General features: G+C 73.3%; 50 protein-coding genes and 1 pseudogene (2 of these 51 running past the window's edge). 23 read left to right on the plus strand and 28 right to left on the minus strand.

Translation table 11 applies throughout. The annotated features are described in order from the left end of the window. Positions 1 to 653 carry the start of a xylulokinase gene (gene xylB / locus ACZ6B1_RS13790; RefSeq protein ID WP_468777917.1) on the minus strand. Its footprint begins 793 nt before the window's first position, so 653 of the gene's 1,446 nt are visible here — the first part of the coding sequence; its start codon is at positions 651 to 653; its stop codon lies beyond the left edge, outside the window. Positions 654 to 839: 186 nt separating this feature from the next. On the opposite strand from xylB, the gene xylA reads away from it, so the two are divergent. Then, complete coding sequence (gene xylA, locus ACZ6B1_RS13795; protein WP_468777919.1) at positions 840 to 2,006, plus strand: xylose isomerase; 1,167 nt, start codon at positions 840 to 842, stop codon at positions 2,004 to 2,006. 135 nt (positions 2,007 to 2,141) lie between these two features. On the opposite strand, the gene ACZ6B1_RS13800 is transcribed toward xylA, so the two are convergent. Beyond that, positions 2,142 to 3,449 (minus strand): SWIM zinc finger family protein, encoded by a 1,308-nt coding sequence (locus tag ACZ6B1_RS13800; protein ID WP_468777921.1) that lies wholly within the window; start codon positions 3,447 to 3,449, stop codon positions 2,142 to 2,144. Then, positions 3,446 to 6,223: an SNF2-related protein gene (locus ACZ6B1_RS13805; RefSeq protein WP_468778554.1), complete on the minus strand. Its 2,778-nt coding sequence runs from the start codon at positions 6,221 to 6,223 to the stop codon at positions 3,446 to 3,448. The genes ACZ6B1_RS13800 and ACZ6B1_RS13805 overlap by 4 nt, the downstream gene beginning before the upstream one ends. Positions 6,224 to 6,783: 560 nt before the next feature. Between ACZ6B1_RS13805 and ACZ6B1_RS13810 the strand changes: the two genes are divergently transcribed. Beyond that, positions 6,784 to 6,966 carry a hypothetical protein gene (locus tag ACZ6B1_RS13810; protein WP_468777923.1) on the plus strand — a complete coding sequence of 61 codons (183 nt, stop codon included), beginning with the start codon at positions 6,784 to 6,786 and terminating at the stop codon, positions 6,964 to 6,966. A gap of 113 nt (positions 6,967 to 7,079) precedes the next feature. Here the strand turns inward: ACZ6B1_RS13810 and ACZ6B1_RS13815 are convergent, their stop codons facing one another. Both ACZ6B1_RS13815 and ACZ6B1_RS13820 read right to left on the minus strand, forming a co-directional pair. Continuing rightward, positions 7,080 to 7,922 (minus strand): hypothetical protein, encoded by an 843-nt coding sequence (locus ACZ6B1_RS13815; RefSeq protein ID WP_468777926.1) that lies wholly within the window; start codon positions 7,920 to 7,922, stop codon positions 7,080 to 7,082. A 161-nt stretch (positions 7,923 to 8,083) separates the two neighbouring features. Beyond that, complete coding sequence (locus ACZ6B1_RS13820) at positions 8,084 to 8,368, minus strand: hypothetical protein (RefSeq protein ID WP_468777930.1); 285 nt, start codon at positions 8,366 to 8,368, stop codon at positions 8,084 to 8,086. 142 nt (positions 8,369 to 8,510) lie between these two features. On the opposite strand from ACZ6B1_RS13820, the gene ACZ6B1_RS13825 reads away from it, so the two are divergent. Continuing rightward, positions 8,511 to 9,380, plus strand: a complete 870-nt coding sequence (locus tag ACZ6B1_RS13825) for an oxygenase MpaB family protein (protein WP_468778556.1) — start codon at positions 8,511 to 8,513, stop codon at positions 9,378 to 9,380. Here ACZ6B1_RS13825 and ACZ6B1_RS13830 read toward each other — a convergent pair. Then, positions 9,357 to 9,890, minus strand: a complete 534-nt coding sequence (locus ACZ6B1_RS13830; protein WP_468777932.1) for a PadR family transcriptional regulator — start codon at positions 9,888 to 9,890, stop codon at positions 9,357 to 9,359. The two genes, ACZ6B1_RS13825 and ACZ6B1_RS13830, sit on opposite strands and share 24 nt — an antisense overlap. A gap of 122 nt (positions 9,891 to 10,012) precedes the next feature. On the opposite strand from ACZ6B1_RS13830, the gene ACZ6B1_RS13835 reads away from it, so the two are divergent. After that, complete coding sequence (locus ACZ6B1_RS13835; RefSeq protein ID WP_468777935.1) at positions 10,013 to 10,768, plus strand: alpha/beta fold hydrolase; 756 nt, start codon at positions 10,013 to 10,015, stop codon at positions 10,766 to 10,768. A gap of 13 nt (positions 10,769 to 10,781) precedes the next feature. Here ACZ6B1_RS13835 and ACZ6B1_RS13840 read toward each other — a convergent pair whose 3' ends face one another. Further along, a complete protein-coding gene (locus ACZ6B1_RS13840) occupies positions 10,782 to 11,381 on the minus strand; it encodes a class I SAM-dependent methyltransferase (RefSeq protein WP_468777937.1) in 600 nt (199 codons plus the stop codon). Positions 11,382 to 11,533: 152 nt separating this feature from the next. Here ACZ6B1_RS13840 and ACZ6B1_RS13845 point away from each other — a divergent pair, with 152 nt between their 5' ends. The 5 genes from ACZ6B1_RS13845 to ACZ6B1_RS13865 are packed head-to-tail and all read left to right on the plus strand — an operon-like array spanning position 11,534 to position 16,457. Beyond that, a complete protein-coding gene (locus ACZ6B1_RS13845) occupies positions 11,534 to 12,307 on the plus strand; it encodes an MHYT domain-containing protein (protein ID WP_468777940.1) in 774 nt (257 codons plus the stop codon). A gap of 48 nt (positions 12,308 to 12,355) precedes the next feature. Further along, positions 12,356 to 14,947: a sensor histidine kinase gene (locus ACZ6B1_RS13850; RefSeq protein ID WP_468777943.1), complete on the plus strand. Its 2,592-nt coding sequence runs from the start codon at positions 12,356 to 12,358 to the stop codon at positions 14,945 to 14,947. Further along, complete coding sequence (locus tag ACZ6B1_RS13855; protein ID WP_468777945.1) at positions 14,944 to 15,381, plus strand: roadblock/LC7 domain-containing protein; 438 nt, start codon at positions 14,944 to 14,946, stop codon at positions 15,379 to 15,381. Before ACZ6B1_RS13850 ends, ACZ6B1_RS13855 begins: the two co-directional genes overlap by 4 nt. Positions 15,382 to 15,399: 18 nt before the next feature. Then, positions 15,400 to 15,813, plus strand: a complete 414-nt coding sequence (locus ACZ6B1_RS13860; protein WP_468777947.1) for a DUF742 domain-containing protein — start codon at positions 15,400 to 15,402, stop codon at positions 15,811 to 15,813. Positions 15,814 to 15,854: 41 nt separating this feature from the next. Continuing rightward, complete coding sequence (locus ACZ6B1_RS13865) at positions 15,855 to 16,457, plus strand: GTP-binding protein (RefSeq protein ID WP_468777949.1); 603 nt, start codon at positions 15,855 to 15,857, stop codon at positions 16,455 to 16,457. 10 nt (positions 16,458 to 16,467) lie between these two features. Here ACZ6B1_RS13865 and ACZ6B1_RS13870 read toward each other — a convergent pair whose 3' ends face one another. Then, positions 16,468 to 16,896: a PPOX class F420-dependent oxidoreductase gene (locus tag ACZ6B1_RS13870; protein WP_468777951.1), complete on the minus strand. Its 429-nt coding sequence runs from the start codon at positions 16,894 to 16,896 to the stop codon at positions 16,468 to 16,470. Positions 16,897 to 16,988: 92 nt separating this feature from the next. On the opposite strand from ACZ6B1_RS13870, the gene ACZ6B1_RS13875 reads away from it, so the two are divergent. Further along, positions 16,989 to 17,399 carry a roadblock/LC7 domain-containing protein gene (locus ACZ6B1_RS13875; protein WP_351660357.1) on the plus strand — a complete coding sequence of 137 codons (411 nt, stop codon included), beginning with the start codon at positions 16,989 to 16,991 and terminating at the stop codon, positions 17,397 to 17,399. Positions 17,400 to 17,524: 125 nt separating this feature from the next. Beyond that, complete coding sequence (locus ACZ6B1_RS13880; RefSeq protein WP_468777953.1) at positions 17,525 to 18,631, plus strand: DUF6397 family protein; 1,107 nt, start codon at positions 17,525 to 17,527, stop codon at positions 18,629 to 18,631. Here the strand turns inward: ACZ6B1_RS13880 and ACZ6B1_RS13885 are convergent. Next, entirely contained in the window at positions 18,568 to 19,437 is an 870-nt protein-coding gene (locus tag ACZ6B1_RS13885; RefSeq protein WP_468777954.1) for an acyl-CoA thioesterase, read from the minus strand. The two genes, ACZ6B1_RS13880 and ACZ6B1_RS13885, sit on opposite strands and share 64 nt — an antisense overlap. Positions 19,438 to 19,456: 19 nt before the next feature. Beyond that, positions 19,457 to 21,970: a DEAD/DEAH box helicase gene (locus ACZ6B1_RS13890; RefSeq protein ID WP_468777956.1), complete on the minus strand. Its 2,514-nt coding sequence runs from the start codon at positions 21,968 to 21,970 to the stop codon at positions 19,457 to 19,459. A gap of 145 nt (positions 21,971 to 22,115) precedes the next feature. Here ACZ6B1_RS13890 and ACZ6B1_RS13895 point away from each other — a divergent pair, with 145 nt between their 5' ends. Beyond that, positions 22,116 to 22,910: a metal-dependent hydrolase gene (locus ACZ6B1_RS13895; protein WP_468777958.1), complete on the plus strand. Its 795-nt coding sequence runs from the start codon at positions 22,116 to 22,118 to the stop codon at positions 22,908 to 22,910. 14 nt (positions 22,911 to 22,924) lie between these two features. On the opposite strand, the gene ACZ6B1_RS13900 is transcribed toward ACZ6B1_RS13895, so the two are convergent. From ACZ6B1_RS13900 to ACZ6B1_RS13915, 4 genes are all read right to left on the minus strand, one after another. Continuing rightward, positions 22,925 to 23,188 carry a type B 50S ribosomal protein L31 gene (locus tag ACZ6B1_RS13900; RefSeq protein WP_468777959.1) on the minus strand — a complete coding sequence of 88 codons (264 nt, stop codon included), beginning with the start codon at positions 23,186 to 23,188 and terminating at the stop codon, positions 22,925 to 22,927. Between the two features lie 42 nt (positions 23,189 to 23,230). Continuing rightward, positions 23,231 to 23,701, minus strand: a complete 471-nt coding sequence (locus ACZ6B1_RS13905) for a DUF5709 domain-containing protein (protein WP_468777961.1) — start codon at positions 23,699 to 23,701, stop codon at positions 23,231 to 23,233. Positions 23,702 to 24,241: 540 nt separating this feature from the next. Then, positions 24,242 to 26,023 (minus strand): ABC transporter ATP-binding protein, encoded by a 1,782-nt coding sequence (locus tag ACZ6B1_RS13910; RefSeq protein WP_468777962.1) that lies wholly within the window; start codon positions 26,021 to 26,023, stop codon positions 24,242 to 24,244. Then, positions 26,020 to 27,840 carry an ABC transporter transmembrane domain-containing protein gene (locus ACZ6B1_RS13915; protein WP_468777963.1) on the minus strand — a complete coding sequence of 607 codons (1,821 nt, stop codon included), beginning with the start codon at positions 27,838 to 27,840 and terminating at the stop codon, positions 26,020 to 26,022. The genes ACZ6B1_RS13910 and ACZ6B1_RS13915 overlap by 4 nt, the downstream gene beginning before the upstream one ends. Positions 27,841 to 28,062: 222 nt before the next feature. Here ACZ6B1_RS13915 and ACZ6B1_RS13920 point away from each other — a divergent pair, with 222 nt between their 5' ends. Further along, on the plus strand, positions 28,063 to 28,800 hold the full coding sequence (locus ACZ6B1_RS13920; RefSeq protein ID WP_468777965.1) for a L,D-transpeptidase family protein: 738 nt from the start codon (positions 28,063 to 28,065) through the stop codon (positions 28,798 to 28,800). Positions 28,801 to 28,854: 54 nt separating this feature from the next. After that, positions 28,855 to 30,477: a peptide-N4-asparagine amidase gene (locus ACZ6B1_RS13925; protein ID WP_468777966.1), complete on the plus strand. Its 1,623-nt coding sequence runs from the start codon at positions 28,855 to 28,857 to the stop codon at positions 30,475 to 30,477. Positions 30,478 to 30,535: 58 nt separating this feature from the next. Here ACZ6B1_RS13925 and ACZ6B1_RS13930 read toward each other — a convergent pair whose 3' ends face one another. Beyond that, positions 30,536 to 30,985 carry a MarR family winged helix-turn-helix transcriptional regulator gene (locus tag ACZ6B1_RS13930; RefSeq protein WP_468777968.1) on the minus strand — a complete coding sequence of 150 codons (450 nt, stop codon included), beginning with the start codon at positions 30,983 to 30,985 and terminating at the stop codon, positions 30,536 to 30,538. A 112-nt stretch (positions 30,986 to 31,097) separates the two neighbouring features. Between ACZ6B1_RS13930 and ACZ6B1_RS13935 the strand changes: the two genes are divergently transcribed. Together ACZ6B1_RS13935 and mltG are read left to right on the plus strand one after the other, a co-directional pair. Next, the gene (locus tag ACZ6B1_RS13935; RefSeq protein ID WP_468777970.1) at positions 31,098 to 32,900 is read left to right on the plus strand and encodes an ABC transporter ATP-binding protein; all 1,803 of its coding nucleotides are present in this window, start codon (positions 31,098 to 31,100) and stop codon (positions 32,898 to 32,900) included. A gap of 71 nt (positions 32,901 to 32,971) precedes the next feature. Continuing rightward, a complete protein-coding gene (gene mltG, locus ACZ6B1_RS13940) occupies positions 32,972 to 33,862 on the plus strand; it encodes an endolytic transglycosylase MltG (protein ID WP_468777973.1) in 891 nt (296 codons plus the stop codon). A gap of 12 nt (positions 33,863 to 33,874) precedes the next feature. On the opposite strand, the gene ACZ6B1_RS13945 is transcribed toward mltG, so the two are convergent. Next, positions 33,875 to 34,969 (minus strand): NAD(P)-binding domain-containing protein, encoded by a 1,095-nt coding sequence (locus ACZ6B1_RS13945; protein WP_468777974.1) that lies wholly within the window; start codon positions 34,967 to 34,969, stop codon positions 33,875 to 33,877. A gap of 119 nt (positions 34,970 to 35,088) precedes the next feature. Between ACZ6B1_RS13945 and ACZ6B1_RS13950 the strand changes: the two genes are divergently transcribed. The 3 genes from ACZ6B1_RS13950 to ACZ6B1_RS13960 all read left to right on the plus strand — a co-directional run bounded on the left by ACZ6B1_RS13950 (position 35,089) and on the right by ACZ6B1_RS13960 (position 37,827). Further along, the gene (locus ACZ6B1_RS13950; protein WP_468777976.1) at positions 35,089 to 35,511 is read left to right on the plus strand and encodes a secondary thiamine-phosphate synthase enzyme YjbQ; all 423 of its coding nucleotides are present in this window, start codon (positions 35,089 to 35,091) and stop codon (positions 35,509 to 35,511) included. Between the two features lie 140 nt (positions 35,512 to 35,651). Continuing rightward, complete coding sequence (locus ACZ6B1_RS13955) at positions 35,652 to 37,049, plus strand: FAD-binding oxidoreductase (protein ID WP_468777978.1); 1,398 nt, start codon at positions 35,652 to 35,654, stop codon at positions 37,047 to 37,049. A gap of 40 nt (positions 37,050 to 37,089) precedes the next feature. Next, the gene (locus tag ACZ6B1_RS13960) at positions 37,090 to 37,827 is read left to right on the plus strand and encodes a flavodoxin family protein (RefSeq protein ID WP_468777980.1); all 738 of its coding nucleotides are present in this window, start codon (positions 37,090 to 37,092) and stop codon (positions 37,825 to 37,827) included. Here ACZ6B1_RS13960 and ACZ6B1_RS13965 read toward each other — a convergent pair. The 3 genes and pseudogenes from ACZ6B1_RS13965 to ACZ6B1_RS13975 all read right to left on the minus strand — a co-directional run bounded on the left by ACZ6B1_RS13965 (position 37,824) and on the right by ACZ6B1_RS13975 (position 39,941). Next, positions 37,824 to 38,621 carry a helix-turn-helix transcriptional regulator gene (locus ACZ6B1_RS13965; RefSeq protein WP_468777982.1) on the minus strand — a complete coding sequence of 266 codons (798 nt, stop codon included), beginning with the start codon at positions 38,619 to 38,621 and terminating at the stop codon, positions 37,824 to 37,826. The two genes, ACZ6B1_RS13960 and ACZ6B1_RS13965, sit on opposite strands and share 4 nt — an antisense overlap. Before the next feature lie 321 nt (positions 38,622 to 38,942). Next, a pseudogene (locus tag ACZ6B1_RS13970) lies at positions 38,943 to 39,477 on the minus strand (DUF4132 domain-containing protein); the annotation flags it as partial. Positions 39,478 to 39,548: 71 nt separating this feature from the next. Continuing rightward, positions 39,549 to 39,941, minus strand: coding sequence for a DUF5997 family protein (locus ACZ6B1_RS13975; protein ID WP_468777984.1), 393 nt, complete (start codon positions 39,939 to 39,941; stop codon positions 39,549 to 39,551). 58 nt (positions 39,942 to 39,999) lie between these two features. Between ACZ6B1_RS13975 and ACZ6B1_RS13980 the strand changes: the two genes are divergently transcribed. Then, positions 40,000 to 40,800 (plus strand): LysR family substrate-binding domain-containing protein, encoded by an 801-nt coding sequence (locus tag ACZ6B1_RS13980; RefSeq protein WP_468777986.1) that lies wholly within the window; start codon positions 40,000 to 40,002, stop codon positions 40,798 to 40,800. 48 nt (positions 40,801 to 40,848) lie between these two features. Here ACZ6B1_RS13980 and ACZ6B1_RS13985 read toward each other — a convergent pair whose 3' ends face one another. The 3 genes from ACZ6B1_RS13985 to ACZ6B1_RS13995 all read right to left on the minus strand — a co-directional run bounded on the left by ACZ6B1_RS13985 (position 40,849) and on the right by ACZ6B1_RS13995 (position 43,621). Further along, positions 40,849 to 42,351 carry an MFS transporter gene (locus tag ACZ6B1_RS13985; protein ID WP_468777988.1) on the minus strand — a complete coding sequence of 501 codons (1,503 nt, stop codon included), beginning with the start codon at positions 42,349 to 42,351 and terminating at the stop codon, positions 40,849 to 40,851. Positions 42,352 to 42,428: 77 nt separating this feature from the next. Continuing rightward, positions 42,429 to 43,124 (minus strand): HAD family hydrolase, encoded by a 696-nt coding sequence (locus tag ACZ6B1_RS13990; RefSeq protein WP_468777990.1) that lies wholly within the window; start codon positions 43,122 to 43,124, stop codon positions 42,429 to 42,431. Positions 43,125 to 43,144: 20 nt separating this feature from the next. Then, entirely contained in the window at positions 43,145 to 43,621 is a 477-nt protein-coding gene (locus tag ACZ6B1_RS13995) for an Lrp/AsnC family transcriptional regulator (RefSeq protein ID WP_468777992.1), read from the minus strand. 268 nt (positions 43,622 to 43,889) lie between these two features. Between ACZ6B1_RS13995 and ACZ6B1_RS14000 the strand changes: the two genes are divergently transcribed. Both ACZ6B1_RS14000 and ACZ6B1_RS14005 read left to right on the plus strand, forming a co-directional pair. Continuing rightward, positions 43,890 to 45,380 carry an FUSC family protein gene (locus ACZ6B1_RS14000; RefSeq protein ID WP_468777993.1) on the plus strand — a complete coding sequence of 497 codons (1,491 nt, stop codon included), beginning with the start codon at positions 43,890 to 43,892 and terminating at the stop codon, positions 45,378 to 45,380. Between the two features lie 85 nt (positions 45,381 to 45,465). After that, a complete protein-coding gene (locus tag ACZ6B1_RS14005; RefSeq protein WP_468777994.1) occupies positions 45,466 to 46,497 on the plus strand; it encodes a lactonase family protein in 1,032 nt (343 codons plus the stop codon). 88 nt (positions 46,498 to 46,585) lie between these two features. Here ACZ6B1_RS14005 and ACZ6B1_RS14010 read toward each other — a convergent pair whose 3' ends face one another. From ACZ6B1_RS14010 to ACZ6B1_RS14025, 4 genes are all read right to left on the minus strand, one after another. Then, positions 46,586 to 47,509 (minus strand): sirohydrochlorin chelatase, encoded by a 924-nt coding sequence (locus ACZ6B1_RS14010; RefSeq protein ID WP_468777995.1) that lies wholly within the window; start codon positions 47,507 to 47,509, stop codon positions 46,586 to 46,588. 150 nt (positions 47,510 to 47,659) lie between these two features. Continuing rightward, positions 47,660 to 48,625, minus strand: a complete 966-nt coding sequence (locus ACZ6B1_RS14015; protein WP_468777996.1) for an N-acetylglucosamine kinase — start codon at positions 48,623 to 48,625, stop codon at positions 47,660 to 47,662. Next, positions 48,622 to 49,299 (minus strand): uracil-DNA glycosylase, encoded by a 678-nt coding sequence (locus tag ACZ6B1_RS14020; RefSeq protein WP_468777997.1) that lies wholly within the window; start codon positions 49,297 to 49,299, stop codon positions 48,622 to 48,624. Before ACZ6B1_RS14020 ends, ACZ6B1_RS14015 begins: the two co-directional genes overlap by 4 nt. Positions 49,300 to 49,418: 119 nt before the next feature. After that, positions 49,419 to 50,504: a WD40/YVTN/BNR-like repeat-containing protein gene (locus ACZ6B1_RS14025; protein WP_468777998.1), complete on the minus strand. Its 1,086-nt coding sequence runs from the start codon at positions 50,502 to 50,504 to the stop codon at positions 49,419 to 49,421. Between the two features lie 273 nt (positions 50,505 to 50,777). On the opposite strand from ACZ6B1_RS14025, the gene ACZ6B1_RS14030 reads away from it, so the two are divergent. Next, the gene (locus ACZ6B1_RS14030) at positions 50,778 to 51,365 is read left to right on the plus strand and encodes an Rv1733c family protein (RefSeq protein ID WP_468777999.1); all 588 of its coding nucleotides are present in this window, start codon (positions 50,778 to 50,780) and stop codon (positions 51,363 to 51,365) included. 243 nt (positions 51,366 to 51,608) lie between these two features. Here the strand turns inward: ACZ6B1_RS14030 and ACZ6B1_RS14035 are convergent, their stop codons facing one another. Both ACZ6B1_RS14035 and ACZ6B1_RS14040 read right to left on the minus strand, forming a co-directional pair. Next, positions 51,609 to 53,591 carry a HEAT repeat domain-containing protein gene (locus ACZ6B1_RS14035; protein ID WP_468778000.1) on the minus strand — a complete coding sequence of 661 codons (1,983 nt, stop codon included), beginning with the start codon at positions 53,589 to 53,591 and terminating at the stop codon, positions 51,609 to 51,611. A gap of 145 nt (positions 53,592 to 53,736) precedes the next feature. Further along, on the minus strand, positions 53,737 to 55,263 hold the 3' portion of the coding sequence (locus ACZ6B1_RS14040; RefSeq protein ID WP_468778001.1) for a DNA alkylation response protein. 135 nt of this gene lie beyond the right edge of the window; only the last 1,527 of its 1,662 coding nucleotides appear in the window; its start codon lies beyond the right edge, outside the window; its stop codon occupies positions 53,737 to 53,739.

Here is a 55,263-nt window from a genome sequence, read left to right on the forward strand (position 1 = left end):
GTCCCGGCCACCTCGCCGGGCCGCACCACCCGGGGTAGCAGCGCCGGGTCGAGCCCCACATGGGCGAGCGTCTCCTCGTCGTACGCCTCCGTTCCGGCGGCCCACCAGCCCGTGCCGGACGCGTCGCCGCGGTCGGTGGTGCCCTGTCCGGTCAGCCGCTCGGTGAGGTAGTCGTGGGGGAGCCGTACGGCTCTGGTGGCACGGACGGCCTCCGGCTCGTGCTCGGCCAGCCAGGCCCACTTCGCCACCGTGAACGACGCCCCGGGCACACTGCCGGTCCGCTCCGCCCACGCCTTCGGGCCGCCCAGCTCCTCGACGAGCCGGCGGGCCTGCGGCGCCGAGCGGACGTCGTTCCACAGCAGTGCGGGGCGCACCGGTTCGCCCCGTTCGTCCAGCGTGACCAGGCCGTGCTGCTGACCGCCGATGGACACCGCGGCGGCCTCGTGCGCCGGCTCGCCGCACTGGCGCAGCGCCTCGCACAGCGCGTCCCACCACTGGCGCGGATCACTCTCCCGGCCCGCCCCCGAGGACACGGTGTGCGGCGCCTGGCCGCTCGCGACCACCTCACCGGTGGCCGAGTCGACGACCAGTGCCTTCGTGGACTGGGTGGAGGTGTCCACGCCCACGACGAGCGGACCCTCGGCTGCTGACATCGGGCTCTCCCTCTTTCCGCGGCTCCGCGGGATGTGCTGTGACCTGGCAGGACATCGGTCCGCGGCGACGGTGGAACGGATCCCTCGCCGTCGAGGACACACCTTGTCTCTTCCCAGTGGTGTGTGCGCATACTAATTTGTAAACGGCCATGACGAAATAGTCGTACCCAAGCAAGGAGCCGCGGCATGAGCTACCAGCCCACCCCCGAGGACAGGTTCACCTTCGGACTGTGGACCGTCGGCTGGCAGGGCAGGGACCCGTTCGGCGACGCCACCCGCCGCGCCCTCGACCCGGTCGAGACGGTGCGGCGCCTCGCGGAGCTCGGCGCCCACGGAGTGACCTTCCACGACGACGACCTGATCCCCTTCGGGTCCTCGGACACCGAGCGCGAGTCCCACGTCAAGCGCTTCCGCCAGGCCCTGGACGCCACCGGCATGACCGTGCCGATGGCCACCACCAACCTCTTCACCCACCCCGTCTTCAAGGACGGCGCGTTCACCGCCAACGACCGCGACGTCCGCCGGTACGCGCTGCGCAAGACGATCCGCAACATCGACCTCGCCGCCGAACTGGGCGCGAAGACGTACGTCGCCTGGGGCGGCCGCGAGGGCGCCGAGTCCGGCGCCGCCAAGGACGTACGGGCCGCCCTCGACCGTATGAAGGAGGCCTTCGACCTCCTCGGCGAGTACGTCACCTCGCAGGGGTACGACCTGCGGTTCGCCATCGAGCCCAAGCCCAACGAGCCGCGCGGCGACATCCTGCTGCCCACGGTCGGCCACGCGCTGGCCTTCATCGAGCGCCTGGAGCGCCCCGAGCTGTACGGCGTCAACCCCGAGGTGGGGCACGAGCAGATGGCCGGCCTGAACTTCCCGCACGGCATCGCGCAGGCCCTGTGGGCGGGCAAGCTCTTCCACATCGACCTCAACGGCCAGTCCGGCATCAAGTACGACCAGGACCTGCGGTTCGGCGCCGGCGACCTGCGGGCCGCCTTCTGGCTCGTCGACCTGCTGGAGAGCGCGGGCTACGAAGGGCCCCGCCACTTCGACTTCAAGCCGCCGCGGACCGAGGACCTCGACGGCGTGTGGGCGTCTGCGGCCGGCTGCATGCGCAACTACCTCATCCTGAAGGAGCGGGCCGCCGCGTTCCGCGCCGACCCGGAGGTGCAGGACGCGCTGCGCACCTCGCGGCTGGACGAGCTCGCCCAGCCGACCGCGGCGGACGGCCTGCAGGGCCTGCTCGACGACCGTGCGGCTTTCGAGGACTTCGACGTGGAGGCGGCCGCCGCGCGCGGCATGGCCTTCGAGCGGCTCGACCAGCTGGCCATGGACCACCTGCTGGGCGCCCGGGGCTGACCCGGATGCAGCAGGGGGGCGTTCCGAGGTCGCCGGGCGACTTCGGAACGCCCCCTGGGCGGCCCTGCCGGTGGACAACCGTCCGGGTAGGCCTCGGAGCGGTGTCGAAAGCCGTCCCGCCGGTCGTGGCGGCCGTCAGGTGCCTCGGGGCGTCTGAGCCTCCGCGGTCGGTCGAGCCGTCGCCAGCGCCGTCGCCGGGTTCCGGTCCGGGGCGCCCGCCGGAACCCAGTGGCCTCCTTCCGCCCGGTAGGGCCACCAGCGGCCGTCCGGCCCGAGGCGCAGCTGTACCCCTTCGTCCCGGACCGTCCAGCGGTTGCCGCCCCGCCGGAACACGGGCCGTTCGTCGGCCTCCCAGGCCGCGTCCAGGGCCGCACGCGCGCGTACGAGCGCCGCGTCCTCGACCCGCCCCTCCTCGTCGAGCACGGCCAGGGCCGTGAGCCCTCCCAGGCGCCAGGCGCGAACGGCCGTCGCCAGCCCCTCGCGGCCCCGTCCCGATCCCTCGGCGAGCCGCTCGGCCACGGCGTCGGGAACCGCACCGTCGGCGAGCCGTATGACGTCCTCGGCCGCCGTCAGCGCCCGGTCGTCCCGCTCCCCCGGACCACCACTGCCGAGGTCCTCCCCAAGCAGCCGGTGGGCCTCCTGGGCCGTCCTCCCGGCCAGGTACCGCAGTGCCACGGGATCCACCGCCGGCGCCGGTGCCGTCGTGGCGTCGTAGGACGGTGGTCCGCCGGGAGCCTCCGGGACGGCGGGCAGCGCGGGGAGAGCGGGCAGGATGTCCGCGGCCGCCCACGCCTCCGCGGCATCCACGCCCTCGGCCTCGTACGGCTCGCCCGGTTCCGCCGGCTCGTCCGGGGGCGCGGTGCTCCGCCGGTGCACTTCCCGCAGGAACGTGCCCTCTCCGCGGCCGCGCATCAGCAGCAGCACGAACGGATCCTCGTCCAGCAGCCGGGCGACCTGATGGCACAGGGCGGCGGTGTGCCCGCAGTGGTCCCATGCTCCGCAGTCGCACTCGGGTTCAAGCTCGCCGAGACCGGGCAGCAGCTCGATCCCCCTGATCGCCGCGTCCTCGACCAGGTGCGACGGCAGGTCCCCGTCCAGGAGTGCGGCCAGGTGCCCTGCCTGCTCCACGGCCAGGTCCATGAACCGGGTCCACTCCCGCTCGGACAGCTCGGGCAGCAGGACGTCGGCCCGGTGCGCCGTGCCGTTCGGCTCCCGGACGACGGCGGTCACCCGGCCCGGCCGCACGGTCACCGCCCCCACCTCGCCCGCGCGCGCGAGCCGGCGCCCCGCCTTCACCGCGGTGGCCTCCAGCGCCGTGTCCTCCAGCGCGGCCAGCCAGGCGCGGCCCCACCAGGTCCGCGCGAATCCCCGCCCGCGCGCGGGCGGCAACGCGGCGAACGTGCGCTCCGCTCCGCCTTCGTGTGCGTGCTCGTCACGGCTCATCGCGCCTCCCCGCGCAGTTCCACCAGCGCGGCGAGTTCCGCGTCCGTCAGCTCCGTCAGCTCCGTCGGTTCCGCCGGCGCGGCCCCGCCGGTGCCGAGCACGGCGTCCGCGAGCGCGCGCTTGCGACCGAGCATCTCCGCGATGCGGTCCTCGACGGTTCCCTCGGCGATCAGCCGGTGCACCTGCACCGGGCGGGTCTGCCCGATCCGGTACGCCCGGTCGGTGGCCTGGGCCTCGACCGCCGGGTTCCACCAGCGGTCGTAGTGCACCACATGATCGGCGCGGGTGAGGTTCAGGCCCGTCCCCGCAGCCTTCAGCGACAGGAGGAAGACCGGCACCTCGCCGTCCTGGAAGCGGCGCACCAGCGTCTCGCGTTCGGCGACCGGGGTGCCGCCGTGCAGTAGCTGCGAGGGGATTCCATGGGCCGTCAGGTGCCGTTCGAGCAGCCGGGCCATGCGCACGTACTGCGTGAAGACGAGAACCCCCGAGCGCTCCGCCAGGATGGTGTCGAGGAGTTCGTCCAGCAGCTCCAGCTTGCCGGAGCGCCCCGCGAGTCCCGGATCGTCCTCCTTGAGGAACTGCGCCGGGTGGTTGCAGATCTGCTTCAGCCCGGTCAGCAGCTTCACGATGAGACCCCGGCGGGCCATGTCGTCGGCGTCCGCGATGAGGTCGAGGGTCTCCCGGACCAGCGCCTCGTAGAGACCGGCCTGCTCGTGCGTCAGTGCCACGGGGCGGTCGGTCTCGGTCTTCGGCGGCAGTTCCGGCGCGATGCCCGGGTCCGACTTGCGGCGCCGCAGCAGGAACGGCCGCACGAGCCGTGCCAGACGCTCCGCCGCGGCGGGGTCCCCACCGCCCTCGACCGGCCGCGCGTATCGCGCGCGGAAGGCACCGAGGCGGCCGAGCAGCCCCGGGGTGGTCCAGTCGAGGATCGCCCACAGCTCTGTGAGGTCGTTCTCCACCGGTGTGCCTGTGAGCGCCACGCGCGCGCGTGCACCGATGGAGCGCAGTGCGCGCGCGGTCGCCGCATAGGGGTTCTTCACATGCTGTGCCTCGTCGGCGACGACCATCCCCCACGGCACCTCGGCGAGGCGTGCGGCGTCCAGGCGCATCGTGCCGTAGGTGGTGAGCACGAACTCGCCGTCCGCCAGGGATCCGAGGCCGCGCCCGGGGCCGTGGAACCGGCGCACCGGGACACCGGGCGCGAATCTCTGGATCTCGCGCTGCCAGTTGCCCAGCAAGGACGCCGGGCAGACCACCAGCGTGGGCCCGGCGGACGAGGGGTCCGCCTGCCGGTGCAGATGGAGGGCGATCAGTGTGACCGTCTTCCCCAGGCCCATGTCGTCGGCCAGAGAGCAGCCCAGTCCGAGGGCCGTCGTCCGGGCGAGCCAGCCCAGGCCGCGCAGCTGGTAGTCGCGCAGGGTGGCGGCGAGCCCCGGCGGCGGGCCCACGGGCTCGGCGGCCTCAGGGTCCGCGAGCCGCTCCCGGAGCTGCGCCGGCCACCCCGTGGGCCGTACGTCGACCCTGAGGCCGTCGGCCTCGGCGGAGCCGGTCAGGGCGGCCGCCAGGGCCTCGACCGGGGTGAGGGAGCGATTCTCGCGACCCCGCGCGCGGTCCGCCTCGCGGGGGTCGACGAGCACCCATCGGTCGCGCAGCCGGACCAGGGGACGCCTGGCCTCCGCCAGCAGGCCCAGTTCCTCCCGCGACAGTTCGCGCCCGCCCAGCGCGAACGACCACTGGAAGGCCGGCCGGGCACCGGCGGAGAGGAACGACGCCGGCGCCCCGGCCTGCCCGTCCGGCGGGCCGACGTACGCGTGCGCGGTCAGCCCGCGCGACAGCTCCTTCGGCCAGTGCACCTCGACGCCGGCGGCGGCCAGAGCCGGGGCGCCCTCGCCCAGGAGGCCGGCGATCTCGTCGTCGGCGAGGTGCACCACGTCGGGAACGGCGGCGGTGAGCAGCGGAGTCAGCGGTGGCCATGCCCGGACCGCGCGGCGCAGCGCCAGCAGCGTGTCCGCCCGCGCGCGCGGTCCGAACGTCTCGCGTGCGGCCGCCGGGCCGGACCAGAGCTCGGCGGCATCCGCGACGCCCATCGTCCCGCTCGTGCCGTGCACCTGGAGCACGGCACGGAACCGCACGGGGACGTGATCCTCACCCTCGCCGGTGGCCTCGGGGAGGCCGGGTGCCTCCACCCGCAACGACAGCCGAACGCCCGTGTCGTGGCCGGCGGCGATGTCGTCGGCCCACCCGCGGAGGCCGGGCATGTGCTGGGGCTCCGGTGCGGCGAACGCGGCGCCGCCCGTCACGAGTGCGGCGGCGGGGGAGCGGGGGAGGGCGTCGGCGACCGCGTCCAGGAAGGAGCGCAACAGCCGTTCCGGGTCCGGCAGGCGTGGCCGGCCGTCCCTGGTGAGAGGCGTGGCGTACGCCTCAGGGGGCATGGCGGCGGCGAGTTCACGGACCAGTTCGGCATCGCGCGCGGACAGCGGTCCCATTCTCCACGCGTCGTGATCGGTCGGCGACAGGCCGGGCAGGAGCAGACCGCGCGCCAGGAACCGCAGGGCGAGCAGGCCGGCCGCGCCCCAGAACTCGACCGCTCGGTGTCGCCCGTCCTGCCCCGACCGGGTGAGCAGCGGGAGGGCGGCCCGGACGGGCAGCAGCACTGCGGGCAGCCGTACCCGCCGCACATCACCGTCCGGCGCGGGCAGCACCAGGTCCAGCTCCGCGGCGGAGCCCTGGGTGATGGCGGGGAGAGCTTCGCCGCCCGGCCGCCAGAAGGCCATCGTGCCGGTGCGGGGCGGGTCGGACGGGACGAAGACGGCGCAGCAGCGGTTCAGCTCGGACGTGTCGGACGGGGCGCACGTGTCGGACGGGTCGGGGAGGCCCGATGGCTCGGACGGTTCGGCCGCAAGGGCCGGCTCGGGGTGCTCGGACGGTTCGGTGGGCGGTGCGGTGGAGATCCTCTGCACGACTCTGCCCGCGCTCCTCAAATTTGACTACTGATACGAGGTCGCCGAGGGTACAGCACGCCGGAGGGAAGCTCGGAGCGCTCGGCCTGTGATGCGGGCCACCAGGGCCTCTCGTGTGGATCATGCCGGGCTCGCGGACCCTGGCACCGCGCCTCGCCGCGTTGTCGTCGGTTGCCATGGCTCAGCCATGGCGCCCTCCTCCGCCTTGCGACGCACGGCACCGGACCCCGCTCCCTGATCCGGCCTGATCCAAACGAAAGACCCTGGGGGCGGGTATCGGGGAAGTCTCAGGGTCGCGCTGCGGAACCGCGGGAAGCGTGCGGCCGTTCTCAGATCAGAGAGCGGCAAGGGCTGCCGCGAAGGAGGCGACGCTCATGTCCAACAACGCGAAGATCGCCGTAGGGGGCGTGGCGGTCGGTCTGCTGCTGCTGATCTGGCTGCCCTGGTGGGTGGCGCTCCTCATCGTGGTGGGAGTCCCGGTCGCCGCCTACCTGGCTCTGGACCCCTCGCAGCGGCGCAGGCTGCGTCGTGTCTCGCGCAAGGAACTGGGCCGCTGAAGGGCTGCCGGGGCCGTTGACCGGCCCGGTCGGGCGAGGACGGGGCTCACCGGCGAGCCGGAGGCGGTCGACGGGGAGCCGTGCCGCTACGGGCGCGGCACGGCTCCGCCGACTCACAGAGGTCGTACGGCCAGCTTGTCGAGCGCCTCCAGCAGGCCGGGCAGTTCGGGGCCCCTGCCCACCGGCAGTACCTCACCCGGCTCCTCGTCCAGCAGGACGAAGGCGATGTCGTCGGTGCGCGCCACGATCGACCAGCCGGGGCCGTCGGCCCGCAGCGTACGGGCGTCGCCCGGGGCGAACGAGGAGCGGACCCGGCCGAGCGGCGGCGGCGAGTCGACGTAGGCGCGCGCCTCCGCCAGAACGCGCCGGACGCCCTGGTGCCCGGACCTGGGTTCGCCCTCGGCGTCGTCCGCCGGGGGCTCCACCGCCTCGGGCCGAGTGTCGGGGGAGGGCGAGTAGTCGTCGCCGATCTGCTCCCGCCAGACCGCCCACTGCAGCGCGATCTCGTCGGCGCCCAGGCGGCGCTGGGCCGGACCCCAGGAACTGGTGTCCGGCGGGGTCAGCGCGGGCCCGTCCGCGGCGTCCGGGGTGGGATCGTGGGGTGCGGGCACCCCCGGTGCGGCCACGGCCACCGCCAGCGGCCAGCCCGGCAGGGCGGCCACCACCGTGCTCTCGTCCGGCGACAGTTCGTACTCCATGCCGCAGTCCCAGGACGCGATCGCCACGGCGACCAGGGACACGTCGTCGATGGCGACCGTCCAGCGGGCGCCGTCACCGTCCTGCCCCAGCACCAGGCCGTACCCGTCGGCGTGCGGCGCCAGACCCAGCGCGGCGCAGGCCTCCGGATAGTCGTCGCCCAGCACGCTCGGGAACTGTGCGGGCGTCAGCAGCACCGCCGTGAGCACATACAGCGCCTCGTCCGCGGCGGCGACGGCCTGCTCGTCCGTCCCGGCCATCACAGCCCTCCCAGTGGTTCGTCCATCGGCGCGCACCCTAGTGCGAGTGGAAGGTGCTTGTCACGACTCCACACACCACGCGGAGCTGCAGGTTTCCACCTGGACGGGGGCGAAACGGCCGCCTGACGGAAGGCCGTGATCCGGGGCCGGTCCGGTGCGGCTCAGGCGGCCGGCAGGCCGAGGAGGTCGCGGGCGACCGTCTGGGGCGACTCGTTCCGTTCCCGGGCCAGCGCGATGACCGCCCGGCACGCCAGTTCGCTCACCCCGAAGGACAGCGCCTCCGGCGACACCCACGCCGACGCCTCGTCGATGCCGTCCTGATCGTCCTCCGTGCGGGCCGCCACGTAGGCCGCCGCGGCCTCGAACAAGTTGTGTGGACGTCGTTCCCGCCCGCTCGTCGCCTCCGCGCGCGGGGAGGTACGGAACCTGGCGGTGTACTTGCGCATCGCGTCGAACACCTGACCCGCCTTCCTCTGAACGGGGTCGTCACCGACCCCTCACCCGGCACTGCTCAACGTAGAGTTGAAGCTCCGGCGGCAAAAGGGGGCAGCGACGGTGCGCTTCGACCGGCTCAGGCGGATCCAGCGGATGGACCCGGTGGCGGACGCTCACGAGATCTACCGGCTCAGCACGGCGTTCGAATTCCCGTGGGACTACACACGGGCCCTGGAGCTGGCTCTGTACCGCACCTACGCCGTCCCCTCCATCGGGCGGCTCCTCGCGCGGACGGGAGAGCTGGTCGACCGCGCCCAGAGGCGGTACGACGACACCGCACTGCTCCTGGACACCGTGGTGGAGCACGGCTTCGCCGCCCCCGAAGGCCGCACCGCGATCCGCCGCATCAACCAGATGCACCGCAGCTACGACATCAGCGACGACGACATGCGGTACGTGCTGTCCACGTTCGTGGTGGTGCCCCGGCGCTGGATCGACACCTACGGCTGGCGCCGCCTGTCCCGGCACGAGATCGTCGCGGCCACCGAGTACTACCGCACCCTCGGCCGGCACATGGGCATCCCCGGTGTCCCGGAGACCTACGAGGAGTTCGAGGCGCTGCTCGACGCGTACGAGCGGGCCCACTTCGCCTGGGACGAGCAGGCCCGGCGGGTCTCCGACGCCACGCTCGACCTGATGGCGTCCTGGTATCCGCGCCCGCTGGCCCCCCTGTTGCGCACGGTCACGCTCGCCCTGCTCGACGAACCCCTGCTGTGCGCCTTCCGCTACGAGCCTCCGGGTCCCGTCTCCTCGGCACTCGTGCGCCACGCGGTCCGGGCGCGCGGTCGGCTGGTCCGCCTGCTCCCGCCCCGCCGCGCACCGCACTTCGCGCGGCAGAACCGGGAGATCAAGAGCTACCCGAACGGCTACCGTCCGGCCGACCTGGGCACCCGTCCGGTCCCGGGGATGGGCGGCTGTCCGGTACGCCGCCTGGACGCCTCAGCGGGCGACGTCCCCGAGTGAGGTCAGGGTGTCGCGCAGCCAGGTGAGTTCGGCCCGGCTCGTGGCACGCGCGATGGTGAGGACGCCGCGCCGGAACGGATCCTCCAGTTCCTCGGCGCGCAGCGGCCGGTCGCCGTCGTAGAAGAAGCTCGCCGGTTCCTCCAGAAAGGCCAGCCGGCGCCGTAGCACGGTCGCCTGGGCGGCCGGATCGTCGAGGTGCCGCAGGAACGCGAGCACGGTGAACCAGTGGTTCTCGTCGGTGATCTCACGCTGTCCTGGCTCGGCCAGGCGGCGCAGCAGTTCCTGCCTGCCCTGCTCGGTGAGCGTCAGGACGTGACGCGGCGCTGCCACGGCGCCTGGCTCAGTGGTCCGCGCGAGCAGCCCTGCCTTCTCCAGCCGCTTGATCGCGGGGTACAGCGTGCTCTCGGCCACGGGCCGCACGTGCCCGGTGAGTGCGGCGATGTGCCTGCGCAGGACGTAGCCGTGCAGCGGGACGTCGTAGAGGAAGCCGAGGATGGCGAGTTCCAGCATGGCCGCATTCTCTCGCATGGGCGTGGTACATCAAGGTGCTCATATTCCTGTGGCGCTATACATCGGTGTCGAAGTATGTTGTGCTCAGTGCAGTCGAGCCGTAGTGACGCAGGAGGGGCGACGTGGAGCAGGCCGTATTCGACGACAGGGGAAGCCGGATCCGGTGGACGGAGGTGTCCGGTGCGGAGCCTGCGCGCGTGTATCTGCACGGACTGGGATCGATCTCCTCCGTGTACCACGCGCATGTAGCGGCCCGTCCCGAGCTGGTCGGCAGGCGCAGTCTGTTCGTGGACCTGCCCGGGCACGGCATCAGCGACCGGCCCGAGCACTTCGGTTACACACTGGAGGAGAACGCCGACGCCCTGGCGGCCGCGATGGACCAGGCGGGCGTCACCGGTGCCGAGCTGATCGCGCACAGCATGGGCGGAGCCGTCGCCATCGTGCTCGCCCACCGGCGGCCCGACCTGGTGTCACGGCTCGTTCTCACCGAGGCCAACCTCGACGCCTTCCCGCCGCCCAAGGCCGGCAGCAGCTCGATCGCCGCCTATGGGGAGGACGAGTTCGTGGAGAGGCGGTACGCGCGCGTGCTCGACGCCGTCGGCCCGCTGTGGGCGGCCACGATGCGGCTGGCCGATCCCAGGGCGCTGCACCGCAGCGCCGTCGGCCTCCGCCGCGGCTCGGACCCCGTCATGCGCACGATTCTCGAGGGCCTGGACGTCGACCGTGTCTACCTCCAGGGCGAACACAGCGGCGAACTCCCGGGCCGGAAGGATCTGGAGGCCGCGGGAGTCCACGTTCTCACGGTGCCGGGCGCCGGGCACAACGTCATGTTCGACAACCCCGACGCCTTCGTGGCGGCCGTGGCCGGACGGGGCTGACACGCACTCGTGGTCAGTCCTCGCGCGTCGCCAGCGCGAGGAAGCGGGCGTCCTCGTCGACATACGAGGTCATGCGCCACCCCGCACGGTCCAGCAGCGGGCGGAGATTGGCCTCGGCGCGGAGGTCGTCCGGCGTGATCCGCCGCCCCTGCCGCGCCGCCAGGGCCGCCCGGCCGATGGGATGGAAGAGGGCCAGCCTGCCGCCCGGACGCACCACCCGGGCCAGTTCCCGCAGGTTCTCGACGGGCCACGGCAGGTGCGCGATCAGGCCGGCCGCGAAGACCCCGTCCAGGGCGCCCCGGCGCAGCGGCAGCGCGGCGACGTCCGCGAGCAGCAGCTGGCCCTCCTGGTCCCTGCCGGCGCGTACGGCCGCGTGCAGCATCGCCGGGGTCAGATCGACGCCGGCCACCACCCCGGCAGGCCCGACCGCGGCACGCAGCGGCGGCAGAGCGCGGCCCGTGCCGCAGCCGGCGTCGAGCACGCGGTCGCCCGGGCGCAGTCCCATCTCCGCCACGGCGGCCGCGTAGGCGGGGCCGTCGTCGGGAAACCTGCTGTCCCACCCGGCCGCACGGGGGGTGAAGAACTCCTGGACGTGTGTGTGGTCGTCGCTCATGTTCGGCATGATTCCTCACCGACACGAGGGACACTCCTGCGCGCACGTTCGAGCGCGAGCCGATCGTTCTGCCGCCTCTCTGCGTCATATTCCAACACCTTTCGAAATGCGCCCCCTTCGTGCGCCTCTGCCCCGGCTAGCGTCCCGGGGCCATGGGACACCTGGACCACGCCGCCTTCGGCTGGCTGACCCCCGTGCTGTCGTATCTGATGGCCTGCACGGGCGCCGCACTGGGTCTGCGCTGCACCGTCCGCGCACTCGCCGCCACCGGCCGGTCGCGCCGCAACTGGCTCCTCACCGCGGCCTCCGCTATCGGCACGGGCATCTGGACCATGCACTTCGTGGCCATGCTCGGCTTCCGCGTCAGCGGCACCGGCATCCGCTACGACGTACCGCTGACCATCCTCAGCCTGGTCGTCGCCATGGCCGTCGTCTGTGCCGGCGTCTTCGCCGTCGGCTACAGCCGCGACCGCAACCGCGCCCTCCTGCTCGGCGGTCTCACCACCGGGCTGGGCGTCGCCAGCATGCACTACCTGGGCATGGCGGCCGTCCGGCTGCACGGCGACGTGATCTACCGGCCCGTCCTCGTCGGCCTCTCGGTGCTGATCGCCGTCGTGGCGGCGACCGCGGCGCTGTGGGCGGGGCTCAACATCAAGTCGCCCCTCGCGGTCACCCTCGCCTCCCTCGTCATGGGAGCGGCAGTCAGCAGCATGCACTACACCGGAATGTTCGCGGTGAGGGTGCGGGTCACCCCCTCCGGCGAAGTCCTGCCCGGGGCCACGGCGATGCAGTTCATCTTCCCCCTCGCCGTCGGCCTCGGGTCCTACCTGTTCCTCACCTCGGCCTTCGTCGCCCTCTCGCCCACGGCCGGCGAACGCGAGGCGTCCGCCTCCGCCCAGCGGCCCGTCCAGAGCGCCGCGGGCTAGCGGGATCCCGTCCCCGGACCCCCGTCCCACATCCCGAGCGAGGAGGCCATGCGCCCACCCCGAGACACCCTGTGTGCCGGCTCACCCGGACAGAGTCCGGCCCCGCCGCGCGGTCGCCGCGCGCATGCCGGACCACCCGCCGACGAGGGCACGGACCAGCCGCTGGACCTTCCTCCGTTCGACCCGCCCGCGCGCGCAGGACGCCGGCGCCTGCGCCCTCGTACCGTGCGCGCCAAGGTGATCTGCCTGCTGATGGTGCCCGTCGTCTCCCTGCTCGCCCTGTGGGCCTACGCCACCGTCAGCACCGCGCAGGACATCGCCCGGCTGCGCCAGTCCCAGCGCGTCGACACCGAACTGCGCGCCCCCGTGGCCGCCGCTGTCACGGCGCTCCAGAACGAGCGGGCGGCGGCCGTTCGCTACGCCGCCGAGCCCGGCGCGGCACGCGGCGACGACCTGCGGACCATGGCAGCCCGCACCGACCGCGCGCTGACCGGGCTGCGGCTCGGCGGCGACAGCACCGTCGCCGACAGCCAGGAACTCCCGGGCCCGGTCGCCGAGCGGCTCGAGACGTTCGTGACCGGCGCCGAGCGCCTGCGCGCGCTGCGGACAGCCGTTCTCGACCGCAGAACCGGCTGGAGCCAGGCCTACGGCCAGTACACGAAGACCATCGGTGCGGCCTTCACGGTGGACGGTGCACTCACCGGCATCCAGCAGGCCGACGTCGGCTCGGACGCGCGCGTGCTGCTCGAATTCTCCCGGGCCGCCGAGGCACTGGCCCAGGAGGACGCCGTCCTCGGCGGCACGCGCCCGGACGCCCGACCGCAGGGCGAACGGCTCCGGCTGTTCGCCGCCGCCGTCGCCACGCGCCGCGCGCTCACCACCGCCGCCGTCGCCGACCTGCCCGGCACCCAGCGCGCCGCCTGGCACGACCTCGCCGGTGGCGGCGCCCACACCACCCTCATTGCCATCGAGGACAGGATCCTCGCCGCCGAACCCGGAGCCGGGGCGGTCCGCACGGCACCGGAGACAGGCTGGAACAGCGCCCACGCGCGCGTACGGGACGACATGCGGACCCTGGCGGCGGACACCGGCCGCGCCGTGGCGGGCCGATCCGATCCCTACAAGCGCGGACTGCTGAGTCCGGCGGGCGCCGCCGTGCTGTTCGGTCTCGTCGCCGTCGGCACCTCGCTCGCCATCTCCGTCCGCATCGGCCGGGCCCTCGTGATCGAACTGGTCAGGTTGCGCAACGACGCCCTGGAGATCGCCCGCCGCAAACTCCCCGCGGCGATGCGGAAACTGCGAACGGGCGAGGAGATCGACGTCGAGGCCGAGGCGCCCGCAGGGCCGCCGGCGGAGGACGAGACCGGCCAGGTCGCCGAGGCACTGACCGTCGTGCACCGCGCCGCCCTGCGCGCGGCGGCGGAGCGCGCCGAACTCGCCGGCGGCATCTCCGGGGTCTTCGTCAACCTGGCCCGGCGCAGCCAGGTGCTGGTCCACCGTCAGCTCAGCCTCCTGGACAGCATGGAGCGGCGCTCCGACGACCCCGACGAGCTGAGCGACCTGTTCCGGCTCGACCACCTCACCACCCGGATGCGGCGGCACGCCGAGAGCCTGATCATCCTCTCCGGAGCGGCACCCGGCCGGGCCTGGCGCACGCCGGTGTCCCTCACGAACGTCGTACGCGCGGCGGTGTCCGAGGTCGAGGACTACGCGCGCGTGGAGGTGCGCGGGCTCCCGGCTGCGTCCGTCGTCGGAACGGCGGTCGCCGACCTCACCCATCTGCTGGCCGAACTCGTCGAGAACGCCGCCCAGTTCTCGCCACCGCACACGCGCGTGCGGGTCACCGGTGAGCCCGTCGGCAACGGTTACGTCCTGGAGGTCGAGGACCGGGGCCTAGGCATGGGGCCCGAGGTCCTCGCGGAGGCGAACCAGCGGATCGAGCAGTCCGAGGCCCTCGATCTGTTCGACAGCGACCGCCTCGGACTCTTCGTGGTCAGCAGACTCGCCTCCCGGCACGGCATCAAGGTGCACCTGCGCACCTCCCCCTACGGAGGCACCACCGCGGTCGTCCTGGTACCCACCGCGCTTCTGCACACCGGGTCCCCGCAACACCCCGCGCAGGAGGAGACGACGGCGGCCCCGCAGCGCAGGCGAGAGTACGCGCGCGTGCCGGAGGAGCCTCCGGCTCCTGCCGAGGTCACCGCCCGGACCGGCCGGCCGGCCCTCGCGGCCACCGCCCCCGCACACCAGCCCTCGGCCCCTGAACGCGGGCCGTCGCCCCCCTCGCACCAGACCTCGGCTCCCGCACCCCCGTCCCCGGCCTCCGCACACGAACCGCCGCCCCCCGGGGTCACCGCCTTGAGGCCGCACCGCCCACCGCACGACTCCGAACCCTCCGACGTCCTCCCACGCCGCGTGCGCCAGGCGAACCTGGCCCCTCAACTCCGCAGGCAGCGCCCTGAGGAGCCGGCACCGGAACCCGCCCCGCGGGGTGACGACGGACGCACCCCCGAACTCGTACGGGACCGCATGGCGGCCTACCGCGACGGCTGGGTCCGGGGCGGCGGCGGACAAGCGGGCCGCGGCGCCGTCACCGGAACCCGAACAGGCAGTGAGAGCAGCGAAGGAGACCCGGCATGATCCAGGACCCGAACATGAGGGCCGCCCAGCGATCCGGCGAACTCGACTGGCTGCTGGACGACCTGGTGATGCGGGTGAGCGAGGTACGGCACGCCGTCGTGCTGTCCAACGACGGCCTCGCCGTGGGCGCCTCCACCGGCCTCGCGCGGGACGACGCGGAGCATCTGGCCGCCGTGGCCTCCGGTTTCAACAGCCTCGCCAAAGGCGCCGGACGCCACTTCGGAGCGGGCGGAGTACGCCAGACCATGGTGGAGATGGATGACGCCTTCCTCTTCGTCGCGGCCGCCGGAGAAGGTTCCTGCCTCACCGTGCTCACCGCCGTCACCGCGGACATCGGCCTGGTCGCCTACGAGATGGCACGACTGGTCAGGCGCGTCGGCGAGCACCTCCACACCGCGCCGCGCATCACCGCCCGGCCGCCCGCCGCCGGATGAGCCGGAAGGGCGGCAGCGATGACCGACACCCCGACCGGGGGCCCGCGCGAACCGGGCATCCAGTGGTACGACGGCGAGGCCGGACCCCTGGTCCGCCCCTACGCCATGACCGGCGGACGCACCCAGCCGGGCCCCTCCGGAGTGAGCTTCGACCTGATCGCCCTCGTCACCCTCGACCCAGCCGCACCGGCGATGGACGACGACACCGTGCTCGGCCCCGAACACCGGTCGCTGATCGGTCTGTGCCGTCCCGAGACGCAGTCCGTCGCCGAACTCGCGGCCGGTGCCGACCTGCCGGTGGGCGTGGTCAGAGTGCTCCTCGGCGACCTGCTCGAACTGGGCCGGGTCACCGTCCGCCGTCCGGTGCCCCCTGCCCACCTGCCGGACGAACGCGTTCTGCGCGAAGTCATCGAAGGGCTGCGGGCGCTGTAGATGAACCCTGTGGAACCCAACTCACGCCGAGAGAAGTGATCATGGTCTCCGAGCACTCCGACGCAGCAGCCGACACGTCCGCCCTGGCGCTGAAGATCCTGGTCGCCGGCGGCTTCGGGGTCGGCAAGACGACCCTCGTCGGCGCCGTCAGCGAGATCCGTCCGCTGCGCACCGAGGAACTGCTCAGTGAAGTTGGTCAGTCGGTGGACGACACCGACGGCGTGGACCACAAGGTCACCACGACCGTGGCCATGGACTTCGGCCGCATCACCATACGTTCGGGCCTTTCCCTGTACCTGTTCGGGACGCCGGGGCAGGACCGCTTCTGGTTCCTGTGGGACGAACTCTCCCAGGGAGCGCTCGGCGCCGTGGTCCTCGCCGACACCCGGCGCCTGGAGGACTGCTTCCCGGCGGTCGACTACTTCGAGCACCGGCGCATCCCCTTCGTGGTGGCCGTGAACTGCTTCCCCGGCGCACGCGGCTACGGCGCCCACGACGTCTCCCGGGCCCTCGACCTGGACCAGGGAACACCGGTCGTCCTGTGCGACGCGCGCGAGCGGGACTCCGGCAAGGAAGTACTGATCCGGCTCGTCGAGTACGCCGGGCGGATGCACACCGCCCGGCTCCTCGACTCCGTGAGCTGAGCGCGTCCGCTCAGGCGGCCAGGTCCTTGACCGCCACCACCTTGTCGACGGTGACCCTGACCAGCAACTCGCCCGGGACGCCGTTGCGGGCACCGTACTCCTCGGCGCGCTCCTCACCCATGTACCGGGCGGCGATGCGGGTGGCCCACAGCCGCATGTCGTCCAGATCCTCCGACAGCCGGGCCCGGCCGCTCAGCACCACGAAGTGAAAGGGCGGCCGGTCGTCGTCCACGCACAGGGCGATCCGTCCGTCACGGGCGAGATTGCGCCCTTTCACGGTTTCCTTGCCTGTGTTGAACACCAGCTCGTCCCCGTCCAGCAGAAACCAGATCGGGGCCACATGCGGGCTCCCATCGGCGCTGACAGTGGACAACTTGCCGGTTCGGGTGCCGTTCGAGACGAACGCCCGCCATTCCTCATCGGTCATCTTCTGTGCCATACGCCCATCCTGCTTGCCCGGACGCCGGTCGTGGGGAAGGCTGGCGGGCAGATCCTCCGGCCAGGAGGAGACGTCACACGGGGAGACGGAACATGGCCCAGAACCAGGGACTCGGCTGGCTCCTGGACGATCTGACCCAGCGAGTGGACCACGTGCGGCATGCGCTGGTCCTGTCCAACGACGGGCTGGTCACCGGAGCGAGTACCGGTCTGCGTCGGGAGGACGCCGAGCATCTGGCCGCCGTCGCCTCCGGGCTGCACAGCCTGGCGAAGGGTTCCGGGCGTCATTTCGGCGCGGGCACGGTCCGCCAGACGATGATCGAGTACGACGACGCCGTGCTGTTCGTGACCGCGGCCGGTACCGGCAGCTGCCTGTGTGTGCTCAGCGGCGCTGAGGTCGACATCGGTCAGATCGCCTACGAGATGACCCTGCTCGTCAACCGCGTCGGCGAACACCTCGGCGTGGACGCCCGGCAGCCCGACCGCCCCGTGACGGACCTCTGACCTGCGTGTTCTCCTGAACCCCGGAGTTATCCACAGGCTCACCTCGCCTCGCGCGCTTCTGGCTACGGTGTGTGCACGGGCAACGCACAGGGCGTGAGCCACCCACTCCACGGGGGAGTACCACCATGCCGGACAGCACCCTTGTCCCCGCCGTCCCCGCCACCTGCTCGCCGAGCCGATCCGCTCGCGAACTGGGTCTCAAGCGGGCGGAGTTCGACCTCGCCGTCCATCTCGGCCGGATCCGGACGGTGCCTGACGAAGGCGGAGGCCGCAGGGTGGAGCAGGCCGAGCTCGACCGGCTCCGCGCCCGGTACGGCTTTCCCAGCACGCTCCGTGAGCATGTACGGGTGGTGGGTACGGCGGAGGGCGCCGCGCTCATGAAAATTCCCGCGGGCAGGTTCACCCGGCTCGCCCGTCTGGGCCTGCTGGTGCCGGTCCGCTTCTATCTCAACCGCTATCGGGCCGTGGTCTGGCTGTATCTGGCCGAGGAACTGGAGCAGTTCGCGACCGGCGCGGGGAACGAGCGCCTGCTCAAGGGGCGTACGCCCGAGACCCTCAGAGGGCAGCTGGCGACCGGGGCCGATCTACGGGCCCGCAACTGGCGGGGCCGGCACTTCGGGTTCCTGCTGCGGCAGGCCGGGGATCCCTGGGCTCGGGCGGCGGCGGTGGCCGCGTTCCTGGCGCCGGCAGAGGTCGCGGACGTCGTCCAGGACCCTCACGAGCGGACTCTGCTGGAGCGACTACGGCCCGCTCCGCCCGCCCATGGAGCACCGGGCTCCTCCTTCGCCCATCTCGCCGAGCACCTCATGACCGCACAGGACCCCGACGAGGTCGGCTGGCTGCGCAGCGACCTGGGGCGGGCGATGGAGGAAGCGCGCACCCAGTCACCCGCCCCACGCCCGCCGGTTGGGCCTCCGGAGGCGATGGAGCACCCTCCTGCGGGGTACGGCGGGACCGGGCGCCGTGCGCCGGCCAGGCCCGGCGGGGGCGCGGACGGCAGGACCGCCCGGGGCCACCGGGCGGTGGCACACACCGTGGGCACGGCACCGCCGGCTCCGACGGCACCGCGCCAGGCCCAGGAGACCCGGTCAGAGGTGCACCGGCCCACCCGAGGCCTTCGGACATGGCTGCTCCGCGCGAACTCCCGGCCCGCGGAGGCCGCACCGCGCTACAGGGCCCGGAACAGACCTTCCTGCACGACGGAGACCAGCAGCCGGCCCCGCACGTCGTAGATGCGCCCGCGGGCCAGCCCACGCCCGGCGGTGGCGACCGGGGACTCCTGGTCGTACAGGAACCACTCGTCCGCGCGGAACGGCCGGTGGAACCACATGGCGTGGTCCAGCGAGGCCATGTCGAAGTTCCGAGGACCCCACAGCGGCTCCACCGGAATGCGGACCGCGTCCAGCAGAGTCATGTCACTGGCGTAGGTCAGTGCGCAGGTGTGCACCAGCGGGTCGTCCCCGAGCGGACCGACCGCGCGCATCCACACGGCACTGCGCGGCTCGGCCCCCTGGATCTCCTCGGTGTTCCAGCGCAGCCGGTCCACGTAGCGGATGTCGAACGGCTGGCGGCGCGCCATGCGCTCCAACTGCTCGGGCAGCGCGCCCAGATGCTTGCGGATCTCCTCGGACACCGTCGGCAGGGACTCCGGGTCCGGCACCTCGCGGGCGGGCGGCAGCTGGTGCTCGAAGGATCCTTCCTCAGGCTTGTGAAAGGAGGCGGTGAGATTGAAGATCGTGCGGCCCTGCTGCACGGCCGTGACCCGCCGGGTGGTGAACGACCGGCCGTCGCGCACCCGTTCCACCTGGTACACGATGGGCACACCCGGCCGGCCCGGGCGCAGGAAGTACGCGTGCAGCGAGTGCACCGGGCGCTCCCCGGTCGTGGTGCGCCCGGCTGCGACCAGCGCCTGGCCGGCCACCTGGCCGCCGAAGACCCGCTGCAGGGACTCCTGCGGGCTTCGGCCGCGGAAGATGTTGACCTCGACCTGTTCCAGGTCGAGCAGGTCGACCAGCCTCTCGGCGGGACTCGTCGTCATCGGTGAAGTTCTCCTGTGCTCACAGCTGGCCGACATCGGTGACGCGGACGACCGCACGGCCCTCGGCGTCGGAGGCGGTGAGGTCGATCTCCGCGCTGATGCCCCAGTCGTGGTCGCCGTTGGGATCGTCGAAGATCTGCCGGACCCGCCACAGGCCGTTCTCCGGCTCCTCCTTGATCACCAGCAGCTTGGGGCCGCGGGCGTCCGGACCGGTGCCGAGATCCTCGTACTCGTCCCAGTACTTGTCCATCGCCTCGCCCCACGCCTCGGCGTCCCAGCCGGACTCGGCGTCCAGCTCGCCGAGGTCCCCGACCTGGTCGAGAGCGGCGAGCTCCACCCGCCGGAACATGGCGTTGCGGACCAGGACCCGGAAGGCGCGCGCGTTGGCGGTGACCGGCTTGACCTCGTCGGCCTTCTCCTGGGCCTCCTCGGCGGTCATCTCCTCGGGGTTGGCCAGCTGCTCCCATTCGTCCAGCAGGCTGGAGTCCACCTGGCGCACCATCTCGCCGAGCCACTCGATCAAGTCCTGCAGGTCCTCGGACTTCAGGTCGTCCGGGATCGTGTGGTCCAGGGTCTTGTAGGCACTGGCGAGGTAGCGCAGCACGATGCCCTCGGTGCGGGCCAGCTCGTAGAAGGACACCAGCTCCGTGAAGGACAGCGCGCGTTCGTACATGTCGCGGATCACGGACTTCGGCGACAGCGGATGGTCGCCGACCCACGGGTGGCTCTTGCGGTAGGTGTTGTACGCGTGGAAGAGCAGCTCCTCCAGCGGCTTCGGGTAGGTGACGTCCTGGAGGCGCTCCATGCGCTCCTCGTACTCGACACCGTCGGCCTTCATCGCGGCGACCGCCTCACCGCGGGCCTTGTTCTGCTGGGCGACGAGGATCTGCCGGGGGTCGTCCAGCGTGGACTCGACGACGGACACCATGTCGAGGGCGTAGGAGGGCGACTCGGGGTCGAGCAGCTCGAACGCGGCGAGCGCGAACGTCGACAGCGGCTGGTTCAGGGCGAAGTCCTGCTGCAGGTCGACCGTGAGCCGGACGATGCGGCCCTCGGCGTCCGGCTTGTCGAGCTTCTCCACGATCCCGCCGTCAAGCAGCGAACGGTAGATCGCGATGGCCCGCCGGATGTGCCTGAGCTGCTGCCGGCGAGGCTCGTGGTTGTCCTCGAGGAGATGGCGCATCGCCTCGAAGGCGTTGCCGGGCCGAGCGATCACCGAGAGCAGCATCGTGTGCGTCACCCGGAAACGCGAGGTCAGCGGCTCGGGCTCGGAGATGATCAGCTTCTCGAAGGTGTTGTCCGTCCAACCGACGAAGCCCTCCGGTGCCTTCTTGCGCACCACCTTGCGGCGCTTCTTGGGATCGTCGCCCGCCTTGGCGAGGGCCTTCTCGTTCTCGATGACATGCTCGGGCGCCTGTGCCACGACGAGTCCGGCGGTGTCGAAACCGGCCCGGCCGGCGCGGCCCGCGATCTGGTGGAACTCACGGGCGCGCAGCGTACGCACCCGGGTGCCGTCGTACTTGGTGAGGGCCGTGAACAGGACGGTGCGGATGGGCACGTTGACACCCACGCCGAGCGTGTCCGTACCGCAGATGACCTTCAGCAGGCCGGCCTGCGCGAGCTTCTCCACCAGGCGCCGGTACTTGGGCAGCATGCCGGCGTGGTGGACGCCGATGCCGTGCCGGACGTAGCGGGAGAGGTTGCGGCCGAACTTGGTGGTGAAGCGGAAGTTGCCGATCAGCTCGGCGATCCGGTCCTTCTCCTCGCGCGTGCACATGTTGATGCTCATCAGCGCCTGCGCCCGCTCCACGGCCTGCGCCTGGGTGAAGTGCACGATGTACACCGGCGCCTGCTTGCTCGCCAGCAGATCGGTGAGCGTCTCGGTGAGCGGGGTGAGCTCGTACTCGTAGGAGAGGGGCACCGGGCGGGTGGCCGAGCGGACCACCGAGGTCGGGCGGCCGGTGCGGCGGGTGAGGTCCTTCTCGAAGAAGGACACGTCACCCAAAGTGGCGGACATCAGGATGAACTGCGCCTGCGGGAGCTCCAGCAGCGGAATCTGCCACGCCCAGCCGCGGTCGCCCTCCGCGTAGAAGTGGAACTCGTCCATGACCACCTGGCCGACATCGGCGTTCCTGCCGTCGCGCAGCGCGATGGAGGCCAGCACCTCGGCGGTGCAGCAGATCACCGGCGCGTCGGCGTTCACGGAGGCGTCACCGGTCAGCATGCCGACGTTCTCGGTGCCGAACATCTTGCACAGCTCGAAGAACTTCTCGGACACCAGCGCCTTGATCGGGGCGGTGTAGAAGGTGACCTCGTCCCTGGCCAGCGCGGCGAAGTGGGCGCCCGCCGCGATCATGCTCTTGCCGGAGCCGGTGGGTGTCGAGACGATCACGTTCGCCCCGGACACCACCTCGATCAGCGCCTCCTCCTGGTGGGGGTACAGGGTGAGGCCGCGCTCCTGCGCCCACGACTCGAAGGCTTCGTACAGGGCGTCGGGGTCGGCGGTCGGCGGGAGCTGATCGATGAGGGTCACGCCCCCATCTTGCCTGGCCTCGCGCCCGAGGGGGGAATCGGCTGCGGCTACGAAGATCACTGCGGCTACGCTGTGTCGCCGACGGCGCGTCAGCGCCCCAGGTCAACTGGACAGCGGCACACGAGGAATGGGGCGGGGAGCGGCCATGATGGGACCAGCACACTCACTGTCGGGGGCCGCGGCCTGGCTCGGCGTCGGAGCGGCCGCCGCCGCCGCCGGACACCCGATGCCCTGGCCCGTCCTTCTCGTCGGAGCGCTGATCTGCGCCGGTGCCGCGCTCGCCCCGGACCTCGACCACAAGGCGGCCACCATCTCGCGGGCCTTCGGGCCGATCTCCCGATGGATCTGCGAGATCGTGGACAAGCTCTCCTCCGCCGTCTACAAGGCGACCAGGAAGAAGGGCGACGCCCGCCGCTCGGGCGGCCACCGCACGCTCACGCACACCTGGCTTTGGGCGGTCCTGATCGGTGCGGGCAGCTCCGGCGCGGCGATCGCCGGCGGCCGCTGGGCGGTGCTGGCGATCCTCTTCGTGCACATGGTGCTGGCGATCGAGGGCCTGCTGTGGCGCGCGGCCCGCGGATCCAGCAGCGACGTCCTGGTCTGGCTGCTCGCGGCGACCAGCGCGTGGATCCTCGCGGGAATACTGGACAAGCCGGGCAACGGCGCCGACTGGCTGTTCACCGCGCCCGGGCAGGAGTACCTGTGGCTGGGTCTGCCGATCGTGCTGGGCGCCCTGGTCCACGACATCGGGGACGCGCTGACGGTGTCCGGCTGCCCGATCCTGTGGCCGATCCCGGTGGGCCGCAAGCGCTGGTATCCGCTGGGGCCGCCGAAGGCGCTGCGCTTCCGGGCCGGCAGCTGGGTCGAGCTGAGGGTCCTGATGCCCGCGTTCATGCTGCTGGGCGGAGCGGGCTGCGCGGCGGCGCTCAATGTGATCTGACGCGCCGCGGCCCCTCAGGCCTCTCCGCCGGCCTCGCCCGCGCCGTAGCGGCGTTCGAACCGGGCGACGCGGCCCTCGGTGTCCACCGTGCGGGCCTTGCCCGTGTAGAAGGGGTGGCTCTCGGAGGAGATCTCCACGTCGATCACCGGGTAGGTCTCACCGTCGTCCCATTCGATGGTCTGCTCGCTGTTCGCGGTGGACCGGGTGAGGAAGGCGTAGCCGGCGGCGCGGTCCCGGAAGACCACGGAGTGGTAGTCGGGGTGCTTGTCCTGCTGCATGGCGGCTCCTCGCGCGGGGCGGTCGGGCAGGGTGCGTCCGGGTCAGCCGGAGAGGGTGTCCTCGTCGACGATGTGCATCGCGGCCTCCTCGGCGGAGGCGGCGGCGCCGTCGATGCCGACATCGGTGGCGACGAGCGCGCTCTCCTCGTCCTCGTGCGCCCCCTCGTCCGGGGCGACCAGGCGGCCGGAGCGGGAGGCGCCGACCTCGTTGTCGAGGAGTTCCCCGTCGGTGCCGTCGCAGTCACCGATGCCGTCGCCGTCGGGGGCGGTGGATTCGGGCAGCTCCTCGGAGAGCCGCTGGTCCAGGGTCTCCCCGGTCAGGCGTTCGCCCGCCGTCACTCCGGTGTGCTCCACGGCCCACGGCCGCTCGGGAGGGGACCAGCCCCGGTCGAGAGGATCGTCGACACCGTCGAAGTCCAAGGTGTCCTCGGCGTCGAGGACACCCGAGTCCTCCCGGATCTCCGAGGGATCGGGCTGGTAGACGTCATCCCCCCATCCGTCGGCGCTGTCCACGGGTACCTCCATGTGGTGAGGACGGCCTTGTGCCCCCAGGAGGGGCAGTGCGCCGTCGGCACGCCCGGCACCGATTGCGTACGCCGGGACCCGACGGGTTCCCGGCCGTCCCCCGAGCCGGTGCCGCTATCCAGCCTTCCACCCCTGTTCGCTCCCGCGCAACGGCACGGGTGGTGGCCTGGGCTCGCGTACCCCGGCCGGGCCGTACGGAACCGCCGTCCGCCCCGCCTTCGTACGCCCGCCGGGACGCGACCGCACCCCCGGCCACCACCCGGCCCGCTTGTCCGGCCCCGCCCGCGCCTCGGCTGCGCCCGCGATGCCGGCCCCGCCCGCGACCTCGGCTGCGCCCGCGATGCCGGCCGCCCCCGTGACCCCGGCCGCGTCCGTGAGCCGGGACGGTGCCAGGCCGGACTGCCCGGCCCAGCCGCGTGGCCCTGCGCGGCTGGACACGCGAGCCCGCGCGGCTGGACACGCGAGCCCGTCGCCGCAGGCTCGCCCGGGCCACCGATGGGCCGGGCGCCCGGCCTCAGCGCTGCACGCTCACCCGTGCCACGACCGCCACAGCGCCGCGTACGCCCCGTCCGCGGCGACCAGCTCCGCATGGCTGCCCAGCTCGCTGATCCGGCCGTTCTCCACGACGGCGATCACATCGGCGTCGTGGGCGGTGTGCAGCCGGTGGGCGATCGCGACCACCGTGCGGCCGTCCAGCACCCGGGCCAGCGAGCGTTCCAGGTGCCGGGCGGCACGCGGGTCGAGCAGCGAGGTCGCCTCGTCCAGGACCAGCGTGTGCGGGTCGGCCAGCACCAGCCGGGCCAGCGCGATCTGCTGGGCCTGCGCCGGGGTCAGGGCCAGCCCGCCGGAGCCGACCTCGGCGTCCAGCCCGTCGTCCAGCGCCCGGGCCCAGCCGTCCGCGTCGACCGCGCCCAGTGCCGCCCAGAGCTCGGCGTCGGCGGCGCCGGTGCGGGCGAGCAGCAGGTTGTCGCGCAGGGAACCGACGAAGACGTGATGCTCCTGGTTGACCAGGGCTACGTGCGAGCGGACGCGTTCCGCCGGCATCCGGGACAGTTCCGCACCGCCCAGGGTGACGCGGCCGTCCCGGGGGGCGTAGATCCCGGCGAGCAGCCTGCCCAGCGTGGACTTGCCCGCGCCGGAGGGGCCGACCAGGGCCAGCCGGGTGCCCGGGGCGACCTCCAGGGACACCTGGCGCAGCACGTCGACGCCCTCGCGGTAGCCGAAGTGCACCCGGTCGGCGTGCACGTCCCGGCCACCGGGGGCAAGCGAGGCGTCCCCGGCGTCCGGCTCGATGTCCCGGACGCCGACCAGCCGGGCCAACGACACCTGGGCCACCTGCACCTCGTCGTACCAGCGCAGGATCAGGTTCACCGGATCGACGAGCATCTGCGCGACGAGGGCGCCCGTCGTCAGCTGACCGACCCCGATCCAGCCCCGCAGCACGAAGAAGCCGCCCACCATCAGCACCGAGCCGAGCACGGTGACGTGCACGGCGTTGATGACGGGGAAGAGCACGGACCGCAGCCAGAGGGTGTAGCGCTCCCAGGCGGTCCACTCCTTGATCCGCCGCTCCGACAGGGCGATGCGCCGGTCGCCCAGACGGTGCGCCTCGACCGTGCGGCCCGCGTCCACGGTCTCGGCGAGCGCGGCGGCGACGGCGGCGTACCCGGCCGCCTCCGAGCGGTAGCCGGAGGGCGCCCGTCTGAAGTACCAGCGGCACCCCGCCACCAGCACCGGTACCGCGAGCAGCACGGCGGCCGCGAGCGGCGGGGCCGTCACCACCAGGCCGCCGAGCAGCAGCAGGGCCCACACCACGCCGATGGCCAGCTGCGGCACCGCCTCCCGCATGGCGTTGGCGAGGCGGTCGATGTCGGTGGTGATGCGGGACAGCAGGTCACCGGTGCCCGCCCGCTCCAGCACGCCCGGCGGCAGCCCGACCGAGCGGACGAGGAAGTCCTCGCGCAGGTCGGCCAGCATCCGCTCGCCGAGCATCGCGCCCCGCAGCCGCACCTGCCGAACGAACACGGCCTGCACGAGCAGCGCGAGCACGAACAGCCCGGCATTCAGGCCCAGATGCAGCTCCGCCGCTCCGTCCGACAACCGCTCGACGAGACCGCCGAGAAGGTACGGGCCCACCATGGAGGCGACCACGGCCACGGTGTTGACGGCGATGAGGAGGAGGAAGGCCCGGCGGTGCCGGCGGAACAGTTCGTTCACGTAGGCGCGTACGGTCGCGGCCGCGCCCACGGGCAGGGTGGTGGCGGTCGCCGGGGCCGCCGGGTCGTACGCCGGTGGCGCAACGCCGATCATGCGCTCTCCTCGATCTCTTCCAGCGTGCCGAAGGCGCCCAGGAGCGCGCCCTGTCCGGGTACGTCCGCATCCGCCGCGGCCCGCTCGTCGTCGGTCTCCCGTGTCACCACGGCCCGGTACCGCGGCTCCGTGTCGACCAGTTCACGGTGCACGCCGACCGCCACGACCTCGCCGTCGTGGACCAGGACGACCCGGTCCGCGTGGTCGAGCAGCAGCGGAGAGGACGTGAACACCACCGTCGTCCGTCCCGAGCGCAGCCGCCGCAGGCCCTGCGCGATCCACGCCTCGGTGTGCGAGTCGACGGCGGAGGTCGGCTCGTCCAGGACCAGCACCTCGGGGTCGGTGATGAGCGACCGGGCCAGCGCGAGCCGCTGGCGCTGGCCGCCCGAGAGTGAGCGGCCCCGCTCGGTGATGCGGGAGTCCAGCGGGTCGGCGGCGTCCAGCGACCCCTGTACCAGCGCGTCCAGCACGTCCTCGCAGCGGGCGGCCGCCAGCGCGTCCTCGGCCCGTACGGAACCGGACGCGGGGACGTCGAGCAAGTCGCGAAGCGTTCCGGACAGCAGCACCGGGTCCTTGTCCTGGACGAGGACGGCGGCGCGGGCGCTGTCGAGCGGCAGCTCGTCGAGGGGCACCCCGCCGAGCACCACCGGCGTTCCCGCCTCGGCGGGGTGGCCGCCCAGACGTTCCGCCAGCCGTCCGGCCGCGTCGGGGTCGCCGCACACCACCGCGGTGAGCAGGCCGGCGGGCGCGAGCAGGCCGGTGGCCGGGTCGTACAGATCGCCGCCCGGCACCTCCGCTGCGCGTGCTCCGCCGGCGTCCGTGGACCGCCGCAGCGACAGCACGCGCGCGGCCCGACTGGCCGAGGGGCGCGAGAAGGAGTACGCCATCGCGATCTCCTCGAAGTGCCGCAAGGGGTAGTTGAGCACCATCACCGCGCTGTAGACGGTGACGAGTTCGCCGACCGTGATCCGGCCCTGCCGGGCCAGATGGGTGCCGTGCCAGACCACAGCGATCAGCAGCAGCCCCGGGAGCAGCACCTGGATCGCGGAGATCAGCGACCACATCCGGGCGCTGCGCACGGCCGCGTGCCGTACCTCCTGGGAGGCGCGGCGGTAACGGTCGAGGAAGAGCTCCTCGCCGCCGATACCGCGCAGCACCCGCAGGCCGGCCACCGTGTCCGAGGCCAGCTCGGTGGCCCGGCCGGCCTTCTCGCGCTGCACATCGGCGCGCCGGGTGGCCCGGGGGAGCAGGGGCAGCACGGCGAGCCCGACGACCGGCAGTCCCACGGCGACGACCACGCCGAGAGCGGGCTGGTAGACGACCAGGACGACGCAGACCACGGCGACGGTGAGCGCTGCGGCGGTGAACCGGGAGACGGCCTCGACGAACCAGCCGATCTTCTCCACGTCGCCGGTGGACACGGCCACCACCTCGCCGGCCGCGACCCGCCGGGTCAGCGCGGAGCCCAGCCGGGCCGCCTTGCGGGCCAGCAACTGCTGGACGCGGGCAGCGGCGGTGATCCAGTTGGTGACGGCGGACCGGTGCAGGAAGGTGTCGCCGACCGCGATGGCCGTGCCGCACAACGCCATCAGGCCCCCCGTCAGGGCCAGTCGGCCGCCGGAGCGGTCCACGACGGCCTGGACGGCGAGACCGACGCAGAAGGGCAGCGCGGAGACGGCCACGAAGTGCAGCAGGCCCCAGGCCAAGGCCTTGAGCTGGCCGCCCAGCTGGTTGCGCCAGAGCCACCACATGAGGTGAGGACCCGAACGCGCGTCCGGTACGCCCGGATCGGGATACGGAAGGTCTTGGATTCGCATGACGTTCCAGTGGCTCGTGTCAGGGAGGGTGGGGGAGCGGCAGCAAGCCGTGAAAGGGTCGCGTCGCGGACCGGGGATTTTCAACCGGTTTTCCCCGGGCGGCTCGCGCGATTCGCCGGGTTCCGGCCAGGTGCGGGCCGTGGCGGGCGGTGGCCGTGACCCGGCAGGGTGAATGTCCGGAAGATCGCACAATGAACCGGTGGTGGTGCCAGCATGGGCCGTGTGCGGAGCGACAGTGCGCGGTGTACCGCGTTGGTGGTGACGGCCGCCGGGATCCTGCTCGCTGCCCTGGCGGCGTGCGGCGCCCCGGGCGGCGGCACCGGCGTTCGGGAACCGGACGGCCGGGCCGGGCAGCCCGGCGCGGACGGGCGCGACCCGCGTCGCCTACCGGGTATCGGTCCCGAACTCCGGCGGCGCGTCCCGGCCGGTTCCGGACAGGTGGTGGCCGTCTACGGCGACGGCAGGAACTCGGCGGACTCCACGGTCGTGCTCTACACCAGACACGGCGAGACGTGGCGGCGCGTCCGCGGTTGGCCGGCGCACAACGGCAGGAAAGGGTGGACCACGGACCACCGCTCCGGCGACCGGCGCAGCCCCGTCGGTGTGTACACCCTCACCGACGCGGGCGGCGTACTCGGCGATCCGGGCACCCGACTGCCCTACACGCAGGACCGGTCCATCGCCGCCCCACGCTGGTGGGCCAGGCCGTACTGGCACGACTTCGACTACGTCATCGCCATCGACTACAACCGGGTCCGGGGCACCCCGCCGAACGACCCGAGGCGGCCCGAGGGTGAGGGCAAGGGCGGCAGCATCTGGCTGCACATGGACCACGGCAGCGGCACGTCGGGCTGCGTGAGCATGCCCCGGCCGGCCATGGAGTTCCTGTTGCGCGAGCTGGATCCGGACCGGCATCCCGTGGTGGTGATGGGGGACAGGGCGGATCTGACGGGCCGGTGAGGATGGCGCCACGCCTCATTGCGGGCGGGCCCGAGGCCCCGTAGAACCGGGCCCATGAGAAGACGGATAGTCATGTCCATGCTCGCCGGAGCGACCCTCCTCGCGAGCACGCTCTTCGGCACCGGCGCGGCGGCCACCGAGCGCGCGACGCAAGCCGCCGACGCCCCGGCCGAGTTCGGTACCGACTGGCACGATCCGGTGACCGCCACCCCGCCCGTCACCCGGCCGCACACGAAGTCCTGCCAGGTCACTCTGGCCGAGACCCAGTTCCGCGACTTCACCCCGTACCGGGGCGCGTACACACCGCCGCGGGGCTGCGGCGACCGCTGGAGCAAGGTCGTCCTGCGTCTCGACGGCAAGGTGAAGGGCCGTCAGTTCGACCGCCTCGGCTACCTGCACGTCGGCGGTGCCGAGATCCTGCGCACCTCTACACCGGAGCCGTCGCCCGACGGCATCGAATGGCACGTGGAGAAGGACGTCACCCGGTACAGCGACGTCTTCCGTGGCCCGCGGGACGTCGAGATGCTCATCGGGAACGTCGTGGACGACACCTACACCGGCGTCATCGACGTCAAGGTGACGCTCACCTTCTACCGGGGCCGCCCCGACGAGCCGGCGCCCGACCGCGTCCTCACCCTCGCCGGCGCACCCGACGCCACCACCCTCACCACGCCACGCAACAGCGAGCGCATCGTGGCCGAGGTGTACGCCACCGGATCCGGAGGCGGCTGCGAGGAGTTCTGGTACCTGACCGTGGCCGATCCGGCCGCGTACTCCTGCAAGGCCGACCACGGCCCGTACCGCGAGGTGCAGATCGAGGTCGACGGACGACTCGCCGGGATCGCCGCGCCGTTCCCCCACGTGTGGACCGGCGGCTGGTCCAACCCGTTCCTCTGGTACGTCCTCCCGGCGCCGCGCGCCTTCGACGTGCGGCCCGTGGAGTACGACCTCACGCCGTTCGCCGGGCTCCTCAACGACGGCCGCCCGCATCGTGTCGAGGTCTCCGTGGTGGGCGTTCCCGCCGGTCGGTCCGGGTGGAGTGGCCCCGTGAACGTGCTCGTGTGGCAGGACGTGCACCGCGACCACGTCACCGGAGCGCTCACCCGTTCCGAGTCGGGCGACGCGGCCAACTCCTCGGTCCTGACGCCAGGTGCGGAGAACCGGGTCGACACCGAGGCCGGACACCGGCTCACCGTCTCCGGATACCTGAACACCTCGCACGGCCGCGTGACCACCACGGTCACCCGCACCCTCGCCAACACCTCCGTGCACCGCTGGACCGAGGGCGAGAACACGGACGGACTCGACGCGTCCTGGACGGACGACGAGACCGTCGCGGTGGAGGGGGCCGGCCCGGCGCGGACGACGCACACCCGTCGGACGTACACGATGGACGGCGCCACCACCCTCGGTGCGGACGACCGGCTGCGCACCGTCCTCACCCTGGGCGACCGGGCCACGGTCGTGCGGCGCGAGGGCGGCCGGCGCACCGCGTGGTCGCGGCTCGACGACACCTACAGCGGCGACGCCGCGTACACGGTCGACGTCCCGCGTGACCAGCGGCACGCGGTCGGCACGTCCGGCGAGCGCTACCGCGTGTACGGCTCGGCGGGGTGCTACGACCGTTCGCTGAGCACGGCGCAGGGCACGCTGACTCAGGACCGCCGCCGCTGCTGAGGCCGCCGGCCGTCCTCGCTCCCGCCGCACGAGGCGGAGCGGGGGCGGCCGCGTGCGTTCAGCAGGGTTTGGCGGTCTCGGAGTCGATCAGTGTGTCCAGGAGCACGCCGAGCACCGCGCGCTCCTTCTCCGTCAGCGGGGCGAGTATCTCCTCGGCGGCCGACCGCCGCGCACCGCGCACTTCGCGCAGGGTCTCCCGGCCCTCGTCAGTCAGCTCGATCCGGGTCACCCGCCGGTTCGTCGGATCCGGCACCCGGCGGACCTTGCCGCTCGTCTCGAGACCGTCGACCAGTGTCGTCACCGCGCGTGGCACCACCTCGAGGCGCTCGGCGAGGTCCGCCATGCGCGGGGGCGAGCCGTAGTGCGCGAGGGTGCGGAGCAGCCGGGACTGGGCCGGGGTGACGCCCAGCTCCCGTCGCTCCAGATGGCGTTTCTGGATGCGGTGCACCCGGCGGGTGAGCCGCAGCAACTGCTCGGCGAGCAGGGCGTCGGGATCGGGGGAGGTCATGCGGGAACAATATCAGGATGCCGTTCATTGTGAGTATAGGTAACAATGAGCTACGATCCGTCAGTCGTCGGCGGCCGGTCCCGGCCGCCGCCCGCCTCCTCCGTAGGAGCCCATGCACCCCGAACGAGAACCCTCCTGGACCCCGCCTGCCGACGCCGGTGAGCAGCCCCGGCAGGTGCGCCGCATCCTGAAGCTCTTCCGTCCCTACCGCGGGCGCCTCGCGATCGTCGGCCTGCTGGTCGGCGCCTCGTCGCTGGTCTCGGTCGCCACGCCGTTCCTCCTCAAGGAGATCCTCGACGTGGCGCTCCCCGAGCGCCGCACCGGCCTGCTGAGCCTGCTCGCGTTCGGCATGATCCTGAGCGCGGTCCTCTCCAGCGTCTTCGGCGTCCTGCAGACCCTGATCTCGACCACCGTCGGCCAGCGCGTCATGCACGACCTGCGCACGGCCGTCTACGGCCGCCTGCAGCGCATGTCGCTCGCCTTCTTCACCCGCACCCGCACCGGCGAGGTGCAGTCCCGCATCGCCAACGACATCGGCGGCATGCAGGCCACCGTCACCTCCACCGCCACCTCCCTGGTCTCCAACGCCACCAGCGTCGTCGCCACGATCGTCGCGATGGTGGCCCTCGACTGGCGGCTCACCGTCGTCTCGCTGCTCCTGCTGCCGGTGTTCGTGTGGATCAGCCGCCGCGTCGGCAACGAACGCAAGAAGATCACCACCCAGCGCCAGAAACAGATGGCCGCGATGGCCGCCACGGTCACCGAGTCGCTCTCCGTCAGCGGGATCCTGCTCGGCCGCACCATGGGGCGCTCCGACTCGCTCACCGCGTCCTTCGCCGCGGAGTCCGAGCAACTGGTGGACCTCGAAGTGAGATCCAACATGGCGGGCCGCTGGCGGATGGCCGTGATCACGATCGTCATGGCGGCCATGCCCGCCGTCATCTACTGGACCGCGGGACTCGCCCTCCAGTTCGGCGGCCCGCAGGTCTCGCTCGGCACCATCGTCGCCTTCGTCTCGCTCCAGCAGGGCCTGTTCCGCCCGGCGGTGAGCCTGCTCGCCACCGGCGTCCAGGTGCAGACCTCCCTCGCGCTGTTCCAGCGCATCTTCGAGTACCTGGACCTGCCCGTCGACATCACCGAGCGCGAGCAGCCGGTCCACCTCGACGAGGTCAAGGGCGAAGTGCGCTTCGAGGGCGTCGAGTTCCGCTACGACGGCAAGGGTGCCCCGGTCCTCGACGGCCTCGACATCACCGTGCCCGCCGGCGGCAGCCTCGCCGTCGTCGGTCCCACCGGCGCCGGCAAGTCCACCCTCGGCTGCCTGGTGCCCCGGCTCTACGACGTCACCGGCGGCCGCGTCACCCTCGACGGCGTGGACGTACGCGACCTCGACTTCGACACCCTCGCGCGCGCCGTCGGCGTCGTCTCGCAGGAGACCTACCTCTTCCACGCCTCGGTCGCCGACAACCTCCGCTTCGCCAAGCCGGACGCCTCCGACGAGGAGCTGCACGCGGCGGCGCGGGCCGCCCAGATCCACGACCACATCTCCGCGCTGCCCGACGGCTACGAGACGGTCGTCGGCGAACGCGGCCACCGCTTCTCCGGCGGCGAGAAGCAGCGTCTGGCGATAGCCCGCACCATCCTGCGCGATCCGCCGGTGCTCATCCTGGACGAGGCGACCAGCGCCCTGGACACCCGCACGGAAGCCGCCGTACAGAAGGCCATCGACGCCCTGTCGGCCGACCGGACGACCCTCACCATCGCCCACCGTCTGTCCACCGTCCGTGGTGCCGACCAGATCGTCGTCCTGGACTCCGGCCGGGTCGCCGAGCGCGGCACGCACGACGAACTGCTGGATCTGGACGGACGGTACGCGGCCCTCGTGCGCCGGGACGCCCGGCTGGCGCCGGCGGGCTGACATGCGGCGGCCCTCGCCGACAAACTGACGATATGTCGGGATTGTGACCATACGCGTATTACCGTGCCCGCATGCAGATGAACACTCCACCACGGAGCACGATGCGACTGACGCGCCGGGGCAAGCTCGTCCTCGTCGTGACCGGCGCCGTCCTGGCCGGCACCGCCGTGGCGGTGCCGCTGCTGAGCCTGGCGAGCGGTCGTACGGAGCAGGCCAGGCCCCGCACGCTGGTCATCCCGGAGGGCCGGCGCGCGAACCAGGTGTACGAGGCCGTCGACAAGGCCCTCGAACTGCCCCCGGGCAGCACCCGCAAGTCACTCGGCAAGGCCGGCCTCAAGCTGCCCAAGGAAGCGGCGGGCAACCCGGAGGGCTATCTCTTCCCGGCGGCCTATCCCCTCGCGAAGGGCGCCACCCCCGAGTCGCTGCTGCGGCTCATGGTCGACACGGCCGGCAAGAAGTTCGATACGACACCGGTCGCCGCCGGGGCGCAGCGCAACACGCTGAACGTCTACCAGACGGTCATCGTCGCCAGCATCGTCCAGGCCGAGTCGCCCACCAAGGCCGACATGGGGAAGGTGGCGCGGGTCATCCTCAACCGGCTGCAGCGGGGCATGCCGCTGCAAGTGGGCTCCACGCTCAACTACGCACTGAACCGCACCGGCGGCAACGCCGGCGACCACGCCGACTCGGACAGCCCGTACAACTCCTACCAGCGCATGGGACTGCCGCCCACCCCCATCGGCAACCCCGGCCCGGAGGCGATCCGCGCCGTGACCAACCCGCCGTCCGGCAATTGGCTGTACTACGTGACGGTCAAGCCCGGGGACACACGCTTCACCGCCGACTACGCCGAACACGTGCGCAACGTCACCGAGTTCAGCGCCCGCCACCAGAGCCCCGCACAGTCACAGCAGCCCAGCGGCAGCCCCCGGCAGCCCGCCGTCACACCGGCGCCGCGCTGAACCGTCGGCCCGTCACGCGGCGACCGGCCGGACCGTCTCCCCGGCCAGCAACCGCCTGATGTCCCGGACGGCCGCGCGTCCGGCCCGGTTCGCGCCGACGGTACTGGCGGAGGGGCCGTAGCCGACGAGATGGACGCGTGGATCGGCGACCGCCCGTGTCCCCTCGACCCGGATCCCGCCGCCCGGCTCCCGCAGCCGCAGCGGTGCGAGGTGATCCAGGGCCGCCCGGAAACCGGTGGCCCAGAGGATGACGTCGGCCTCCACCCGCCGTCCGTCGTCCCACTCCACCCCGTCCGGGGTGATCCGGTCGAACATCGGCCGGCGGTCCAGGACGCCGTCGGCGAGGCCCCGCCGGACGGCGTCGTTCAGGGGCAGGCCGGTGACGGAGACGACACTCCTCGGCACCAGGCCCTGCCGTACCCGCTCATCCACCAGCGCCACGGCCGCCCGGCCCGCCTCCTGGTCGAACGGGCCCTCGCGGAAGACCGGGGGCCGCCGGGTGACCCAGGTGGTGGCGGCCGCGTACGGGGCGAGCTCCAGCAGGTGCTGGGTACCGGAGGCACCGCCGCCCACCACCACGACCCGACGGCCGGTGAACTCCTCCGGCCCGGCGTACCGCGCGGTGTGCAACTGCCGTCCCCGGAAGGTCTCCTGGCCCGGATAACGCGGCCAGAACGGCCGGTCCCAGGTACCGGTCGCGTTGATCAGCGCCCGTGTGGCCCAGCCGCCGTCCGAGGTCTCCACGGTCAGCCGCCCGCCCTGTCCCCCGCTCCCCGGCCGTACGGCCGTCACATCCACAGGACGGCGTACGCGCAGGTCGAAGGCCCGCTCGTAGCGGTCGAAATAGGCGCCGACGACCTCCGCCGACGGCCGCGCTGGATCGGCGTTCGACAGCTCCATACCCGGTAGGGAGTGCATCCCGTGCACCTTGCCGTACGTCAGCGACGGCCAGCGGAACTGCCATGCGCCGCCCGGCCCGGGGGAGTGGTCCAGGACCACGAAGTCGCGGTCCGGCCCGAATCCGTTGCGCCGCAGGTGATAGGCGCTGGACAGGCCCGCCTGACCAGCGCCTATGACGACCACGTCGACCTCGCGCGTCTCGCTCACGACCCTGCCAACAGCGGGGCGGTCACGGATCTTCCCGCCCGCCCGGCGCCCGCCCGAGCACGGCCTGCGACGCCTCCACCCGGCGTGTGAAACCCGGCACATGGGTCAGGATGGAGGGCATGTCAGATGCCTTCACCACGCGAATGCTGAACGTCACCACCGGCTCCCGGGAGCGGGTCGTCGATCTCACCGGCGAATGCGAGGACTTCCTGCGGGAGGCCGCGGCCGGGCGCGACGGCCTGCTCAACATCTTCGTACCGCACGCCACGGCCGGCGTCGCGATCATCGAGACGGGCGCCGGCAGCGACGACGACCTCCTCGCCGCCCTGCACTCCCTGCTGCCCGCCGACGACCGCTGGCAGCACCGGCACGGCAGCCCGGGCCACGGCCGCGACCACGTTCTCCCCGCACTGGTGCCGCCGTACGCGACCCTGCCGGTCATCGGCGGGCACCTGGAGCTGGGTACCTGGCAGTCGGTCTGCTTGGTCGACACCAACAAGGACAACCGAGACCGTCAGGTTCGGCTGAGCTTCCTGGGCTGACGTCGGACCCGGAACGCCGTGCGCCTCCCGCGACGCCGACGTGCGGGGTGTGACCCACGGGTGAAAACTGAAGACCGGACGCGCGGACGAGACGGCGCGTCCGCGCATGGGATCCACGCTCCACACAGAGGTCCTCAGCCATGGGCGCTATCGACGAATCGGCTGTCGGCGGTCTGCGCGAGGCACTGCGGGGGCCGGTGATCGCCCCGCGTGACCCCGGCTACGACGAGGCCCGCAGCATCTACAACGCCATGATCGACCGGCGGCCCGCAGCCTTCGCGCAGTGCGTGGACGTGGCGGACGTGCAGGCGACGATCTCCTTCGCCCGGGACACCGGCGCCGAGCTGGCGGTCCGCGGCGGCGGTCACAGCGGGCCGGGTCTGTGCCTGGTCGACGACGGGCTCGTGCTCGACCTGTCGCCGATGCGCTGGGTCAGGGTGGACCCCGAGTCGAAGACGGTCCAGGTGGGCGGCGGCAGCCAGCTCGGGGATCTCGACCACGCGACCCACGCCTTCGGGCTCGCCGTCCCGGCAGGCATCATGTCGACGACCGGCGTCGGCGGCCTCACGCTCGGCGGCGGCCACGGCTACCTCACCCGCAGGTACGGCCTGACGATCGACAGCCTGCTGTCGGCCGACGTCGTCCTCGCCGACGGCAGCTGTGTCACCGCCTCGGCGGAGCGCCATCCGGACCTGTTCTGGGCGTTGCGGGGCGGCGGCGGCAACTTCGGCGTGGTCACCTCGTTCACCTTCCGGCTGCACCCGGCCGCCACGGTCGGGGTCGCGGTGACGGTCTGGCCGGTGGACCGCATCCAGGAGGTGCTGCGCTGGTACCGGGAGTTCCTGCCCGCCGCACCGGAGGAGCTCAGCGGGTTCTTCGCCGTGCTGGTCGTGCCGCCCGGCCCGCCGTTCCCCGAGCCGATCCACGGGCAGAAGGTGTGCGGCGTCATCTGGTGCTACACGGGCGGCCTCGCCGACGACCACCTGGCCGAGGTGCTCACGGTGGTGAACGACCCGGCACCGCCGGCCTTCCACTTCACCACGCCCATGCCCTACCCCGGGCTGCAGACCATGTTCGACACGCTGATCCCCAAGGGACTGCAGTGGTACTGGCGCGGTGACTTCTTCGACGCCATCTCCGACGGAGCCGTGGACGTGCACCACAAGTACGCCGAGAACATCCCCACCGCCCTGTCGACCATGCACCTTTACCCGGTGGACGGGGCGGCCCAGCGCGTCGGCCCCGACGACACGGCCTGGGCCTACCGGGACGCCGTCTGGTCCGGAGTGATCGGCGGCATCGACCCCGACCCCGCCAACGCCGAGCTGGTGCGGCAGTGGTGCGTCGACTACTGGACCGACCTTCACCCGCACTCCATGGGCGGCACCTACGTCAACTTCATCGGCGAACAGGAGAACCCGGACCGGATCCGCGCCACCTACCGGGGGCACTACGACCGCCTCGCCTCGGTCAAGCGCGCCTACGACCCCGACAACCTGTTCCACGCCAACCAGAACATCCCGCCGGCCGCGGACTGACTCCGGCCCGCCCTCGGACCAACGCCTCCGGGAGAACCTCGTGACCGCTTCGCCACCCGCCACCGACGCACCGCCCAACCGGTACGACGACCTGCGGGCCCTGGTGATCAACTGCACCCTCAAACGCTCGCCGCAGACGAGCAACACCCAGGGACTGATCGCTCGGTGCACCGCCGTCATGGACGCGCAGGGCGTGCGCGTCGACGTCGTACGGGCCGTGGACCACGACATCGCCACCGGTGTGTGGCCCGACATGACCGAGCACGGCTGGGCGACGGACGCCTGGCCGGACCTCTACCAGCAGGTCCTGGCGGCCGACATCCTCGTACTGGCGGGCCCGATCTGGCTGGGGGACAACAGTTCCGTCATGAAACAGGTGATCGAGCGCCTCTACTCCTGCTCGAGCCTGCTCAACGACGCCGGTCAGTACGCCTATTACGGCCGCGTCGGCGGCTGCCTGATCACCGGAAACGAGGACGGCGTCAAGCACTGCGCGATGAACGTCCTCTACAGCCTCCAGCACCTGGGCTACACCATCCCGCCCCAGGCGGACGCCGGCTGGATCGGTGAGGCGGGCCCTGGCCCCTCGTACCTCGACCCCGGATCGGGCGGCCCGGAGAACGACTTCACCAACCGCAACACGACCTTCATGACCTGGAACCTGCTGCACCTGGCGCGGGCGCTGAAGGACCTCGGCGGCATTCCCGCCTACGGCAACCAGCGCACCGCCTGGGACGCGGGATGCCGCCACGACTTCGAGAACCCCGAGCACCGCTAGCGGCCCCCGGGCGCCGCGACCAGCCCGAGCCGCTGAGCGCGCAGGAGCGTGCCGATCCGGTCACGGGTGCCCAGCTTCCGGTAGATGTTCTCCACGTGCTTGTGCACCGTGCGGGCCGAGATGCCCAGGCGCCGGCCGATGGCGTCGGCGGTCAGGGCCTCGGCGAGCAGCAGCAGTACGGCCGTCTCGCGCGGCGTCAGCGTGCAGTCGGCCGCCCGCTCGTCGGAAGCCCCGGCCGGGGCCAGGGACCGGCGCCACTCCTCCAGGAGCCGCCGCTGCCGCTCCACGGCCTCCATCAGCGGCTGGGCGCGTTCGGCCATGGTGAGGTGGTCGTCGGTGAAGTCCGTGCCGGACCGGAAGACGAGGCAGCCGGTGATCGGGGCCGAACTGCCGGGCAGTGGCACACCCAGCACATGGTCGACGTCCAGCACCGCGCCGAGCAGCCGGGCCGTCGCACTGCCCCGCCAGCCCCGGCCGGCCGCGCGGTGCGCGGTGACCGGCGACCGCTCGGGCCGCTGCGCGTAGTGCCGGGCGAAGGGGTAGCCGGCGCGCAGCAGACCCAGCTCCGCATCCGGGAGCCGGCCCAGTTCGCGTGCGGCGGCACCGGGGGCCGCCCCGACCGTGCCGCTGCGCTCACTCCAGTCGTCCAGCTTGTGGACCGCCGCCTCGCCGCCGCACAGCTCGGTCAGCGCGTCGCTCAGCGAGGGCCACAGCCGTCCGGGCTCCCGTTCGTGCAGCGCCGCTACGGCCACCGCCACCAGACGTTCGTAGGCCTTCTCCAGCCCCTGTGCCACGTGCTTCGTCTCCGCGTGTAGCCCGTGCGCCGTCCTCCCCCGACCGGCGCCGCGTACGTACTTGTACGCATACCCTCGCCCTCCCCGGATGCCGCACACTTCAACCCGGCGCGTCCGGCCCGCTCGGACTCGGACGAACGCCGGAGCGGGCCGCCGGCGCGGGGGAACGGCGGCCCGCGCCCCCTTCACCCGTACCACCCCCCGCCCATACCTCGCCCTTCACCCGTACCTCGCCCTTCAGGCGCCCCAGGCCGCGGCGCACAGCGCCGGGTCCATCGGTGTGGCGGGCCGCCGCCGGCCAGACCCGGGCGAACCGGTCCGGATCCGCCGGAACAGTTGCCCGGCGCGCTGCCCGACGCCCGGCTCGACGGCGAACTCCCGCAGTTCCGCGAGGTCTTCGAGCAGGACGGGGTGCGGGGTGCGGACGAGCTCGGGGGTGACGCGCACCGGGTCGCCGTCGAGGTCCAGGTCCGCCAGGCCAAGACCGCGCTCGGGTCGGCGTCGCGCAGGAATCCGGCGACCCGGCCGTCGTCACCGGTGACGACGAGGTCGCGCAGGGCCGCCTGCCGGGCGGGGTCAGGCCAGATCCGGGCGACCACGGAGAGCGGCACCGGCAGCGAGCGCACCATCCACCGCTCCACGTCGGCCAGGCACTGCCGCTCGTGCCGCTCCAGCCACTCGGCGAGCTGCCTCAGACCCACGACCGCCGGTTCGTCGGCGAGCTTCGCGGGCGCGGACTTCGCCGCCGCCGGCGTCCGGCCGCGCTGCGGCACACCACCTTGCCGCCCTCCAGGGCGATCTCGTAATCGCCCGCGGCCACCCACCCCCTACAAGCCCCCCCGGCACGCGCAGTGATCAACTGAGCGGAAGTGTGGGGGAGGCCACTGACAACGCCCCCCGGGGCCGGGGGCGGGGGCGTCAGCCGTTTCAGGCGTCCGGCCCGTCCTTCTCCTTCTTGAGGCTCTTCAGCCGTGCGCCCTCCTTGCGGACGTCGGCCTGGGTGGCCCGCTCCTTCTCCAGCCACTCGGGCCGCTCCTGCTTGAGCGCCTCGATCTGCTCGGTGGTCAGCGCCTCGGTGACACCGGCGCGCGCGAGGCCCGAGATGGACACGCCGAGCTTCGCGGCGACCACCGGACGCGGGTGCGGGCCGTCCGCTCGCAGCGCGCGCAGCCACTCCGGCGGGTCGGCCTGCAGCTCGTTCAGCTCGGCGCGCGTGACCACACCCTCCTGGAAGTCGGCGGGGGTGGCGGGGAGGTACACACCCAGCTTCTTGGCCGCGGTCGCGGGCTTCATCGTCTGGGTGCTCTGCTGCGAACTCATGAGGTCAAGGGTATCGGCCGGGTGCGGGGCGGCCGACCACGGCCGGTAGCCTGGCCTGGTGACAGGCTCGGATGAATCACCGTCGTTCCGGCTCGCGTACGTCCCCGGAGTGACGCCGGCCAAATGGGCGCGGATCTGGCAGGAGCGCCGCCCCGGAAACCCGCTCACCCTGCTCCAGGTCCCCGCACCGGAGGCTCCCGGGCTGCTGCGCGCCGGAGAGGCGGACGCGGCCTTCGTACGGCTGCCCGTCGACCGTACGTTCTTCAGCGCGATCCCCCTCTACACGGAGACCACCGTAGTCGTCGTGCCCAAGGACCACCTGATCACGGCGGCCGACGAGGTGACGCTGGCCGACCTCGCCGAGGAGGTCGTGTTCCACCCCCTGGACGACGTCTTCGACTGGGCCGCCCCGCCCGGCGAGCCCGCCTTCGAGCGTCCCGCGACGACACCCGACGCCATCGAGCTGGTGGCGGCCGGCGTCGGTCTGCTGATCGTCCCGCAGTCCCTGGCCCGGCTGTACCACCGCAGGGACCTCACCTACCGTCCCGTCACCGACGCGCCCCAGTCGAGCGTCGCCCTGTCCTGGCCCGAGGAGGCCACCACCGACCTGGTGGAAGACTTCATCGGCATCGTCCGCGGCCGCACCGTCAACAGCTCGCGGGGCCGTACGACGGAGAAGGCCGAGGCGGAGCAGCGGCGCGGTCGGGCGCAGCAGGGCGGCGGCCGCCAGAAGCCGGCGGCCGGGAAGTCGACCGGCTCGAAGTCCGCGAGCCGTACCGCGCGGGGCCGCACCGGATCCGGGGGCGGCGGGAAGGCGGGCAAGCCCGCCAAGCGGGGCAAGCCGCGCCGCAGGTCGTAGTTCACCGTCGTGCCGTGACCCGGGCCCCGGGTCCCGGGGGAAACGGGCTCAGGACCCGGGCCGCACCGGTTCCTCCGCGCCGCCCTCCGCGGAGCCGTGCCGGACCCTCTCCCCGGGCCGTACCGGTTCGGGGTGTGTCCGGCGCTCCCGCAGGTCCGCCACCGCCAGCGCCAGCGCGATCATGATGAGTCCGACCGCGGTGAGCAGCCCGAGCTGAATGGCCGTGACGGAGTACCCGTGACTGGACTGGTGGGCGAAGTACACCGCGCCCACCACGGCGATCCCGGCCGCCGACCCGACCCGCTGGCCCGTCTGGAGGACGCCGCCTGCCGCTCCGGCCCGGTGCACGGGGACCCGGGTGAGGGTGAGGGTCGTGTTGGGGGAGACCGTCAGGCCGGAGCCGATCCCGCCGATCAGCAGCGGCAGCGCGGTCGCCCAGCCCACGTGCCGCCCGGGCACCATCTCCACCGCCGCGACCACCCCGAGCAGCCCCAGCGCCACCCCGCCCAGCCCGATGACGACCAGCTTGCGGCCGAACCGCACCACCAGCCGGCCCCCGGCGGCCGCGCCGACCGCGGAGGCCGCCGCGAACGGCAGCACCGTCAGGCCCGCGGCCAGCGCGCTGTAGCCGACCGTGTTCTGCAGGAACAGCGTGTACACGAAGAAGACCGTGGTGAAGCCCGCGAAGTAGGTGAGGCTGATCAGGGCGCCGAGCGTGAACGACCGCAGCGAGAACAGCTCCAGGTCGACCAGCGGGGCCCGCCCGTACCGCCCCTGCCGTCTCTCCCAGGCCCAGAACGCGGCCAGCAGCAGCGCCGCCACCGGCAGCAGCGCCCACTTCAGCCGCCCGGTCCACTGCTGCTCCTGCACCAGCGGCAGCATCAGCGCGAGCACAGCGGAGCCGAGGAGCAGCACCCCGAACAGGTCGAACGTCTCCCGCTTGTCGGCGGCCACCGGATAGCGGGGGAGCAGCCGCAACCCGGCGGTGAGGGCGGCCACCCCGATGGGCAGGTTGACGAAGAACACCCAGCGCCAGCCGTCGTCGGTGCCGACGGCGTCGATCAGCAGGCCGCCCGCCAGTGGCCCCACCGCCGTCGAGACCCCGATGACGCTGCCGAGCAGGCCGAAGGCCTTGGCCCGCTCCGAGCCCTGGAACATCTGCTGGATCAGCCCCGAGGTCTGGGGTGCGACCATGCCCGCCGCGGTGCCCTGGAGCAGCCGGAACACCACCAGCCAGGACGGCCCGGGCGCGAGCCCGCACGCCGCCGAGGCCACCGTGAACAGGGCCAGCCCGAACAGGAAGGCCTGGCGCCGGCCGCGCATGTCGCCCAGCCGGCCCGCCGGGACGAGCGCGAGTCCGAAGGTCAGGGCGTATCCGGAGACCACCCAGGACTGGGCGGCTTCGGAGGCGCCCAGCCCGTGCTCCATCGAGGGCAGTGCCACGTTCACGATCGAGGTGTCGAGCAGCGAGATGAACCCCGCCGTCAGACAGACCGCGAGCGCCTTCCACCGCCGGTCGTCGGGGGTGGGCCCTGCGTGGACTGTGGTCATGGGGTCACGCTAAGCAGCCGTTGGGCCGGGCGCACTCCGGGAGCGCCGCCGCGCGCATCGGGAACATCCCGTCCGGCTCAGCGGGACGAGGCCGTGTCCATGAGCCACGCGTACGCCGACTGCGCCGTGAACTCGGCCTGGCCGCCCCGCACCAGCAGCGCGGCCGTGGCGAACTCGGGCGCGTCCGCCTGCGCCGCCACGTACGGGACGGCGATGCAGCGCATCCCGGCCGCGTGAGCGGCCGCCGCTCCCGGCGCCGCGTCCTCGACGACCACGCAGCCGGCCGGATCCACGCCGAGCCGGCGGGCCGCCTCGAGGAAGACGTCGGGGGCGGGCTTGCCGCGGGGCACCTCGTCGGCGGAGACGACGGTGCGCAGATGGGCGTCCAGGCCGGTGCCTGCGAGGATCGCCTCGATCGCGTCCAGGGAGGAGCCGGAGGCCACCGCCGTCGGCAGGCCCTCGGCGGCCAGCAGCTCCACGAACTTCCGCATCTCCGGGTACGCGCGCGTGCCGGTGCGGGCCAGCTCCAGATAGCGCCGGTTCGTCGCGTCGAACAGCTCTTCCACCGAGGCGCGCAGGCCGTAGCGCTCCCGCCAGAGGACGACGGTCTCCAGGGTGCTGACACCGACGTAGCTCTCGTGCTCCGTCCAGGTGAAGTCCGGCACGCCGTGCTCGGCCAGGGTCAGCCGGCCGGCCTCGTAGTAGTTCGGCTCGCTGTCCACCAGCGTTCCGTCGAGATCGAAGACGACCGCAAGGGTGCCGGGCTCGCTCATGCCGTCCAGCATGCCCGGCGTCAGGCGCGGTCCGCCCGTCCGACCGACTCCACCAGGGGGAGCAGCCGGTACGGCACGCGCTCGCGCAGGGCCACCTCGGTGCGGGTGCGCACCACACCGGGCATGCTGATCAGCTTCTGGATCACGTCCTCCAGATGGGCGTTGTCCCGCCCCACCACCCGGGCCAGCAGGTCGCCGCCGCCCGTGATCGAGAAGGCCTCGACGATCTCCGGCACGGCGGCCAGCGCGTGGCCCACGTCGTCCAGGTGGCCCTGGGTGACCTCGATGTGGACGAAGGCCAGCACCGGGTGGCCCAGTGCGGCGGGGGACAGCGAGGGGCCCGTACCGGTGATCACGCCGTCGCGTTCCATGCGGTCCAGGCGGGCCTGGAGGGTGCCCCGGGCCACGCCGAGGATGCGGGCGTACTCGCGCACGCTGGTGCGCGGCTGCTCCAGCAGCAGCCGCAGGATGCGGGTGTCGAGTGCGTCCACGCTCATGAAGCACGACTGTACCAATGGCTCACCGGTGGACGGACGGCATTTGCCGTCCGACCTGGTCCGTTGGCGTTCCGGTGACCGTTCGGCCGGATGCCGGAATGGGCCATTGGACCAGTGAGGCAGCCAACACTTGAGCCAGTGACCTCGGTGATGCTCTCATGGGGATGTCGATGGCGCTGCGGATCCCCGCGGCGCCTTTTCTGCGCCGGTGTGCCATCCGGCGTTCCAGGTGTTCCGGGCGACCCGGGGTTCCAAGGGGAGGGGCTCAGTGCTGAAGAGGGTGTTCATGGCCGCGGACCCGGGGCGGACACGGTTGCGCTTCGCCGCGCGGGCCGTGCTCGGCATCGGGCTGGCGGTCACCGTGTGCGGGTCGGCGGGGCAGTCCCTGGCCGGCGCGGTCACCGGGGGCCTCGCCGCGCTGCTCGCCCTGTTCACCGTCACCGACGCCACCGTGCGCGGGCAGGCGGTCACCACCGCGCTGCTGCCCGCCGTCGGCCTGCCCGTGCTCGCCGCCGCGGCCGAGCTGCACGACTTCCCCGTGGCGCGGGACCTGGTGTTCCTCGCCGTGGTCGGCGCCGGCGTGTACGCCCGCCGCTGGGGCCCGCGCGGCCACAGCCTCGGCGTCTTCGCCTTCATGACCTTCTTCATGGCCCAGTTCCTGCACACCACGCCCGGACAGCTGCCCGCGCTGTACGCCGCCGTCCTGCTGTCCGTGCTGAGCGCGGCCGCCGTGCGCTTCGGCCTGTGGTGCTACGAGCGCGGGCTGCCCCCGGCGGCGGCACCCGCGCCGCCCGCCGGCAGCGGCCTGGCCCGGGTGACCACACGGCAGGCCGTGCAGGCGACCGCGGGCGCCGGTTTCGCACTCGTCGCCGGCCAGCTCATGTCCGGGCAGCGCTGGTACTGGGCGGTGGGCGCCACCTGGTGGGTCTTCGTGAACACCGCCTCGCGCGGCGAGACGCTGGTCCGCGGCTTCCGGCGGGTCCTCGGCACCGTCATCGGCATCGGCCTGGGCTTCCTCGCCGCCGTGCCGGTGCACGGGGCCGCCGTGCCCACCGCCCTCCTCGTGGCCGTCGCCGTTTTCGGCATCTTCTACACGGCCGCCGTCTCCTACACCTGGATGATGCTCTGGGTGACCGTGCTCGCCGCTTCGCTCTACGGCCTCCTCGGCGTCCTCAGCCCCGGCCTGCTCGCCCTGCGCCTGGCCGAGACCGGCGTCGGCGCCCTCGGTGCCGCGCTCGCCGTGCTCTTCGTGCTGCCCGTCACCACGCACGCCACCACCGACGCCTGGATCCAGCGCGCCCTGCGCTGCGTGCACGCCTGCACCGCCGAGGCCGCCGCACGGCTCGCGGGGTCGGCGGCGGCCGACCCGGCGCCGCGCGTGGCCGAGCTGGAGCAGCTCCTGGGCCGGGTACGGCTCTCGGTCGCCCCGCTCGTGCACCCGCTGAACCCGATGCTCGGCCGCAAGCGGCGCGCGCGCCGGGTGCTCGCCCTGCTCGACGACTGCGCCCGCGAGATCCGCGGTCTGGTCGCGGTCGCCGCGGACCCCGAGGCCTCCCACGACGCCCGCCTGGCGGCGGCCTGCTGGCGGGTGGAGGCCGCGGTCGAGGCGCTCACCGACGGCGGCCTCGAACAGGTCCACCGGCCCGCCGAGGCCCCCGCCGAGCCCGCCCTGGCCCATCTGCACGGCCTGGAGCGGGCGCTCGCCGAGCTGGCCGAGCCGCTGCGGGCCCCCTCCGGCTCACGGCTCGTCGGGGCCTGAGGGGAAACGTTCCCCTGTTGGTCTAGACCGACGGTGATCGACTGCTACCGTCGGCACCACTGGCGCGGACCGAGAGGGGACAGCGGTGGCAGCAGTCGGCAGGCGGCACAGGGCGTTCATCGGGTCGTTCACGGCCGCGGGCGGCCCCGGACTGGTCACCGCGGAAGTCCACCCGGGCACCGGCGCGCTGACCCTCACCGGCCGCCTCGGCGCCGTCCCCGACCCCGCCTACCTGGCCCTTTCGCCGTCCGGCGACATGCTCTACGCGGTCAGCGAGACCGCCGAGGGCGCCGTCGCCGCGTACCGGGTCGGCGGGGACAAGCCGGAACCCGCCGGGCCGCCCGTACCGGTCGGCGCCGGCGGGCCCACCCACCTCGCCCTGCACGCCGGTCACGTACTGACCGCCAACTACGGCTCCGGCAGCGTCACCGCCGTCCCGGTGCGCCCGGACGGCACACTGGCCGCCGCGCCCTCCGGGCTGCTGCAGCACACCGGCTCCGGCCCGCACGACCGCCTCCAGCGCGGCCCGCACGCCCATCAGGTGCAGCCCGACCCCAGCGGCCGGTGGATCGTGAGCGTCGACCTCGGCACGGACTCGGTACGGGTCTGCACCCTCGACGGGGGCGTGCCCGCGCTGCACCGCGAGATCGCGCTGCGCCCCGGCTCGGGCCCCCGTCACCTGGCCTTCCACCCGGACGGCGAGCACGCCTACGTGGTCAACGAACTCACCCCGACGGTCACCGTGTGCCTCTGGGACGCCGACGCCGGCTCCGTGAAGCCGCTGGCCGAGGTCCCGGTCCTGCCGGGCGCCCCGGCCGGCGACGCCTACCCCTCGGGCGTCGTGGTCTCGCCGGACGGCCGCTTCGTGTGGACCGCGACCCGCGGCGAGGACGTCCTGTCCGAGTTCGCCGTCCAGGGGAACGGCCTCCGGCTGACCGGCACGGTGCCGTGCGGCGGGCACTGGCCCCGCGCGCTGGCCGAGCACGACGGCTTCCTCTACTCCGCCAACGAACGCTCCGGCGACGTGACCTGGTTCGACGTGCGGGATCGGACGGGACTTCCCCGCTACGACGGCTCCGTCGAGGTCACGGCGGCCTCGTGCGTCGTCTTCGGCTGAACGGGCATCCGCGCGGTCCTGCGGCACGCCGAAGGGCCCGCTCCGGCGACCGGAGCGGGCCCTTGTGTCATACGGGGGTGCCGTCGCGTCAGCGGACCGGCGTGCCCTGCTGCTGCGGCGAGACGATGCCGAGCGCCGTCGTGTACTTGGCGAGGGCGAGCTTCCCGATCGCCGGGTAGGCGCCCAGCGCCTCGGCGGTGGCGCAGCCGGCCTCCTCGGCGGCCGCGGCGAGCAGCGCCGAGTCGATCTCGGGGCCGATCAGGTACGGCGCGAGGGCGAGCTGCTGCGAGCCGGAGGAGCGCAGCTGCTCGGCGACCGCGGTGATGGCACCCTCCTGGTCGAGCGCCGCCGCCATGACCGGGACGGCCAGGCGCGCGGCGAGCAGCATGCCGGTGATGCCGGCCGCCTGCACGGCCTCCTCGCCGCCCACCGAGGCCAGGATGATGCCGTCCGCGGCCGTGGCCACGGTGAACAGCCGGGCGCGGTCGGCGCGGGCCAGACCCGCCTCGGACAGGCGTACGTGCAGCGCCTCGGCGAGCAGCGGGTGCGGGCCGAGGACGTCGGTGAGCTCGGCGGCGACCCGGCTGTCCATCACGGCCTGGCGGACCTGGCGCAGCAGCGCGCTGTCCGGACCGGCCAGCAGCGGAACGACGACGGCGACCGGGCCGTCGGGCTCCTTGACGTCGGCCCCGGCGGCGCGGGCCTGCTCGAAGCGTGCGGTCCGCTCCTCGGCGGCGCCGGACAGCACCGAGCTCAAGCTCGGGAACTCGGCGTCGTCCCCGTCCAGGTAACCGATACGGGCATCCAGGCCGGGCAGCTCGGAGCGGGCGATGCTCACGACCTCCTCGGCGAGGCTGCGCGAGGCGGCGCCGGGCGCGCCGGGCACCGCGAGGACGAGCGCGGGCGCGCCCTCGGGAGCCACCAGCGGTTCCGGTCGGCGGTGCCTTCCGGGCTGGCGGGGTCGCGGCATTCGTACTGGCAGGCCGGACGCGGGCCCAGTGGGGGAACTCATGGCGCCGCATGTTACTGGCTCTTTGGGTTCCCCTGTTCGGGGAGGGTGCAGGTGAGCGGTATCCGTCCGCTTTTGTCTGATGAGTTACGCCCGTTTGGCATGCGTTTAGGGCACGGGCCGGACAGATGGAATGGAGAGCGGACAATCCCCCTATGTGCGGACGATATTCAGCATGGACGGTTCACCCGGAAGTGTGAGCCGCCCGGCAGCCAGCTCGCCCGCGATCCGCACACAGCCGTGCAGCGGGTCGCCCTCGGCCGGAACCAGCCGGGCCCGCGGCAGCCGGTGCGCCAACTCCTCACGCACCGGCACCAGGAGCGGGTCACCCATGTTGAAGAGACCTCCCGTGAGCGCCACTTCGGCCGCACCGGAGGCCGGGCAGACGGCCGCGGCGGACTCGGCCACGGCGCGGGCCGCCGCGCGCAGGATGCCGGCGGCCACCGGGTCGTGCGGGGCGCAGGCGGCCACCCGTGGCGCGAACGAGGCGAGCATCGCCGGGCGGTCGGAGCGCGGGTAGAGCAGGCCGGGCAGGCCGGGCAGCGGGCCGAACTGTTCCTCGGCGCCGGCCCGAAGCGGCGCGGAGCCGCCGTCGCGGCCGTCATGGGCGCGCAGCGCCGCCTCGAGACCGGCCCGCCCGATCCAGGCGCCGCCGCCGCAGTCGCCCAGCAGATGTCCCCAGCCGTCCGCCCGGTGCCAGCGGCGCAGATCGGTGCCGATCGCGATCAGGCCGGTGCCACCGGCGACCACCGCACCCGGCCGTGGTCCCAGGGCGCCCACATAGGCCGTCACGGCGTCGGCGGCGAGCGCCACGGACCGCACGCCCAGTTCGCCGGCGAGCAGGCCCGGCAGCTCGGCGCGCAGGGCGTCGCCCAGGCTGGCGAAGCCCGCGGCGCCGACGACGGCCGTGCCCAGCTCACCGACGCCGGCCCGCGCGGTCAGCTCCCGGACCAGCGGGAGGAGTCGCGCCATGAGGTGCTCGGGGTCGATGCCCCGCGCACCGGTGCGCACCGGCTCCCGCGACTCCCCCCGGGCCGACGGCGGCCGCCCCGGCACCCCGACGGCGACCCGGAGGCCGGAACCTCCGGAGTCCACGGCCAGGAAACCGGAGGCGGTCACGGCAGGCGCCAGTCCACCGGCTGTCCGCCCTGCTCGATCAACAGGTCGTTGGCGCGGCTGAACGGACGTGATCCGAAGAACCCGCGGTCCGCCGACATGGGCGACGGGTGCGCCGACTCCACGGCCGGCAGCCGGCCCAGCAGCGGACGCAGGTTGCGGGCGTCCCGCCCCCACAGGATCGACACCAGCGGCTTGCCGCGTCCGGCCAGGGCCCTGATCGCCTGCTCGGTGACCTCCTCCCAGCCCTTGCCGCGATGGGCGGCCGGGCTGCGCGGTGCCGTGGTGAGCGCCCTGTTGAGCAGCAGCACGCCCTGCTGTGTCCAGGGCGTGAGGTCGCCGGTGGACGGCTGGGGCAGCCCCAGGTCGCTGTTCAGCTCACGGAAGATGTTGATCAGGCTCGGCGGCAGCGGACGCACCTCGGGCGCGACCGAGAACGAGAGCCCGACCGCGTGTCCCGGGGTCGGGTAGGGGTCCTGACCGACGATCAGGACTCTTACGTCGTCGAAGGGTTGCTGGAAGGTGCGCAGGACGTTCGGTCCGGCGGGGAGGTAGGTGCGTCCCGCGGCGATCTCCGCGCGCAGGAAGTCGCCCATCGCGGCGACGCGTCCGGCGACGGGTTCCAGGGCCTTGGCCCAGCCCGGTTCGACGATTTCATGCAAGGGTCGTGGTGCCACGGGCGTCACCCTACTGCCGGGCACCGGTCGGCGAACAAGCCGCGACCGCGTCCGGCCGGGGACGGCCGCCGCCCTGCCGGCCGGCCGCCGTCCTCACCTCCCGTACGGGGCGGCCCGTGTCAGCCGATCACGGCGGCCCGTACGCACAGCACGTCCGGCAGATGGGAGGCCAGTTGCCGCCAGGTGTCGCCGTCGTCGGCCGAGGCGAACACCTCGCCGTTGCGGTTGCCGAAGTAGACCCCGGCCGGATCGGCGTCGTCCGTGCAGAGCGCGTCGCGCAGCACGGTGCCGTAGTGGTCCTCGGACGGCAGCCCCTTCGACAGCGGCTCCCAGCTCTCGCCCGCGTCGGCCGTACGGAAGACCCGGCAGCGGCGCTCGGCAGGCACCCGGTCGGCGTCGGCGTTGATCGGGAAGACGTACGCCGTCCCGCCCCGGTGCGGATGGGCGGCCACCGCGAAGCCGAACGTCGACGGCAGCCCCGCGCCGATGTCGGTCCACTTCCCGCCCGCGTCGTCGCTGCGGTACACGCCCCAGTGGTTCTGCAGGTACAGCCGGTCCGGTTCGGCCGCGTCGCGCGCGACCTTGTGCACGCACTGGCCGAACTCCGGGTCCGGGTCCGGCAGGAACACCGCGGACACACCGGAGTTGGACGGCGCCCAGCTCGCTCCGCCGTCCCGGGTGCGGAACACCCCGGCGGTGGACACGGCCACGGTCACCGCCCGCGGGTCGCGCGCGTCGGTGAGCACCGTGTGCAGCCCCTCGCCGCCACCGCCCGGCACCCACCGGGAACGGGTCGGGTGCTCCCACAGGGGGCGCACCAGCTCGAAGCTCTCCCCGCGGTCCTCCGAGCGGTACAGCGCGGCCGGTTCCGTCCCCGCGTACACCACGCCTGGCTCGGCGGCGGCCGGGTGGAGCTGCCAGACCCGCTCCAGTGAGGCGCCGGTGTCCTTGGGGAACTTGACGGCGGGCCGGGCCGGTTCGGTCCAGGTGCGGCCCAGGTCGTCGGAGTGGAACACCGACGGGCCCCAGTGCGCGCTGTCGCCGCTCGCCAGCAGCCGGGGACGGTCTCCCCGGGTGTCGATGGCGACCGAGTAGACCGCCTGCGCGTTGAAGTAGGGAGTGTCGTCGAACTCCCAGCCGCCACCTCGCCTCCGCCCGATGAACAGGCCCTTGCGGGTACCCACGGCGAGCAGGACCTCGGTCATGCCGGTCACCTCCGGGACGTCGTTGTCCAGGTAGTCGTCAGATACCGGCCAGTCTGCACCCCACCACTGACAGTCACCCCTGGAAGCGGCGTCGCCGCAGGTCACGGCGGTGGGGTCGGCCCGTCGCGCGGACCGGCGCCGGTGCGTTGCGCCATGCGCCTGCGCGGAAGGGGGCTCTCGTGCGACCGTCGGGGAGACGGTTCGTCGTGAGCAACGGGGCGGCCGCGCCCGTATGGGAGTGCGGTCCGGCCTGTCGGTGCGCTCGTGAGGAGGATGCCTTTGAAGGCGTTCCGGGGTCCCAAGGTGTGGCTGTGGCGCTGGCGGCGCAATCCGCTGCGGCGCCGGGCCGATGTGCTGGAGGCCTGGGTGCTGCTCGCCGCCTGGCTGCTGACCGTCCTGGTGGGAGTGGCGGCCGGCCTCGCCGCCGCCCGGTCGGTGGAGCACGGGCTGGCCCGGGAGCGCGCCGCCTGGCAGCCCGCCGTGGCCCGTGTCGTCGCCCGGGCGCCCGGAAGGTCCGCTTCCGAGGCCTCCGGCGGCGAGCGGGTCTGGGCACAGGTGCGCTGGGCCGCTGCCGACGGCTCGGTGCACACCGGCCAGGCCCGCGTCGCGCCGGGCAGCCCGGCCGGCAGCCCGGTCACCGTCTGGACCGACCCGCAGGGTCACCTCGTCAGCCGCCCGGCCACCGCCTCCGAGGCCACCTTCCGCGCCGTTCTCATGGGCGGCCTGGTCGGCCTGAGCGCCGCCGCCGTCCCCTTCGCCGGCCAACTGGCCCTCCGCGGCCGGCTGGAACGCCGCCGCATGGACGACTGGGACGCGGAGTGGACCCGGCTGGGACCGCAGTGGGGACGGATGACGTGGTGACGCTCCGGGCCGCGCCGGGACACGGCCGCCAGGAGCGTCCGAGCGTCCCGCGGATCATGTCGGCGGCTGACGGCTTCGCGTCCCGCGGACCACAACGGACCACCGGCTCCCGGGGTCGCGCACACCACCACGGCCCCGGGGTCCCGGCGTCCCGCACGCCACCACGGCCCCCGGGGGTCCCGGCGTCCCGCACGCCACCACGGCCCCCGGGGGTCCCGGCGTCCCGCGTGATCCAAAAGAGGCTCACGAGAATGCGGAAGGACCGGACAGCACCTCCTCGCAGGTCCTCAGCAGCGCCTCGTCCTCGGCGATCGCCCGGCCGTGTCCGCCCGCGCGCGCCGAGTGCCGCCGTGGGGCGGCCAGTTCCGCGATCACGAGGTCCCGGAGCGGCGCGCCCGCCGGGCCCATCGCGGCGAGGCACCGCGCGATCGGGCCCCGGGCGCCTGGACTCTCCGACCAGGCGGCCCGGAGCACCGGCAGCACGGGTTCCGGGTCCCCGCCGACGTGCCACAGTGCGCACGCGGCGAGGGTCCGCTGTCCGGCCTGCCCCGATGCCGCCGCCCGGCGGAGCTCCGGCAGGGCCGCACGGGCCGCCGGGCCCATCCTGGCCAACTGCCGTGCGGCCAGGCGGCGGCCGGCCGGCTCGCCCTGTGTCAGCTCGCGTACCAGCACGGGAAGCACGGCCGGGGCGTCACCGTCCGCCGACCACAGCGCGCCCGCCGCCGCCGCGGCGTGCCGGGTGTGCAGCAGTGCGCGCAGGACCGGTGTGGCCCGGGCGGCGGCGCCGAGGGCGTCCAGTGTCCCGACGGCCTGTCCGGCGACTTTGTCCCGCGCCCCGAGGCCGTCCGGTGCGCCGGTCAGCAGCCGCAGCACCTCCGGCACCGCGTCCAGGTCCCCGATGGCCCTGAGCGCCGTCAGCAGCGGCGCGGCCCGGGAGTCCACGGCCGGCGATTCCAGCGGAATCCGCCCCAGCCGGTGCCGCAGCACGGGGGCGAGGGGAGCGGCGGCCGGGCCCAGGTGCGCGATCTCGTCCCCCAGACCGCCGGGCACGACCGGGCCGGCCAGCACCTGGGCCAGCACCGGGACCGCCCGCGGATCGCCGCTGCGGGCAAGGGCCTTGAGGGCGCCGCCCACGGTGGGCGAGCCGCGCTCCCAGCGGTGGGTCCACAGATCGGGCCGGGAGGACACCAGCGCGTGCAGGGCGTCCGCCGCGGGAGCGGCCAGCCCGAACAGCTCCGACAGGACGGAGACCGCCGCGTCCCGCAACCACTCTTCGTCCGCGCCCAGTTGACTGCCGACCAGGGCCACCGGCCCGGCGAAGCGGGCCCGCCAGCCGCGGAAGAGCACCGCCGCCATCCATACGGCGTTGCCCCGGTCGACCGGGTCGGGGCTGGTCAACTGCCCGGTCAGCAGGGTGATGCGGTCACCGGTCCGGTCGCCGAGCGCGGTGTGCAGCGTGCGCAGCAGCCGGGCGCCCTCCTCGTCCGAGGGGCGCAGCCGCCGTAATCGGCCCACCAGAGTGTCGTTGGCGGAGCGGTCCGGGACGCGGGCGCGGCGGGCGGACCGCTCCCGCAGCAGCCGGACGGCCGTCGGCACGAGGTCGGCGGGGAGCCGGCCGGGGGCACCGAGGGCGAGCTGGCCGAGCGCCGCGAGACGCAGCCCGGGGTCGTGCGGCGGGGCGCTCTGCGCGGCCAGCAGGTCCACCGCGGCGGCCCGCGCCGGGTACCGGCGCACGAACACACCGACGGCCTCGGTGAGGGCGAGCAGCACCCGGCCGTCCCGCTCGACGGGTATCCGCTGCCGCAGCAGCCCCAGCACGCGCGCCGGGTCGCCGACGAACCGGACGACCGCGCCTGCCGCGGCCCGCCGCACCCCCGGGTCCGGATCCCCGAGCAGCGACACGAACACCTCGCCGTCCGCCCGGACCGCCTCGCGCGCGCGTGCGTCCCCGCTCTCCGCCCCGATGCTGACCAGCAGTTCCACGATGCAGCCCCGCTCCGGCACCGCCTCGCGGGCCGCGAGCGAGAACAGGAAGGGGACGCAGGCAAGCGTCGAGTCGTACACGTTCCCCTCGTGGTGCACCGTGCCGTACATGCCGTCCAGCGCGGTCTGCCGTTCGGCGGCGTCCGCGGACGCCAGGCCGCGCAGCCATCCGGGCACGTCCTGTGCGCTGCCGTACGCGTGCCGCAGCGAGGCCCAGTCGACCTCGTCGATCCCGGTGAACACGATCCCCTCCCCCTGACGAGTGGCACCTGATCGCGAGTCTGCACCACGGCACTGACAACGAAGCGCGAGCATGCGCTGACTGTGTGCGATCCGTCGGCTGTCACCGGCCACGCTGCGGGAGGCCGAGGCTCTCGCCCGGGAGGGGCTAGCCCGCGTCGGGCAGGGCCCGCTCCAGGATCGCGTCCAGGCCGGTCCCGGCGGGCAGCGTGCCGAACGAGTGTCCCCAGTCGCCGCCCAGCCGGGTCGCGCAGAAGGCGTCCGCCACCGGGTGCGGGGCGTGCCGGACCAGCAGGGACGCCTGCAGCGCGAGCGCCATCCGCTCGACCAGCCGGCGGGCACCCGCCTGCTCGGTTCCGGCCAACTGCGTCCTCAGCCCGGCCACGGCGGCGTCCAGCCGGGCGTCCGCACCGCGTGCCAGTGCGAGTTCGCCGAACAGGGCCTCGGCGGTGTCCGGTTCCCGTCCCAGGGCGCGCAGCACGTCGAGCGCGTTGACGTTGCCCGAGCCCTCCCAGATGGACAGCAGCGGGGCCTCCCGGTAGTGGCGGGGCATCCCGGACTCCTCGACGTACCCGTTGCCGCCCAGGCACTCCAGGGCCTCCGCGGTGAACGCCGGGCCCCGCTTGGTGACCCAGTACTTGCCCACGGCGGTGGCGATCCGCCGGAAGGCCCGCTCCCCGGCGTCCCCGCGTACCGACCGGTCCGCGGCGCCGGCCAGCCGCAGCGTGAGCGTGGTCGCCGCCTCCGACTCCAGCGCGAGGTCGGCCAGCACGTTGCGCATCAGCGGCTGCTCGATCAGCCGGGCGCCGAACGCGCTGCGGTGACGCGTGTGATGGCCCGCCTCGACGAGCGTCTTGCGCATCAGGGTCGCCGAGGACATCACGCAGTCCAGCCGGGTGCAGTTGACCATCTCGATGATCGTCTTGACCCCCCGGCCCTCCGGCCCGACCAGCCAGGCCACCGTCCGGTCGAACTCCGGCTCGGAGGACGCGTTGGACCGGTTGCCGAGCTTGTCCTTCAGCCGCTGGATGCGGAACGTGTTCCGGCTGCCGTCCGGCAGCACGCGCGGCACCAGGAAGCACGACAGGCCGCCGGGAGCCTGCGCGAGCACCAGGAAGACGTCGCACATGGGCGCCGAGGTGAACCACTTGTGCCCGCGCAGCGTGTAGACCCCCGCCTCCCCGGTGGGCGTCGCCACGGTGGTGTTGGTGCGGACGTCGGAACCGCCCTGCTTCTCGGTCATGCCCATTCCGGCGAGCAGCCCGGGCTTCTCGGTCGGGACGCGCAGCCCCGGCTCGTACTCGCGGCTGGTCAGCAGCGGCTCGTAGACCTTGGCGAGGTCGGGCTGGGCGCGCAGCGCGGGCACGGCGGCGTACGTCATCGAGGTCGGGCAGCCGTGCCCGGCCTCCGTGTGCCCCCACACCAGGCCGCCCGCCGTGCGGGCCACGTGGGCGCCGGTGCGGTCGTCCGCCCAGGGGGCGCCCGCCAGGCCCTCGGCGACCGCCGTCCGCATCAGGTGGTGCCAGCTGGGGTGGAACTCGACCTCGTCGACCCGGTGGCCGTAGCGGTCGTGGGTGCGCAGTTCCGGCTCGTGCAGATTGGCCAGCTCGCCCCACTCCTGGGCCTCCGCGCTGCCGGCCCGCCGCCCCAGCCGCCTCAGGCCGTCCTCGGCCCA

The sequence above is a fragment of the Streptomyces sp. NPDC041129 genome (assembly GCF_055592265.1).

What these genes read in the sequence shown, in the direction of transcription:
- xylA (WP_468777919.1), top strand. Translation starts at nt 840, where the DNA reads ATGAGCTACCAGCCCACCCCCGAGGACAGGTTCACCTTCGGACTGTGG.
- ACZ6B1_RS13800 (WP_468777921.1), bottom strand. Translation starts at nt 3,449, where the DNA reads ATGAGCCGTGACGAGCACGCACACGAAGGCGGAGCGGAGCGCACGTTC.
- ACZ6B1_RS13805 (WP_468778554.1), bottom strand. Translation starts at nt 6,223, where the DNA reads ATGGCCTTCTGGCGGCCGGGCGGCGAAGCTCTCCCCGCCATCACCCAG.
- ACZ6B1_RS13810 (WP_468777923.1), top strand. Translation starts at nt 6,784, where the DNA reads ATGTCCAACAACGCGAAGATCGCCGTAGGGGGCGTGGCGGTCGGTCTG.
- ACZ6B1_RS13815 (WP_468777926.1), bottom strand. Translation starts at nt 7,922, where the DNA reads ATGGCCGGGACGGACGAGCAGGCCGTCGCCGCCGCGGACGAGGCGCTG.
- ACZ6B1_RS13820 (WP_468777930.1), bottom strand. Translation starts at nt 8,368, where the DNA reads ATGCGCAAGTACACCGCCAGGTTCCGTACCTCCCCGCGCGCGGAGGCG.
- ACZ6B1_RS13825 (WP_468778556.1), top strand. Translation starts at nt 8,511, where the DNA reads ATGGACCCGGTGGCGGACGCTCACGAGATCTACCGGCTCAGCACGGCG.
- ACZ6B1_RS13830 (WP_468777932.1), bottom strand. Translation starts at nt 9,890, where the DNA reads ATGCTGGAACTCGCCATCCTCGGCTTCCTCTACGACGTCCCGCTGCAC.
- ACZ6B1_RS13840 (WP_468777937.1), bottom strand. Translation starts at nt 11,381, where the DNA reads ATGAGCGACGACCACACACACGTCCAGGAGTTCTTCACCCCCCGTGCG.
- ACZ6B1_RS13845 (WP_468777940.1), top strand. Translation starts at nt 11,534, where the DNA reads ATGGGACACCTGGACCACGCCGCCTTCGGCTGGCTGACCCCCGTGCTG.
- ACZ6B1_RS13850 (WP_468777943.1), top strand. Translation starts at nt 12,356, where the DNA reads ATGCGCCCACCCCGAGACACCCTGTGTGCCGGCTCACCCGGACAGAGT.
- ACZ6B1_RS13855 (WP_468777945.1), top strand. Translation starts at nt 14,944, where the DNA reads ATGATCCAGGACCCGAACATGAGGGCCGCCCAGCGATCCGGCGAACTC.
- ACZ6B1_RS13860 (WP_468777947.1), top strand. Translation starts at nt 15,400, where the DNA reads ATGACCGACACCCCGACCGGGGGCCCGCGCGAACCGGGCATCCAGTGG.
- ACZ6B1_RS13865 (WP_468777949.1), top strand. Translation starts at nt 15,855, where the DNA reads ATGGTCTCCGAGCACTCCGACGCAGCAGCCGACACGTCCGCCCTGGCG.
- ACZ6B1_RS13870 (WP_468777951.1), bottom strand. Translation starts at nt 16,896, where the DNA reads ATGGCACAGAAGATGACCGATGAGGAATGGCGGGCGTTCGTCTCGAAC.
- ACZ6B1_RS13875 (WP_351660357.1), top strand. Translation starts at nt 16,989, where the DNA reads ATGGCCCAGAACCAGGGACTCGGCTGGCTCCTGGACGATCTGACCCAG.
- ACZ6B1_RS13880 (WP_468777953.1), top strand. Translation starts at nt 17,525, where the DNA reads ATGCCGGACAGCACCCTTGTCCCCGCCGTCCCCGCCACCTGCTCGCCG.
- ACZ6B1_RS13885 (WP_468777954.1), bottom strand. Translation starts at nt 19,437, where the DNA reads ATGACGACGAGTCCCGCCGAGAGGCTGGTCGACCTGCTCGACCTGGAA.
- ACZ6B1_RS13895 (WP_468777958.1), top strand. Translation starts at nt 22,116, where the DNA reads ATGATGGGACCAGCACACTCACTGTCGGGGGCCGCGGCCTGGCTCGGC.
- ACZ6B1_RS13900 (WP_468777959.1), bottom strand. Translation starts at nt 23,188, where the DNA reads ATGCAGCAGGACAAGCACCCCGACTACCACTCCGTGGTCTTCCGGGAC.
- ACZ6B1_RS13910 (WP_468777962.1), bottom strand. Translation starts at nt 26,023, where the DNA reads ATGATCGGCGTTGCGCCACCGGCGTACGACCCGGCGGCCCCGGCGACC.
- ACZ6B1_RS13915 (WP_468777963.1), bottom strand. Translation starts at nt 27,840, where the DNA reads ATGCGAATCCAAGACCTTCCGTATCCCGATCCGGGCGTACCGGACGCG.
- ACZ6B1_RS13925 (WP_468777966.1), top strand. Translation starts at nt 28,855, where the DNA reads ATGAGAAGACGGATAGTCATGTCCATGCTCGCCGGAGCGACCCTCCTC.
- ACZ6B1_RS13930 (WP_468777968.1), bottom strand. Translation starts at nt 30,985, where the DNA reads ATGACCTCCCCCGATCCCGACGCCCTGCTCGCCGAGCAGTTGCTGCGG.
- ACZ6B1_RS13935 (WP_468777970.1), top strand. Translation starts at nt 31,098, where the DNA reads ATGCACCCCGAACGAGAACCCTCCTGGACCCCGCCTGCCGACGCCGGT.
- mltG (WP_468777973.1), top strand. Translation starts at nt 32,972, where the DNA reads ATGCAGATGAACACTCCACCACGGAGCACGATGCGACTGACGCGCCGG.
- ACZ6B1_RS13950 (WP_468777976.1), top strand. Translation starts at nt 35,089, where the DNA reads ATGTCAGATGCCTTCACCACGCGAATGCTGAACGTCACCACCGGCTCC.
- ACZ6B1_RS13955 (WP_468777978.1), top strand. Translation starts at nt 35,652, where the DNA reads ATGGGCGCTATCGACGAATCGGCTGTCGGCGGTCTGCGCGAGGCACTG.
- ACZ6B1_RS13975 (WP_468777984.1), bottom strand. Translation starts at nt 39,941, where the DNA reads ATGAGTTCGCAGCAGAGCACCCAGACGATGAAGCCCGCGACCGCGGCC.
- ACZ6B1_RS13985 (WP_468777988.1), bottom strand. Translation starts at nt 42,351, where the DNA reads ATGACCACAGTCCACGCAGGGCCCACCCCCGACGACCGGCGGTGGAAG.
- ACZ6B1_RS13990 (WP_468777990.1), bottom strand. Translation starts at nt 43,124, where the DNA reads ATGAGCGAGCCCGGCACCCTTGCGGTCGTCTTCGATCTCGACGGAACG.
- ACZ6B1_RS13995 (WP_468777992.1), bottom strand. Translation starts at nt 43,621, where the DNA reads ATGAGCGTGGACGCACTCGACACCCGCATCCTGCGGCTGCTGCTGGAG.
- ACZ6B1_RS14010 (WP_468777995.1), bottom strand. Translation starts at nt 47,509, where the DNA reads ATGAGTTCCCCCACTGGGCCCGCGTCCGGCCTGCCAGTACGAATGCCG.
- ACZ6B1_RS14025 (WP_468777998.1), bottom strand. Translation starts at nt 50,504, where the DNA reads ATGACCGAGGTCCTGCTCGCCGTGGGTACCCGCAAGGGCCTGTTCATC.
- ACZ6B1_RS14030 (WP_468777999.1), top strand. Translation starts at nt 50,778, where the DNA reads ATGCCTTTGAAGGCGTTCCGGGGTCCCAAGGTGTGGCTGTGGCGCTGG.